Here is a 56,337-nt window from a genome sequence, read left to right as displayed (position 1 = left end):
GGCCGCGTGACCTGAGGTGTTCATCTCGTCATCGTAGGGGGGCGTGCCCATGAGCGATGATCGGGGGAGCGGGAGAATGTCACACCCAAAGACGTGAGGAGTCCGGGGCATGACGGGAAACGGCCAGGAGCGGGGCAGGAACCGGCCGGATGGCAGTGCGGTCGCGCTGAGCGAGGCGTACGACACGGCCCTCCTCGACCTGGACGGTGTCGTCTACTACGCGGGCGGGGACGCCATTCCGCACGCGGTGGAGGCGCTGGAGGCGGCCCGCGCGGGCGGGATGCACCTGGCGTACGTCACCAACAACGCGCTGCGGACGCCCGACGCGGTGGCGGGGCACCTCACGCGGATCGGGGTGCCGGCGGCCGCCGGTGACGTGATCACCTCGGCGCAGGCGGTGGCCCGGCTGATCGCCGACGAGATGCCGCCCGGTGCGCGGGTCCTGGTGATCGGTGGTGAGGGGCTGCGGGTGGCGCTGCGCGAGCGGGGGCTCGTGCCGGTGGAGTCGGCCGACGACGATCCGGTGGCGGTCGTGCAGGGGTACGGGGGGCCGGAGCTGCCGTGGGGGCGGTTGGCCGAGGCGAGTTACGCGGTGGGGCGCGGGCTGCCGTGGTACGCGTCGAACACGGACCTGACGATCCCGAGCGCGCGGGGGATCGGGCCGGGCAACGGTGCGGCGGTGGAGGTCGTGCGGATCGCGACGGGGGCCGAGCCGAAGGTCGCCGGCAAGCCGTTGCCGCCGATGCACCGCGAGACGGTGCTGCGGACGGGGGCCGAGCGGCCGTTGGTGGTCGGTGACCGTCTGGACACCGACATCGAGGGGGCGTTCAACGGGGAGGTGGACTCGCTGCTGGTGCTGACCGGCGTGACGGACGTGGCGCGGCTTCTCGCCGCGGTCCCGGAGCACCGGCCCACGTATGTGGCCGCGGACCTGCGGGGGCTGCTGGCGCCCCAGCCGGAGATCGTCGAGGCCGGGGGCGGCGCGTTCGGGTGCGGTGGCTGGACGGCGTCGGTGAGCGGTGGGGCGCTGCTGCTGGAGGGCGAGGGCGAGGGCGAGGGCGGCGCGCTCGATCCGCTGGACGGCGTACGGGCGTTGTGCGCGGCGGCGTGGACGGACGCGGGAGCGGGGACGTGCGGCCTGGACGCGGGGAAGGCGCTGGAGCGGCTGGGGCGGCTGGGGCTCTGAGGGCTGCGGGGACTCCGAGGGCGGCCCGCTGCCGGGCTCGCTGCCGTCCCGTTCGTACACGGGATCGATCACCGATCGGAGGGTAGGATAACCTAACCTCGTGTTGGTCGAGAGTCCCTCCCGTGCAAGCGCGGAGCCGGTCGGCCCTGCCCAGAAGCCGGCGCGCCGCAATTCCCTGCGCGCCGTCGGACTGGTCGCGGCCCTCGGAGTCCTGCTGCTGATCTGTGTCCTGAGCATCATGATCGGTGCCAAGCCGGTGCCGCTCGGCGATGTCTGGCACGGCCTGTTCCACAACAGCGGAATCCGCAACGACGTCATCGTCCACGACGTCCGCGTCCCCCGCACCCTCCTCGGACTGCTCGTCGGCCTGGCCCTCGGCCTCGCCGGAGCCGTCATGCAGGGACTCACCCGCAACCCGCTCGCCGAGCCCGGGCTCCTCGGCGTCAACGCCGGCGCCGCCGCGGCCGTCGTGTCGGCCATCGCCTTCCTCGGCATCACCGACACCTCCGCCTACGTGTGGTTCGCCTTCGTCGGCGCGGCCGTCGTCTCCGTCCTCGTGTACGTCCTCGGCGGCAGCCGCAGCGCCACGCCGGTGCGGCTGGCGCTCGCCGGGACCGCGGCCACCGTCGCCCTGTACGGCTACGTCAACGCCGTACAACTGCTGAACTCGGCGGCCCTGGACCGGCTGCGGTTCTGGACCGTCGGCTCCCTCGCCGACGCGAACATGGACACCGTCGTCCGGGTCGCCCCCTTCATCGTCGTCGGCGCCGTGCTCGCGCTGCTCATCGCCCGGCCGCTCAACGCCATGGAGATGGGCGAGGACACGGCCCGCGCCCTCGGCGCCCACCTCAACCGGACCCGGATCATCGCGATGGCGTCCGTCACGCTGATGTGCGGCGCCGCGACCGCCGCCTGCGGGCCGATCGTCTTCATCGGCCTGATGGTCCCGTACATCGTGCGGTCGATCACCGGCCCCGACATGCGCTGGATCCTGCCCTACGCGGCGGTCCTGTCGCCGGTCCTGCTGCTCGGCTCCGACGTCATCGGCCGGGTCATCGCCCGGCCCGCCGAACTCCAGGTCGGGATCATCACCGCGCTCGTCGGCGGGCCGGTCTTCATCCGTCTCGTCCGCCGCAAGAGGATGGCCAAGCTGTGAGCACCAAGACCCTGCGGACCGGCGGCGGCCTCTCCGTACGCTACGAGCCGCGCGCCCTCTTCTCCGTCCTCGGCCTGCTGGTCGTCGCGCTCGCCGCGGCCGTCGTCCTCATCGGCAGCGGCGACTTCCCCATCGCGCCCGGCGACGTGGTCGCCACCCTGCTCGGCGACGGCACTCCCGTACAGGAGTTCGCCGTCATGGACCTGCGGCTGCCGCGCGTGCTCGTCGCCGTGTTCGTCGGCGCCGCGCTCGGCATCGGCGGCGCCGTCTTCCAGTCGGTGTCCCGCAACCCGCTCGGCAGCCCCGACGTCATCGGCTTCGGCCAGGGCTCCACCGTCGGCGCGCTCGCCGTCATCGTCCTCTTCCAGGGCAGCGCGGCCGCCGCGGCCGCCGGCGCCGTCGTCGGCGGTCTGGTCACCGGTGCGGTGATCTACCTGCTCGCCTGGAAGCGCGGCGTGCACGGCTACCGGCTCGTGCTCATCGGCATCGGCGCCGCCGCCATGCTGACCGCCGCCATCCACTACCTCATCACCAAGGCGCAGCTCGTCGACGCGACCCGCGCCACGGTGTGGATGACGGGCTCGCTGGAGGGGCGGGACTGGGCGCAGTTCTGGCCGCTGCTCGCGGTGAGCTGCGTGCTGCTGCCGCTGGTCCTCGGGCACGGGCGGGCGCTGCGGATGCTGGAGATGGGCGACGACGCGGCGTACGCGCTCGGCGTCAAGGTCGAGCGGACCCGGATCCTCCTCATGGGCTCCGCCGTGCTGCTCGTGGCCGTCGCCACCGCCGCGGCGGGCCCCATCGTCTTCGTCTCCCTCAGCGCGCCCCAACTGGCCCGCCGGCTCACCCGCTCGCCGGGCCCGAACCTCGCCGCCTCCGCGCTCATGGGCACGGCCCTGCTGCTCGTCGCGGACTGGGTCGCCACCAACGCCTTCGGCGAGCGTCAGCTCCCGGTGGGCGTCGTCACCGGCGTGCTCGGCGGGTGCTACCTGCTGTGGCTGCTGGTCAGCGAACGCAAGGCGGGCCGGATATGACGACCACCGCGAGCACCGCGAGCACCACGGGCACCGCGAGCACCGCGAGCACCGCGAGCACCACGGGCACCACGGGCACCACGGGCACCGCGAGCACCGCGAGCACCCCGCACCCCACGAACGACAAGATCAGGAGCAAGGGTATGAACGGGCAGCAGGCCCAGCGGCTGAGCGCCGAGTCGGTCACGCTCGCCTACGACGAGCGGGTCATCGCCCGCGACCTGAGCGTCGCGATCCCCGACAACTCCTTCACCGTCATCGTCGGCCCGAACGCCTGCGGCAAGTCCACGCTGCTGCGCGCGCTCTCCCGGATGCTGAAGCCGACGGAGGGTCGGGTGCTGCTCGACGGGCAGGCGATCCACTCGATGCCCGCGAAGAAGGTCGCCAAGACGCTCGGGCTGCTGCCGCAGTCCTCCATGGCGCCCGACGGCATCACCGTCGCCGACCTGGTCGCCCGCGGCCGCTACCCGCACCAGGGCCTGCTGCGGCAGTGGTCGCCCGATGACGAGCGGATCGTGCAGGAGTCGATGGCCGCGACCGGCGTCGCGGAACTCGGTGAGCGGTACGTCGACGAGCTGTCCGGCGGTCAGCGCCAGCGGGTCTGGATCGCGATGGCGCTCGCGCAGCAGACCCCGCTGCTGCTCCTCGACGAGCCGACGACCTTCCTCGACATCCAGCACCAGATCGACATCCTCGACCTGTGCGCCGAGCTTCACGAGACGCAGGGCCGCACGCTCGTCGCGGTCCTCCACGACCTCAACCACGCGGCCCGGTACGCCACCCACCTCATCGCCTGCCGCGGCGGCGAGGTCGTCGCCGAGGGCCCGCCGAGCGAGGTCGTCACGGCCGAGCTCGTCGAGCGCGTCTTCGGCCTGCGCTGCCAGGTCATCGACGACCCGGAGACCGGCACCCCCCTGGTCGTCCCCGCCGGCCGCAAGACCCGCCGCCCCGCCCCGACGACCCCGGAACGCAAGGCCACGCTGGACGCGTGAGCGCGGCGGGACGGGCGGGACCGACCGGTCCGGTCCGGGTCCGCCCCGGGCTTTCGCGGGGACGTGCGCCCCTGGCGTACGGGGCGGGCCGCCTTGACGTACGGCTTGGGCCCCGCGGCGTACGGCTGCCCTGCGGCGTACGGCTCTGGCGGGGCCGTCCTACAGCAGGGACCGCAGGCGCAGGAGGTCGCGGAAGCCGGCCTCCAGAACAACGCGGCCGGAGGCCCATGCCTTCGCGAAGTGGAGGCGGCCGTCGACCAGGGCGATCAGGTCGTCGCCGGTCATGCGGAGGCGGATCTGGGCCTTCGTGGCGGGCGGACCGGGGTGGGTGTCGTGGATCTCGACGCGGCCGTCGGACAGGCGGCCGGTGAAGGTCGTGTCGAGGTCCGTGAGGTGGCAGCTCAGGGTCCGGTCGAGCGCGGCGGCGCCGCGCACGTCGCCCTCCGCGCGGGCCAGGTCGTCCGAGAGTCGTGTCAGTGCCTCGCGGCACTCCGTGATCGTCGCCATCGGGTCGACCGTACCCCAGGCCCTCGCGGTAGCGTCGGGGCATGAGCGACGCGTATCCGAACGCCTCCGCCGCCCACCGGGCCGGCCAAGATCCGGCGGAGCCCGGCGAGCGGCTCCCGCACCACCCGCCGGGCCAGGCCCCGGACGGGGAGGCGCCGGGCCAGGACGCCCCGGGCCCGGACGCCCCCGGCCGAGGCACCCCGGACCAGGACGTTCCCGGCCGAGGCACCCCCGGCCCGGACGCCCCCGGCCGAGGCACCCCCGGCCCGGACGCCCCCGGCCGAGGCACCCCGGACCAAGGCGCCGACGCCGCACGCCCCGACCCGCTCGCGGCCGACGAGCCCGCTCCGCTCGGCGTCGTACGGACCCCCACCGGGCGGCCCGCCGTCGACGCGCTCCTGGAGCGGCTCGGCGACGTCGACCACCTCACGGCGGACGGACACCTCGACGTGTACGAGGATGTACACCAGGGACTGCGCGCCGAGCTCACCGCGCTCGACGAGCGGCCCGGACCCCGTCCGTACGACAACAGGAGCTGAACCGAACGTGGCAGGACCGGCACGCCGCCGTCTCGACGCCGAGCTGGTACGGCGCAAGCTGGCGCGCTCGCGCGAGCACGCCAGCCAGCTCATCGCCGCGGGCCGGGTGACGGTCGGCAAGACCGTCGCCACCAAGCCCGCCACCCAGGTCGAGACCGCCGCGGCCATCGTCGTCGCCCAGGACGACAGCGACCCCGACTACGTCTCGCGCGGCGGCCACAAGCTGGCCGGCGCCTTCGCCGCGTTCGTGCCGCAGGGCCTGCGCGTCGAGGGCCGGCGCGCGCTCGACGCGGGCGCGTCCACCGGCGGCTTCACCGACGTCCTGCTGCGCGCCGGCGCCGCCCACGTCGTCGCCGTCGACGTCGGCTACGGGCAGCTCGCCTGGTCGCTGCAGAGCGATGAGCGCGTCACCGTCAAGGACCGCACCAACGTCCGCGAGATGACCCTCGACTCGATCGACGGCATCCCCGTCGACCTCGTCGTCGGCGACCTGTCCTTCATCCCGCTCGGGCTGGTGCTGCCCGCCCTCGTCGCCTGCACCGCGCCCGACGCCGACCTGGTCCTCATGGTCAAGCCGCAGTTCGAGGTCGGCAAGGAACGGCTCGGCACCGGCGGAGTGGTGCGCAGCGCCGAACTCCGCGCCGACGCCGTGAAGAACGTGGCCCGGCGGGCCGGCGAGCTCGGACTCGGCGTGCTGGGCGTCACGGCCAGCCCGCTGCCCGGCCCGTCCGGCAACGTCGAGTACTTTCTGTGGCTGCGGGCGGGCGCGCCCGCCCTCGATCCCGCGGAAGTCGACCGCGCCGTGGCGGAAGGACCTCGTTGAGCACTGGTTCGAGCACGACCACCGAAAGCACCACGACCACCGAAAGCCGCACGGCCTCCGGGAGCAGCACGACCTCCGGAGGCACCCGCACCGTCTTCCTGCTCGCGCACACCGGCCGCCCGGCCGCCGTGCGCAGCGCCGAACTCGTCGTCCTGGGACTGCTGCGCAGCGGCATCGGGGTGCGGGTCCTCGAGGCGGAGGCGGCCGACCTGCCGCTGCCGCCGTCCGTCGAGAAGGTGCCGGAAGCCTGCTCCGACGCCCTCGACGGCTGTGAACTCCTCGTCGTCCTCGGCGGCGACGGCACCCTGCTGCGCGGCTCCGAGTTCTCCCGCGCCTCGGGCGTGCCGATGCTCGGCGTCAACCTGGGCCGGGTCGGCTTCCTCGCCGAGGCCGAGCGCGACGACCTCGACAAGGTCGTCGACCGGGTCGTCACCCGCGCCTACGAGGTCGAGGAGCGGATGACCCTCGACGTGACCGTGTACCAGAACGGCGACGTGCTGCACCGGGACTGGGCGCTCAACGAGGCCGCCGTGCAGAAGGTGTCGCCGGAACGGATGCTGGAGGTCGTCCTCGCCATCGACGGCCGGCCGGTGACCGGCTTCGGCTGCGACGGGGTGATCTGCGCGACACCGACCGGCTCGACCGCGTACGCCTTCTCGGCCGGCGGGCCGGTGATCTGGCCCGAGGTCGAGGCGCTGCTCATGGTGCCGATCGGGGCGCACGCGCTGTTCGCCAAGCCGCTGGTGACCACGAAGGACTCCGTCCTCGCCGTCGAGGTCGAGCCGCACACCCCGCACGGGGTGCTGTGGTGCGACGGGCGGCGCACGGTGGAACTCCCGGCCGGGGCCCGGGTCGAGGTGCGGCGCGGCGCGGTGCCGGTCCGCCTCGCCCGCCTGCACCACGCGTCCTTCACCGACCGGCTGGTCGCGAAGTTCGCGCTGCCGGTGTCGGGGTGGCGCGGAGCGCCCCACTAGCGGGTGACAAGCGCGTGACACAGGCCCCCCCGACCTGCGGGTTCACCCCCGGTCGGCAGGGGCCGTCGCACGGGGGCGCCCCGACCTCGTATGGTCTTCTCCGTGCTTGAGGAGATGCGGATACGGTCGCTGGGTGTCATCGACGACGCGGTGGTCGAGCTGTCGCCCGGCTTCACCGCGGTGACCGGCGAGACCGGCGCGGGCAAGACCATGGTGGTGACCAGCCTCGGGCTGCTGCTCGGCGGGCGCGCCGACCCGGCCCTGGTACGGATCGGGGCGGGGTCCGCCGTCGTCGAGGGCCGCATCGCGCTGCCCCCGGGCGCGCCGGCGGCCGTGCGCGCCGAGGAGGCGGGCGCCGAGCTCGACGAGGGCGCGCTGCTGGTCAGCCGTACCGTCTCCGCAGAGGGCCGCTCCCGCGCCCACCTGGGCGGGCGTTCGGTGCCCGTGGGGCTGCTCGCCGAGCTCGCCGACGAGCTGGTCGCCGTGCACGGCCAGACCGACCAGCAGGGCCTGCTCAAGCCGGCCCGGCAGCGCGGCGCGCTCGACCGGTACGCCGGCGAGGCCGTCGCCGCGCCGCTGGCCGCCTACGGCGAGGCGTACCAGCGGCTGCGGGTCGTCACCGCCGAGCTGGAGGAGATCACCACCCGGGCCCGGGAGCGGGCCCAGGAGGCCGATCTGCTGCGCTTCGGGCTCAGCGAGATCGAGGCCGTGGAGCCGAGGCCGGGCGAGGACGTCGAGCTCGCCGCGGAGGCGGAGCGGCTCGGGCACGCCGAGTCCCTGGCCTCCGCCGCCGCGCTCGCGCACGCCGCGCTCGCCGGACAGCCCGAGGACCCCGAGGCCGTGGACGCGACGACGCTCGTCGCGGGCGCGGGCCGGGCCCTGGAGGCCGTACGGGCGCACGACCCGGCGCTGGCCGCGCTCGCCGACCGGATCGGGGAGATCTCCATCCTGCTCGCCGACGTGGCCGGGGAGCTCGCCGGATACGCCGACAACCTCGACGCCGACCCGCTGCGGCTGGCCGCCGTCGAGGAACGGCGGGCCGCGCTCACCCAGCTCACCCGGAAGTACGGCGAGGACATCACCGCCGTCCTCGCCTGGGCGGAACAGAGCGCGACCCGGCTCACCGAGCTCGACGGCGACGACGAGCGCATCGGCGAACTGACCGCCGAGCGGGACCGGCTGCGTGACGAGCTGTCGGTCCTCGCCCAGCGGCTCACCGACGCCCGCACCGAGGCCGCCGACCGGTTCGCCGAGGCCGTCACCGCCGAGCTGGCCTCGCTGGCCATGCCGCACGCGCGGGTGTCCTTCGCGATCCGGCAGACCGAGGACCCCGACGGCGTCGAGGTCGGCGGCCGCCGGGTGGCCTACGGCCCGTCCGGCGCCGACGAGGTCGAACTGCTCCTCGCCCCGCATCCGGGCGCCCCGCCACGGCCCATCGCCAAGGGCGCGTCCGGCGGTGAGCTGTCCCGGGTGATGCTCGCGGTCGAGGTGGTCTTCGCCGGTACGGATCCGGTGCCGACCTATCTCTTCGACGAGGTCGACGCGGGCGTCGGCGGCAAGGCGGCGGTCGAGATCGGCCGCCGGCTCGCCAAGCTCGCCAAGACGGCCCAGGTCGTCGTCGTCACCCACCTGCCCCAGGTGGCGGCCTTCGCCGATCGTCAGCTCCTGGTGGAGAAGACCAACGACGGCTCGGTCACCCGCTCCGGCGTGACCGTCCTGGAGGGCGAGGACCGGGTCCGCGAGCTCTCCCGGATGCTGGCCGGCCAGGAGGACTCGGAGACGGCGCGGGCGCACGCGGAGGAGCTGCTGGCGACGGCGCGGGCGGACGGCTGAGAAAGCCGAAGGCCGAGGGGCGGGAGCTCAGGGGAGCGGGCGCGGGTCGGCGGTGGACGGTGAGGGCGGCCGAGGGGCCGGGGAGGGCGTACGGATCGGGGCCGCGCTCCGCTCCGTACGGGCCGGCCCGGCGGACCGGCTGTCCGCCGGGGCCCGAGGGGTACGCGAGCGGCAGGCCGGCCGGGACCGTACCGCGGTAAAGAGGCCGGTAGGTGGGGCACGGCCCCCTCGTCCGGGCCCGGCTCGCCGGGCGCCGGCGGCTCCCCTCGTGTCGATGGCGACGCAGCGGCCGCTGACCGGTCGTTAGGCTGACCGGCATGATCAGGACAGACAGGGCACCCGGCAGGGCCGCTTCGTTCGTCGTGGCCGCCGGGGTGAGCCGGGCCGTGTACGAGGGGCTGCGGCGGTTCCGGGCGCCCCGCCGGGAGCGGACGAACCACGCCGGGCGGCGCGTCGACCTGTACGCGGGGCCCGCGACCGCGGCCGGGGCGGCCGTCGCGGCCCTGGCGGCCGGGAGCGGGCCCGGCGCGTTCGCCGTGCTCGCGGCGGCGGCGTGCGGGGCGTACGACGACCTGCGCGGGGACGAACGGCGGGGCTTCCGGGCGCATCTGACGGCGCTGCGGGACGGCGAGGTGACCAGCGGGGCCGTCAAACTGTTCGGGATCGGCGCGGCCGGACTCGTGACCGGGGCGCTCCTGAAGGAGCGGCCCGTCGACCGGCTGCTCGCCGGGGTCGTCATCGCCGGGACGGCCCATCTCGTGAACCTGGTGGACGTGCGGCCGGGCCGGGCGGGACTGCTGGTGCTCGGGCTCGGGGCGCCGGGGCTGGTGCGCGGGACGCTCGCCGCCGCGCCCATGGGGGCCGCGGCCGCCGTCCTCGCCGACGACCTGGCCGAGCGGACCATGCTCGGCGACCTGGGCGCGCACGCGCTGGGGGCGGCGCTCGGCACGGCCGTCGCCGCGGGCAACGGCCGGCTCGGCCTGGCCGTCCACGCGGCGGGAGTGGTCGCGGCGGCGGTGTACGGGGAGAAGGTCAGCGAACTCGCGCGGGGCACGGGCGCCATGGGCTGAGCGGTCCGCTCACCCGTGGGGGTGATCCCCGTCGGCACGTTGGCGCGGCAGACACGACAACGTCGTCACTTCAGTGCCGGATCGTGCCTAAACGTGCGGACGGGCTGGCATCCTTGGCGCGTGACACAGCTCCGTACGGTCCAAGTGCTGGGCGGCGGCAGCGCGGGAAGCAGCGCGCACGTCAGGTCGCTTGCCTCGGGGCTCGTGGCGAGGGGCGTGCGGGTGACCGTGTGCGCCCCGCCCGAACTCGACCGCGCCTACGACTTCGCGGGCGCCGGCGCGCACGTCGTGCCCGTACCGCGGCGCGGCGGGCCCGCGGCGGTCGCCGTGCTCCGCAACGCCTGCATCGGCGCGGACGTGGTGCACGCGCACGGTCTCGACGCCTCGGTGCGGGCCTCGCTCGCGCTGTCCGGCGGCGCCGGGCCGCGCACCCCGCTCGTCACCACCTGGCACACCCGCAGCCGTGTGGCGGGGGCGCGCGCCGGGCTCGTACGGCTCCTGGAGCGCAGGACCGTGCGGGCGGCGGCCGTCGTCCTCGGCACCTCCTCCGAACTGGTCGACCGGGCCCGGCGGCGCGGCGCCCGCGACGCGCGCCTCGCGCCCGTGACCGTGCCGGCCTCGCGGGCGCCGGTCTGCCTCCACGACGGCAAGGCGCGGGCCGAACTCGGGGCCGTGGACCGGCCGCTGCTGATGGCGGTCGGGGCGCTGGAGCCGGGGCGCGGGTACCGGACGCTGCTCGACGCGGCGCGGGTGTGGCGGGACCTCGACCCGCAGCCGCTCCTGGTGATCGCGGGGGAGGGCCCCGAACGGCCGGCGCTGCAGCGGCGGATCGACACGGAGGGGCTCGCCGTGCGGCTCATCGGGCGCCGGGACGACGTGGCGGAGCTGCTCGCGGCGGCCGACATCGCCGTCCTCCCCTCCCGCTGGGAGGCCCGCTCCCTGCTCGCGCAGGAGGCCCTGCGGCTCGGCGTGCCGCTCGTCGCGACGGCGGTCGGCGGCGTGCCCGAACTCGTCGGCGACGCGGCGGAACTCGTCCCCTACGGGGACGCGGGCGCGCTCGCGGACGCGGTCCGGGGCCTGCTGGCCGACGCGGACCGCCGGATGGACCTGGCGGCGGCGGGCCGGGTGCAGGCACGTACGTGGCCGACGGAGGACGAGACGATCGCGCACGTGCTGAGCGTGTACGACGAGCTGTCGGGACGCCGCTGACGGCGGCTGCGGCCCGGCCCACCCGTGCCGCGCCCCGCCGCCCCTGGACGGGCGCTTCCTCCCCCACCCCGCCCCTCCCCGAAACTCTGACGAGACCGGTGGCTTGCGCCCCCGAACCCCCCGGGGGGCTCCGCCCCGCCCCCTGCGCCGCAGCCCCCGAATCCCCGGGGGCTGCGCCCCGGGAACCCCTCGGGGGTCGTCCCCGAACCCCGGGGCTGTGCCGCCCGGGGAGGTGTGCCCCTGCCCCCGGGGGTGTGCCCCTGCCCCCGGGCCTGCAGGCCGACCGGCGGGGAAGTCCCGGGCCGCCCTGCCCGTTGGCAGGGCAGGGGGCTGCGGGGATTCGCCCGCGCCCCGGCTTGTCGCGGCTGCGCGCCACGCGCGCGTTTTCGTACCGTTTCCGCGCCGCGCCGGCCCGCAGCGGCGAGCACCCCGCCCGCCCGCCTGGCCGTGCCGACCGCGCCGCCCTACCCCGTGTGCCGCCGTGCCCGCAGGGCCAGGGACAGCGCCAGGACCGTCTGGGGGTCGTCCAGGTCCGTGCCGAGGAGTTCGGAGATGCGGGCCAGGCGGTTGTAGAGGGTCTGGCGGTTGAGGTGGAGTTCGCGGGCGGTTTCGGCCTTGCGGCCCGCGTGGGCCAGGTAGGTCTCGAGGGTGGGGAGGAGGGGTGGGCGGGAGGTGCGGTCGTGGTCGCGGAGGGGGCCGATGGCGCGGTCCACGAAGGCGGCCAGGTCCGGGTGGTCACGCAGGCGCCACAGCAGGAGGTCCGTGTCGAGGCGGCGGGCGTCGTACCAGGGGAGTTCCGACAGGCCCTGCGCCGCCGTCGCCGTCTCGGCCGCGTGCCGCAGGCCCGCCGAGGCCGCCGCCCAGCCGCCCGCGACGCCGACCACGACGACGGGCGGGTGGACGCCGGCCCGTTCCAGGCCGGCCCGTTCGACGCCGGCCCGCAGCGCCGCCGCGACCCGGTCGGCGACCGCCGTGCGCTCCGACTCCGAGCGCAGGCCCAGGAGCAGCGGCACCCGGCCCTCCACCGGGCGGACGCCCAGGAGGACCGGGACGCCGACGGAGGCGAGTTCCTCCAGGACGGCGCGGGCCAGCAGCGCCCAGTTGCCCGAGGGGGACAACTCGGAGGCGAGGCGCATCACGACCGGCAGCAGCGGGCCGTCGCCCGGCCTGAAGCCGAGGACCCGGGCCTGCGCCGGCGCGTCCTCGGCCGCGATCCGGCCCTCCGCCAGGTCCGTCAGGAAGTCGCCGCGGCCGCGCGCGGCCAGCTCCTCCTCCTGCCGGGCCTGCATCAGGACCACCGCGAGCAGCCCCGCCGCCCGCTCCGCCGCCATCCGGTGCACGGGGGAGAGCGGCGACGAGACCGCGAGCAGGGCCAGACGGGCGCGTACGGACGACGTGCCGGGGCCGCCGCCGGGGACGTCCACCAGCACCGCGCCCGTCGGCGGCCCCGACTCGCGCGCCGCCCGCTGCCCGCGCAGCCCGTCCCACACCTGGAGCGGGTCGGCGGGCCCGGACTCGGTGCCCGCCGCGTACAGGAGCTGGCCGTCGGCGGTCTCCAGGAAGACCGGGTTCAGTGAGAAGTCCGCCAGGATCCGCAGCACCTGCGGCACCCCGCCGCCGCCGAGCAGCGCCTCGGTGCACTGCCGGTGCACCTCCTCCGCCTGCCGCAGCAGCGCGTAGTGCCCGTTGACGATCTCGGTGTGGATCTCCTCCGTGACCGCGACGAAGGGCACCTCGCGGTGCAACTGGACCAGCGGCAGGCCGGCCGCCCGGGCGGTCTCCACGATCGTGGCCGGCAGCCGGGCGAACCGCGGGCCGAGCTCCACCACCAGCGCCGCGATGCCCCGGTCCGCGAGCCGCCGCACGAACGCGCGCTGCTCGGCCGGCCGGGTGCCGAGCCCGAGGCCGGTGGTGAGCAGCAGCTCCCCGCCCTTCAGCAGCGACGCGATGTTGGGCACCTCGCCCGCGTGCACCCAGCGCACCGTGCGGTGCAGCCTGTCCGCGCCGGCGACGACCTCCGGGAGCCCGCCGCGCAGTCCCGGAAGGTCCAGTGCCCGCTGCACGGTGATCCCGCCCTGACTCTCCATGGAGCCGGACGCTACCGGCCGGCCGCGCCCCGACGACATCACCGGCGCGTCACCGGACCGGACAGTTCGTACAGAGGGGCGACAACTCGTCGCCCCCTGGCGGGTTTTGTGCGACCGGATGTCGATTGTGGCCTACGTCACTCCGGAGGATGCTCTCGCGCCATGGCAGAGAACTCCACCCCAGAGGTCCACCGGCTGAAGGCGAACTCGGTCGGTCTGGTCGGCGTCGTCTTCATGGCCGTCGCCACCGCGGCCCCGATCACCGCGATGACCGGCAACCTCCCCATCGCCGTCGGTTTCGGCAACGGCACCGGCGCCCCCGCCGGCTATCTCTTCGCGACGGTCGTCCTGACCGTCTTCTCGGTCGGCTATGTCGCCATGGCCAAGCGGATCACCGCCGCCGGCGCCTTCTACGGCTACATCTCGCACGGCCTCGGCCGGATCGCCGGCATGGCCTCCGGGATGCTCGCCGTCCTCGCGTACATCGTCTTCGAGGCATCGATCGTCGGCGTCTTCGCCTACTTCACGAAGACGACCGTGGCCGACCAGCTCGGTGTGGATCTGCCCTGGGTCCTGTACGCGGCCGTCATGCTGGCCGTCACCGCCGTCCTGTCCTACTTCGACATCAACCTCACCGCGAAGGCGCTCGGCGTGATGCTGATCGCCGAGATCGCGGTGCTGTTCGCGGTCGCCACCGCCGTCCTGATCTCCGGCGGCGGCCCCGACGGCATCCCGGCCGAGCCGATCAACCCCGCGAACGCCTTCACCGGCGCCTCGGCCGGCCTCGGCCTCTTCTTCGCCTTCTGGTCCTGGGTCGGCTTCGAGTCGACCGCGATGTACGGGGAGGAGTCCCGCGACCCCAAGCGGGTCATCCCGCGCGCCACCCTCATCTCCGTCATCGGCGTCGGCCTCTTCTACATCTACGTGTCGTGGATGACGATCGCCGGGAACGGCCTGGCGGGATCGGTGAAGCTGTCGTCCTCGGCCAGCCCGCTCGACCTCTTCTTCGCCCCCACCGAGTCCTACATCGGCGCCTGGGCCGTGGACGCCTTCCAGTGGCTGCTGCTCACCGGCTCCTTCGCCTGCGGCATGGCCTTCCACCAGTGCGCCGCCCGCTACCTCTACGCCATCGGCCGCGAGGGCTTCCTCCACCCGGCCCTCGGCCGGACGCACCGGAAGCACGGCTCGCCCTACATCGCCTCCTTCACGCAGAGCGCCATCGCCGTCGTCCTCGTCGGCGCCTTCTGGCTCACCGGCCAGGACCCGTACATCCACCTCTACACCCTGCTCGCGATCCTCGGCACGATGGCGATCCTCATCGTGCAGACCCTCTGCTCCTTCGCCGTCATCGGCTACTTCCGCAAGAACCACCCCGAGGACCGGCACTGGTTCAAGACGCTGACCGCGCCGCTCCTCGGCGGGATCGGCATGACCGCCGTGGTCGTGCTGCTGATCATGAACATGGAGACCGCGGCCGGGCTCGCCGCCGACTCCCTCTTCTTCAAGGCCATCCCCTGGATCGTCGGCCTCGTCTTCTTCGGCGGCCTCGGCCTCGGTCTCTACCTCAAGGCCCGACGTCCCGAGCGCTACGAGATCATCGGCCGCATCGTCCTGGAGGACGCCACCGAGCGCGCCGACGACAGCGGCGGCGCCAGCACCGACGGCCACAGCGAGCCCGCCCCCACCGCCGTATCCCAGAGCTGATCCCCCTTCCCCCCGGGAGTCCTCCATGGCACGCACCAACCCGATGCACCTCCTCAAGCAGTTGGCCGCCGAGCACGCCGACGCCCGACGGCTGAACCTCCCCGTGGGGGAGCTGCGCGAGATGCGCGCCGACGACGTCGGGCGCCGGTCCCTCCTCAAGTACGCGGCCGCCGCCGGCGTCGCCGTCTCCGCCGGTGCCGCGGTCTCCGCCGGTGCGGCCGTCCCCGCAGCGGCGGCCGCCCCGGACCCGAAGGCGAGGGGCACCGCCCGCGTCGCCGTCGTCGGCGCCGGGATCGCCGGCCTCACCGCGGCCCTCACCCTCCAGGACGCCGGCCTCAGCCCCGTCCTCTACGAGGCCAACCCCTCCCGGGTCGGCGGCCGGATGTGGACCCAGCGCTCCCACTGGGCCTACGGGCAGACCTCCGAGATCGGCGGCGAGCTGATCGACACCAGCCACAAGAAGATCCTGGAGCTCTGCCGCCGCTTCGACCTCGCCGTCGAGGACTTCCTCGGCGGCGGGCCCAACGGCGCCGAGGAAGTCCTCTGGTTCGGCGGCGCCTACTACCCCCGCCACCAGGCCGACGAGGACTTCAACGCCGTCTACCAGTCGCTCCACCGCGACCTGATCGAGGCGGGCGAGGTGAAGTGGAACCAGACCACCCCCACCGGCACCGCCCTCGACAACATGTCGATATACGAGTGGATCGAGAGCCGCGTCCCCGGCGGCCACTCCTCCCCGCTCGGCCGCTTCATCGACGTCGCCTACAACGTCGAGTACGGCGCCGACACCACCGAGCAGTCCTCGCTCGCCCTGGTCCTGCTGATGGGCTATCAGACCAATCCGGGCAACTTCAACGTCTGGGGCCTGTCCAACGAGCGCTACCACGTCGTCGGCGGCAACGACCGGCTCCCGAACGCCATCGCCGGCGCGCTCAAGCCCGGCACCCTGCGCATGGGCTGGTCGCTCGACGCCGTACGGGCCAACGCCGACGGCACCCAGACGCTCACCTTCACCGAGGCCGGCGCCACCCGGACCGTCACCGCCGACCACACGATCCTGTGCGTCCCGCTGCCGATCCTCAAGCAGCTCGACGTCAGCCGGGCCGGCTTCGACCCGCTCATGACGAACCTGCTGCGCGACGCGCGGATGGGCCACTGCACCAAGCTCAACATGCAGTTCGCCACCCGCCCCTGGCGCGGCACCGGCGCCTGGCCCGGCGTCTCCGCCGGCGACTGCTTCACCGACAGCGAGGTCCAGCAGACCTGGGACACCACCAAGATCCAGGGCGGCACCGGCGGCATCCTCATCCAGTACCACGGCGGCAGCCTCGCCCGGGCCCTCAACCCGGCCGGGCCCTTCTCCACCGAGTCCGACCCGTACGTACGGGACCTGGTCACCCGCCACCTGAAGGGCATCGACGCCTTCTTCCCCGGCACCTCCAAGGCGTACACGGGCCGCGCCCAGCTCTCCGCCTGGCACAAGAACCCGTACACGCTGGGCGCCTACTCCTGCTGGCCGGTCGGCTACCTCCACCGCTACGCCGGCTACGAGGGCACCGCCCAGGGCAACGTCCACATCGGCGGCGAGCACTGCAGCTACGACTTCCAGGGCTTCATGGAGGGCGGCGCCACCGAGGGCGAGCGGGCCGCGCGGGAGGTGATCGACGCCCTCCGGTGACCGCCCGTCAGGCGGCCGGCTCGATGTTGTGGTTGAAGCGGAAGACGTTGTCCGGGTCGTACGCGGCCTTGACCGCGCCCAGCCGCCGGTAGTTCTCCTCGCCGAAGGAGGCCACCACCCGCTCCCGGCCCTCGGCGCCCACGAAGTTCAGATACGTGGCGTCGAGGGCCCACGGCCGCACATCGGCCCGCGCGTCCCGGACCCACCGCCGCGCCCGCTCGTCGTCCGCCGGGTCCTCCCAGGTCGCGAACGGGTGCACGACCCAGGGCGCGGTCCGCCACGGCTGCGGATAGCCGCTCGGCCCGGCCGCCACCGCCCCGCCCATCATGAACGCCACCTGCTGGATGGCCGTCCCCCGCGGGATCAGCGCGCCGCGCTCGCAGAACAGCTCCACGGCCTCGTCGGGGAAGGCCGTCAGATACTCGGCCGACCAGTAGTTCCGCAGCCCCGGCGGGTCGTCGAGCATGCACTGCAGATCCGCGTACGCGATGTCCGTGACGATCTCGATCACGGGCCCGCGCGCGAACAGCGGCGCGGCCAGCTCGCGCAGCTCCGCGACCGGCCCGGCGTACGTGAACAGCGTCCCGCAGACCAGCCTGCCGACCAGTTCCTCGGGGACGAACGGCTCCGGCGGCGCCGGCATGTAGAGCGCGCCGCCGCCCACGTCGTCCGGCGCGTCGGCCGCGATGTCCCGGAAGGCGCGCACGATCGCGGGCGCGTCGTCGGGCGGGAAGAACAGCATCGCCATGCTCATGCGCGGCAGCTCGTGCAGCCGCAGCGTCAGCGAGGTCGCCACCCCGAAGTTGCCGCCGCCGCCGTGCAGCGCCCAGAACAGCTCCGGACGCTCCTCCGCGTCGGTGCGGACGTGCTTCCCCTCCGCCGTGATCAGGTCGGCCGCCAGCAGATTGTCGCTGGCCAGCCCGAACTTCCGCTCCAGCCAGCCCGACCCGCCGCCGAGCACGAAGCCGCCCACACCCGTGGTGGAGACCCGTCCGCCGGTGGTCGCCACGTGGAAGGGCTGACAGGCGCGGTCCAGGTGCCCCATCGTCGCCCCGCCCTCGACCCGTACGGTCATGTGCTCGGGGTCGGCGACGACGGCGTGCATCCGGCGCAGGTCCACGACGAGGCCGCCGTCGATCACACAGGTGCCGGCGACGCTGTGGCCGCCGCCGCGCACCGCGATCGGCAGCCCCGCCTCACGGCCGAACAGGACCGCGTTGGAGACGTCCTCAGGGGTCGCGCACTGGGCGATCACCGCGGGACGGCGGTCGATCATGCCGTTGTGGATCGTCCGCGCCTCCTCGTACCCGGGATCGCCGGGCACGAACACCTCGCCCGCCAGATCCTCGCGCAGTCCTGCCAGGGCACGGTCCGGAACGGTGGTGGTGGGGGAGGCCATGGGAGCACCCCCCTTTCGTACGCCAGGGGGGAACGGACCCTTTCATCGTAGATCCGGCCCCCCGTGCCCGCCGTCGGAACCACCGCCGTCACCGGCGCGCCCGCCGCCCGGGGCGTCAGCCGCCGTACGCGCCCGAGGCGGTCAGCCGCAGCGCCGTGTCGATCAGCGGGACGTGGCTGAAAGCCTGCGGGAAGTTGCCCACCTGCCGCTGGAGCCTCGGGTCCCACTCCTCCGCGAGCAGCCCCAGGTCGTTGCGGAGCGCGAGCAGCTTCTCGAAGAGGCGGCGGGCCTCGTCGACCCGGCCGATCATCGCCAGGTCGTCGGCCAGCCAGAACGAGCAGGCCAGGAACGCGCCCTCGTCGCCCTCCAGGCCGTCCACGCCCGCCTCCTCGCCGGCGGTCGGGTAGCGCAGCACGAAGCCGTCCTCGGTGGACAGCTCCCGCTGGATCGCCTCGATCGTGCCGATCACCCGCTTGTCGTCCGGCGGCAGGAAGCCCATCTGCGGGATCAGCAGCAGCGAGGCGTCCAGCTCCTGGGAGCCGTAGGACTGGGTGAAGGTGTTGCGCTCCGGGTCGTAGCCCTTCTCGCAGACGTCCCGGTGGATCTGGTCGCGCAGGTCCTTCCAGCGCTCCAGCGGGCCGTCGGCGTCCCCGGACTCGATCAGCTTGATCGTGCGGTCCACCGCCACCCAGGCCATCACCTTGGAGTGCACGAAGTGCCGGCGCGGGCCGCGCACCTCCCAGATGCCCTCGTCGGGCTGGTCCCAGTGGGTCTCCAGGTAATTGATCAGCTTGATCTGGAGCAGCGAGGCGTAGTCGTTGCGGGACAGGCCCGTCATGTGCGCCAGGTGCAGGGCCTCGGTGACCTCGCCGTACACGTCGAGCTGGAGCTGGTTGGCGGCGCCGTTGCCGACCCGGACCGGGCCGGAGTTCTCGTAGCCCGGCAGCCAGTCGAGCTCCGCCTCGCCGAGCTCGCGCTCGCCGGCGATGCCGTACATGATCTGCAGGTTCTCCGGGTCGCCCGCGACCGCCCGCAGCAGCCAGTCCCGCCAGGCGCGGGCCTCCTCGCGGTAGCCGGTGCGCAGCATCGAGGACAGGGTGATCGCCGCGTCCCGCAGCCAGGTGTAGCGGTAGTCCCAGTTGCGTACGCCGCCGATCTCCTCCGGCAGCGAGGTCGTGGGCGCGGCCACGATCCCGCCGGTCGGCGCGTAGGTGAGCGCCTTCAGGGTGATCAGGGAGCGGACCACCGCCTCGCGGTAGGGGCCGTGGTACGTGCAGTGCTCGACCCAGTCGCGCCAGAAATCCGTGGTCGCCTCCAGCGAGCCCTCCGGGTCCGGCAGCGGCGGCGGCTCCTTGTGCGAGGGCTGCCAGGACAGTGTGAAGGTGATCCGGTCGCCGGGGGAGACGGTGAACTCGGAGTAGGTCGTCAGGTGCTCGCCGTGGGTCTCGACGTCCGTGTCCAGCCACACCGAGTCGGGGCCGGCGACGGCGACCGTGCGGTCGCCGACCTTGTGCACCCAGGGCACGATCCGCCCGTAGCTGAAGCGCATCCGCAGCGCGGAGCGCATCGGCACCCGGCCGCTGACCCCTTCCACGATGCGGATCAACTGGGGCGCGCCGTCGCGCGGCGGCATGAAGTCGGTCACCCGGACCGTGCCGCGCGGGGTGTCCCACTCGGATTCCAGGACGAGCGAGTCGCCCCGGTAGCGGCGCCGGTCGGCCTGGGGCGCCGGGGCGCCCTCGGGTCCGGCCGGTCCGACTCTCCAGAAGCCGTGCTCCTCGGTGCCGAGCAGTCCGGCGAAGACGGCGTGCGAATCGAAGCGGGGCAGGCAGAGCCAGTCGACACTGCCGTCCCGGCAGACCAGGGCAGCGGTCTGCATGTCTCCGATGAGTGCGTAATCCTCGATGCGCCCGGCCACGTGCTTCACTCCAGATCGAACGGCCACGTCCGCCCCGCGGGGCGTTTCCTACAGGTCAGCGGGTCAAGGGATCGTTGACGAGCTCTTGGTCCGGTTGACGGGCGGGGGTGGTGCCGTGCCGGTCCGGCTCGGCAGCGCGTGTCCGAGCAGGATACGACGCACCCTAGTGACCGGTGGCGCCGATCTTGTAACGGCCCTGACCCGATCGGGTGAAAGGGTCTTGACCTGAGCCGTGCACAGCCCAGTCGGTGCCGCCGGCACCGGCTTCGGTGCCGGCCGACGCCCCGGTCGTGGTCCCGGTGGGAGCCGTTCCCGACCCGGCGTGTCGCGGTGCGTGTGCACCCGCTTGCCCCGTGTGGCCGGAAGCGGTCTCCCGATGTCGCTGATACCCTGGTACCCCGTGGACCGGTGGGAAACGGCGACAGCCGAAGACCCCGAAACCGCAGCGACGGCACCCCCCGATTCTTCCCGAGGGGCTGCCGGAACGCACCTCCAGAACGCGACCACGGGAGCCCCCTCTTGGCGATGCCGCCCAACACCACGACGACCAAGCACATCTTCGTCACCGGGGGTGTCGCCTCCTCCCTCGGCAAGGGCCTGACCGCCTCCAGCCTGGGTGCGCTCCTCAAGGCCCGGGGCCTGCGGGTCACGATGCAGAAGCTCGACCCGTACCTGAACGTCGACCCGGGCACGATGAACCCCTTCCAGCACGGTGAGGTGTTCGTCACCAACGACGGCGCCGAGACCGACCTGGACATCGGCCACTACGAGCGCTTCCTCGACGTCGACCTCGACGGCTCGGCCAACGTCACCACCGGCCAGGTCTACTCGCAGGTGATCGCCAAGGAGCGGCGCGGCGAGTACCTGGGCGACACCGTCCAGGTCATCCCGCACATCACCAACGAGATCAAGTCCCGCATCCGCCGCATGGCCACCGACGACGTCGACGTCGTCATCACCGAGGTCGGCGGCACGGTCGGCGACATCGAGTCGCTGCCGTTCCTGGAGACCGTCCGCCAGGTCCGCCACGAGGTCGGCCGCGACAACGTCTTCGTCGTCCACATCTCGCTGCTGCCCTACATCGGCCCCTCCGGCGAGCTGAAGACCAAGCCGACCCAGCACTCGGTCGCCGCCCTGCGCAACATCGGCATCCAGCCGGACGCCATCGTGCTGCGCGCCGACCGTGACGTCCCCACCGCCATCAAGCGCAAGATCTCGCTGATGTGCGACGTGGACGAGGCCGCCGTCGTCGCCGCCATCGACGCCAAGTCGATCTACGACATCCCGAAGGTGCTGCACACCGAGGGCCTGGACGCCTATGTCGTCCGCAAGCTCGACCTGCCCTTCCGCGACGTGGACTGGACCGTCTGGGAGGACCTCCTGGACCGCGTCCACAACCCGGAGCACGAGGTCACGGTCGCGCTCGTCGGCAAGTACATCGACCTGCCCGACGCCTACCTGTCGGTCACCGAGGCCATGCGGGCCGGCGGCTTCGCGAACAAGGCGCGGGTCAAGGTCAAGTGGGTCACCTCCGACGACTGCAAGACCCCGGCCGGCGCCGAGAAGCAGCTCGGCGACTGCGACGCCGTCCTCATCCCCGGCGGCTTCGGCGACCGCGGTGTGTCCGGCAAGGTCGGCGCCATCCGCTACGCCCGCGAGAACAAGGTGCCGCTGCTCGGCATCTGCCTCGGCCTGCAGTGCATCGTGATCGAGGCCGCCCGCAACCTGGCCGACATCCCCGAGGCCAACTCCACCGAGTTCGACCCGGCCACCGCGCACCCCGTCGTCTCGACGATGGAGGAGCAGCTCGCGTACGTGGAGGGCGCCGGCGACCTGGGCGGAACGATGCGCCTCGGCCTCTACCCGGCGAAGCTCGCCGAGGGCTCGGTCGTCCGCGAGGTCTACGGCGACGAGCCGTACGTGGAGGAGCGCCACCGCCACCGCTACGAGGTGAACAACGCCTACCGCGCGGAGCTGGAGAAGAAGGCCGGTCTGGTCTTCTCGGGCACCTCCCCGGACAACAAGCTCGTCGAGTTCGTCGAGTACCCGCGTGAGGTCCACCCCTACCTGGTCGCCACCCAGGCGCACCCGGAGCTCAAGTCCCGCCCGACCCGCCCGCACCCGCTCTTCGCGGGCCTGGTGAAGGCGGCCGTCGAGCGCAAGCTGGCGAAGTAGCGCTCCTTGTTAACGTTGCCGGGGTACGGGTCCCGTTCGGGGCCGGTACCCCGGTTCCGTGTATGTGGGAGGAAAGCTGATGCAGGTGCAGGACACCCCGGAGGAGTGGCGCGTCGTCGCCACCACCACCCCCTTCACGGGCAACAAGACGAGTGTCCGCACGGACGACGTGGTGATGCCGGACGGCTCGGTCGTCCGCCGCGACTATCAGGTCCACCCCGGCTCGGTCGCGGTCGTCGCCCTCGACGAGCAGGACCGGGTCCTGCTGATCAAGCAGTACCGGCACCCGGTGCGGCAGAAGCTGTGGGAGATCCCGGCCGGTCTGCTGGACGTGCCCGGCGAGAACCCGCTGCACGCGGCGCAGCGCGAGCTGTACGAGGAGGCGCACGTCAAGGCCGAGGACTGGCGCGTCCTCACGGACGTGTACACGACGCCGGGCGGCTGCGACGAGGCCGTACGGATCTTCCTCGCCCGCGATCTGTCCGCGGCGGAGGGCGACCGCTTCGAGGTCTCCGAGGAGGAGGCCGACATGGAGGACGCCCGGGTCCCGCTCGACGAGCTCGTCCGCGGCGTGCTCGCCGGCGAGCTGCACAACAACTGCCTGGTCGTCGGTGTGCTGTCGCTGGTCGCGGCCCGCGCCGGCGACGGTCTGGACGCACTGCGCCCGGCCGACGCTCCCTGGCCGGCGCGGCCCTTCGAGGCGTAGCCCGGTAACTTCGGGGGCTCGGGCCGTGGCCGGACCCGGCGGTGGGTGGCCGGTCCGACAATCCACTGATCCGATCGGGGGATTCGTCCGCCGCGCTCCGCCGGGTCCGCGGTGCCCGCTGAACTACGCTCGGAATCGCCCGTGCGGAGCCCCCCGCGGGATCGTCGTGCGCAGGTGGACGGGAGCGTGGCCCGTGACGGATCAGGCGGTGGCAGCAGTCGGCGCCTCACAGTTCTACGGGCGCCAGCGCGAGCTGAAGGCGCTGCGGGCGGACATCGAACGCACCGGGCTCGACACCCTGACCGGCCGCAAGGCACCCCGCGCCCGGGTCCTGCTGATCGCGGGCAAGCCCGGCTCCGGGCGGACCGCGCTCGCCGAGGAACTGATCGCCTCCCTCGCCGACCGCTATCCCGGCGGGGTGTTCCGGACCCGGCTCACCGAACCCGGCGGCGGCCCGGTCCCCACCGCCCGCGCCGCCCAGGACCTCCTCGCCGCGCTCGGCGTCGCCGAGCCGCCCGGCGCGGCGGAGGACGAGCTCACCGCCCTGGTCCGCGCGGCCTTCGCCGACCGCCGGGCGCTGCTGCTCCTCGACGACGCCGTCGACGCCGAGCAGGTCGACCCGCTGCTGCCCGACAACCCGGAGGCCCTGGTCGTCGGCGTGGCCCGCGGCCCGCTCACCGGCATCCCGGACGTGCGGCCCTGCACCGTCGGCGGCCTCGACCCCAAGTCCGCGATCGACCTGCTCACCGGCTTCACCGGCTCTGTCCGCGTCACCGTCGATCCGCAGGCCGCCGAGAGCCTGGCCGAGGAGTGCGGCGGGCTGCCCGGCGCCCTCGTCCTGGCCGGCGCCTGGCTGGCCGCCCGCCCCAAGGCGTCGGTGGCCGATCTCACCAAGCGGCTGCGCGCCCTGTCCGGCGACCCGGTCTCCCGCGCCTTCACCCTGGTCCACGAGTCCCTGCCGCAGCCCGCCGCCCGGATACTGCGCCACCTCGCCCTGGCCCCCCTGGGCCGGGCCGACGCCCACACCGCCTCCGCCCTGGCCGGCTGCTCGGTCTCGGCCGCGGCGACCACCCTCGCCGACTTCACGGCGCTGGGCCTGGTCCGGGAGATCCCCGGCGGCGACGGGCAGTACGAGGTGCCGGGGCACCTGGTGCCGCTGCTCCGGGCCGAGCTGGAGGAGCGCGACCGGCCGGCCGAGGTGCAGCTCGCCCGGGCCCGGATGCTGGAGCGGACCGTACGGCTCCTGCAGTCAGGCCGCGCGGTCACCGAGCCCGAGGGCTCGCCGTCCCGTCGCCGGCTCGCAGGGCTGCCCCGCGCGCTGCGCTTCCCCGACGCCGCCACCGCCGGGGCCTGGCTGGACAGCCGCCGGCCCGTGCTGCTCGCCTCCGCCCGGCTCGCGGTCGCCGACGGGGAGCTGGACACCCTGGCCCGCCGGCTGATCGCGGCCCTGGTGCGGGCGCTGGCCGCGCACCGCGGCGCCGAGGCCGCCGCTCCCGATCTGTACGGGCTGCACCGGCTGGTCCTGGACGTCGCCGAGCGGCGCGGGCTGCACCGCGAGCGGGCCGCCGCCCTGCTGAACCTCGCCGACCTCGATGCGAGGACCGGTCGCACCAAGGACGCATTGCTGCGATATCGGTCGGCTTTGGACGCCGGAAGGCAAGCAAATGATCCGTACGCGACGGGTCGCGCAATGGAATCCGTAGGTGGGGCCTATCAGGAGCTCGGGGACTGGCAGCGGGCCGGCGACTGGTATGGGCGCGCCCTGGCCCAGCGGCTGGCCCGTGACGAGCGCGCCGACCAGGCCCGGCTCTACGGCCGCCTCGGCGCGGTGCACACCTACGCGGGCCGCTACGGGGAGGCGCTGCGGAACTGGCGGGCCGCGGCCTCGGGCTACCGGCGGCTCGCCGATCTCCCGGGCTACGCCCGCGCGTTGAGCGAGGCGGCCCGGGTCCAGGAGTACGCGGGACGGCCCGAGGAGTGCCTGCGCACCTGCGAGGAGGCGGTGGACTGGGCCCGCAGGGCCGGGGACGTACGGCTCCAGGCGGCGCTGCAACTGCGGCTGGCCGACACCCTGGACCGGCTCGGCGACCCGGCGGCGGCCCGGCTGCACCGGTCCGCTGCGGAAAGACTCCTTGGAAGCGACCCCTCCGCCTACGAAATCCGCAGTGGGTTCGCCGAAGATTAATACTTTGAAAGGCTAGACAGGGGGAACTCCTTCATTAGACTGGGTGCGCCGCGTTGGATCGCGGTCTGTCCCGGTGCGCCGCAGTGCTTCCGGGTATGTATGGCTTTGTCAGGACTCCTGGCCCTGCCACTCCGCAGCACCCCCCGTTTATCCCCCTGATTCAAGGACCGTGATCGACGATGAAGGTCGGCATCCCCCGCGAGGTCAAGAACAACGAGTTCCGCGTGGCCATCACCCCCGCCGGTGTCCACGAGCTCGTCCGCAACGGCCACCAGGTCTTCATCGAGCAGAACGCCGGTGTCGGATCCTCGATCACCGACGAGGAGTACGTCGCCGCCGGTGCCCGGATCCTCCCCACCGCCGACGAGGTCTGGGAGACCGCCGACCTGCTGCTCAAGGTCAAGGAGCCCATCGCGGAGGAGTACCACCGCCTCCGCAAGGACCAGACGCTCTTCACCTACCTGCACCTCGCCGCCTCCAAGGAGTGCACGGACGCCCTCCTGGAGTCCGGCACCACCGCCATCGCGTACGAGACGGTCGAGACCGCGAACCGCGCGCTCCCGCTGCTCGCCCCGATGTCCGAGGTCGCGGGCCGCCTGGCCCCGCAGGTCGGCGCCTACCACCTGATGCGCTCGGTCGGCGGCCGCGGCGTGCTCCCCGGCGGCGTCCCCGGCACCCACGCCGGCGAGTGCGTCGTCATCGGCGGCGGCGTCTCCGGCTGGAACGCCACCCAGATCGCCGTCGGCATGGGCTTCCACGTGACCCTGCTCGACCGCGACATCAACAAGCTCCGCGAGGCCGACAAGATCTTCGGCACCAAGGTGAAGACGATCGTCTCCAACGCCTACGAGCTGGAGAAGGCCGTCATCGAGGCCGACCTCGTCATCGGCGCCGTCCTCATCCCGGGCGCCAAGGCCCCGAAGCTGGTCACCAACGAGCTCGTCGCCAAGATGAAGCCCGGAAGTGTCCTTGTCGACATTGCCATCGACCAGGGCGGCTGCTTCGAGGACTCCCACGCGACCACCCACGCCGAGCCGACCTTCCAGGTCCACAACTCGGTCTTCTACTGCGTCGCCAACATGCCGGGCGCGGTCCCGAACACCTCCACCTACGCCCTCACCAACGCCACGCTGCCCTACATCGTGTCGCTGGCGAACAACGGCTGGGCCGAGGCGCTGCGCCGCGACGCCGCGCTCGCCAAGGGTCTCAACACCCACGACGGCAAGGTCGTCTACAAGGAGGTCGCCGAGGCGCACGGCTACGACCACGTCGAGCTGAGCAGCCTCATCGGCTGACCCCTCGAGGCTTGCGGCGCGGCCGCAGAAACGGTCGGTCAACCCGTACCGTCAACCTCATGCACCGGGCCGGACCTTGTCACGCAAGGTCCGGCCCGATGTGTGTCCGGCCACGTTCCGACGCCTGGTCAACTCGCCTCGAACGTAACTCTTTAACCGTTTCGCGCAGCCCCGAAACGTGCGGTTCTCTGCGTGCGCACCCTTGACAGCGGGGTGTTCGGCCGCCGACACATCGGGCCGGGTCCGGCGGATTGTGTTGCTGCGGAGCGGTGACACGCCATAGAGTCGCCAACCGTCGGCATGGTGCCACGCTGACCTATCGATAAATGTTCCTGGTCACATCCAAGGAGGTAAGACGACTTGTGAATGAGTCGACATTTACTCCCGGGGGTGCGGAGCCAGGGGCCCCGATCGGCTCCGTCGCGGTGCGGACCTTCGCGACGCACCAGCCCATGACGCCAGCCCATACGATGAAGATGACGGACGGCCTACACGTGAACGCCACGGCCGGCAACGAGATGGGCCGAGAGTCCACCCACTTCGCCGCCTATGACGAGGTGCCCGAGGGGCACTTCTACGACCCCGACGCCGAGTACGAGCCCGATCCGGAGTACGCGGCCACCCTCGCGCCCGACGCCGCCCGGCAGCGTCGCGAGCGGATCGGCCCCACCGGACGGCCCCTGCCGTACTTCCCGATCCCGGGCCCGCTGACCGACCACGGTCCCGCGAAGATCATCGCGATGTGCAACCAGAAGGGCGGCGTCGGCAAGACCACGTCGACCATCAACCTGGGCGCCGCGCTCGCGGAGTACGGACGACGGGTGCTGCTCGTCGACTTCGACCCGCAGGGTGCCCTGTCGGTCGGTCTCGGCGTGAACCCGATGGAGCTCGACCTCACCGTCTACAACCTGCTCATGGAGCGGGGCATGTCGGCGGACGAGGTGCTGCTCAAGACCGCCGTGCCCAACATGGACCTGCTGCCGAGCAACATCGACCTCTCGGCCGCCGAGGTGCAGTTGGTCAGCGAGGTCGCGCGCGAGTCCACGCTCCAGCGCGCCCTGAAGCCGCTGATGAACGACTACGACTACATCGTGATCGACTGTCAGCCCTCGCTCGGCCTGCTGACCGTGAACGCCCTGACGGCCGCTCACAAGGTCATCGTGCCGCTGGAATGCGAATTCTTCGCGCTGCGCGGAGTGGCCCTGCTGACGGAGACCATCGAGAAGGTCCAGGAGCGGCTCAACCCCGAGCTGGAGCTCGACGGCATCCTCGCCACGATGTACGACTCGCGGACGGTGCACTCGCGCGAGGTCCTCGCGCGCGTCGTCGAGGCGTTCGACGACCACGTGTACCACACGGTGATCGGCCGGACCGTGCGCTTCCCGGAGACCACGGTCGCCGGTGAGCCCATCACCACGTACGCCTCGAACTCCGTGGGCGCCGCCGCCTACCGTCAGCTCGCCAGGGAGGTGCTCGCCCGGTGTCACGCCGAGTGAGTCTCCCCGGCGCCGACGAACTGTTCCGTACGACCGGTGGGACGGCGCTCCAGGCGTCCTCGCCGCGCCGGACCGTTCCGGCACCCGCGGGCGAGAGCGACTCGGCCGCGGGGGCGGGAGCGGAGGGCTCGGGCCCGAACGAGCACGCCGCGGCGGACGCGGAGGCGGCGGAGCCGCGCGCCCGGACGCCGGAGCCGGACGCCGCGAAGGGCGCGGCCCCGGCCGCCGCCCGGCGGCGGGGCGGCCGCACCACCAACCGGCGCCCCAGCGGGCGCGAGCGCCACGACGAGAAGATCACGGTCTACGTCTCCGCCGAGGAGCTGATGGACCTGGAGCACGCCCGCCTGGTGCTGCGCGGCGAGCACGGCCTCGCCGTCGACCGCGGCCGGATCGTCCGCGAGGCGGTCGCCGTGGTCCTGGCGGACCTGGAGTCCCGCGGCGACGCGAGCATCCTCGTGCGCCGCCTGCGCGGCCGCTGACGGTAGCCTGCGGGCTCCCGCCACCCCCGCTCCACCAGGACCACCCCCATGCCCCCACCCCCTGCCGAAACGTCCCGCCCTCCCCGCCGCCGCGCCCTGGGCCGGGGCCCCGGCGCGTCGCCGTCACCGGCGTCACCGACGGCGGGGGAGCGGCCGGAGCCGGATGCGCCCGTGCGGTCTGCGTCGGCGGCCGCAGGGGCCTCGGCGGACTCGGCGGTCGGCGCGGGGCGTGGGGACGGCCTGGGCGGCTCCGAGGGCCCTGAGCGGCCTGAAGCGCCGCAGAAGCGTCTGGAGGCCGCCAGGGCGGCCACGGAGGCCGATGCGGGGCCGGACGCCGGTCCAGGCGGCTCGGAGGGCTTGGAGGGCCTGTACGAGGCGGGCGAGGCGCCGCACGCAGAGCCGGGCCCCTTCCTGGACGGGGCGCAGCAGGGAGCAGAGCCGGACGCTGTGCCGGGCGGGGCCGGGCAGGACGCTGTGTCGGACAGGGCCCGGCAGGACGCTGTGTCGGACACGGCCCGGCAGGACGGCGTACCGGACGCCATGCCGGACGCCGTGTCGGACAGGGCCCAGCAGGACGCCGTCCCGGGCGCCACGCTGGAGGCAGTCGGGTCCGGTGGCGCGCCGCTGGCCGACCCCGGCGGTCCGACGGGGCCCGCCGCGCCCGCGCCCGCACCCCCCGTGGGGGCCGACGGGCGGTTCACCGTGCGGCTGGCGAACTTCGAGGGGCCGTTCGACCTGCTGCTGCAGTTGATCGCCAAGCACAAGATGGACGTCACCGAGGTCGCCCTCTCCAAGGTCACCGACGAGTTCATGGCCCACATCCGTGCCATGGGGCCCGACTGGGACCTCGACCAGACGACCGAGTTCCTGGTGGTCGCGGCGACGCTGCTCGACCTGAAGGCCGCCCGGCTGCTGCCGGCCGCCGAGGTGGAGGACGAGGCCGACCTGGCCCTGCTGGAGGCGCGGGACCTGCTGTTCGCGCGGCTCCTGCAGTACCGCGCGTACAAGCGGATCGCCGAGATCTTCGCCGAGCGGTGGGAGGCCGAGGGGCGCCGCCACCCGCGCACCGTCGGCCTGGAACCGCACCACGCCGAGCTGCTGCCCGAGGTGGTCATCTCCATCGGCGCCGAGGGCTTCGCCAAGCTCGCCGTCAAGGCCATGCGGCCCAAGGCCGAGCCGCAGGTGTACGTCGACCACATCCACGCCCCGCTCGTCAGCGTGCGCGAGCAGGCGGGGATCGTCGTCGCCCTGCTGCGCGAGCGCGGCACCCTGAGCTTCCGGGAGCTCGTGGCGGGCGCCGACGACACCCTCACCGTCGTCGCCCGCTTCCTCGCCCTCCTGGAGCTCTACCGCGAGAAGGCCGTCGCCCTCGACCAGGAGACCGCCCTCGGCGACCTCACCGTCTCCTGGACGGGCGGCGACACGGACGCGGCCGCCACCGCCGTCACCGACGAGTTCGATCAGGAAACCCCCGGAGAGGACGCCCGATGAGCGATCTCAAGCCCGCCCTCGAAGCCGTCCTCATGGTCGTCGACGAGCCCGCGACCGAGGCCCACCTCGCCAAGGTGCTCGACCGCACCCCGCGCGAGGTCGCCGACGCCCTGCGCGAGCTCGCCGACGAGTACACCGTCCAGGGCCGCGGCTTCGAGCTCCGCCGGGTCGCCGGCGGCTGGCGGTTCTACACCCGCGCCGCGTACGCACCCGCCGTCGAGGCGTTCGTCCTGGACGGCCAGCAGGCCAGGCTCACCCAGGCGGCCCTGGAGACCCTGGCGGTCGTCGCGTACCGCCAGCCGGTCAGCCGGTCCCGCGTCTCCGCCGTGCGCGGGGTGAACTGCGACGGGGTCATGCGGACCCTCCTCCAGCGCGGTCTGGTGGAGGAGGCGGGCACGGAACCCGAAACAGGTGCGATCCTGTACAGGACGACGAACTACTTCCTGGAGCGGATGGGCCTGCGCGGCCTGGACGAGCTCCCGGAGCTCGCCCCCTTCCTGCCCGAGGCGGAAGCGGTCGAGCCGGACTCCCTGGAAGGCGTTCCGTCGTTCGACCCGGACGCAGACGAGAACGAGAAGACGACGGAAGTTTGATGCGAAGCAGCAGCGGCAGGAACAGCGGAAACAACGGCGGGAGCCGTGGTGCCAAGAGCGGCGGCCGCGGCAACTACAGGGGTGCGGGCAACAGCCGCGACGACCGGGGCCAGAGCGCCGGCCGTCCGGCGCGCCGCCCCCGTCCCGAGGAGCGGTCCTACGACGTCGACGGCCTGGCCGGCCGCCCCTCCGACGGCCCCAAGCGCGGTCGCGGCGACGCCGCCCGCGGCGGCGCCAAGGGCGGCCCCAAGCAGTCGCCCAAGCGGGGAGGCGGCCGTACCGCCCCGGCGCGTTCGCGGGAGTACGACGCCCGCGCCGAGGAGCGCAACCGCGAGCGGTACGCGAACAAGCCCGAGATCAAGACCCCGAAGACCTTCCCGGGCGCCGAGCAGGAGGGCGAGCGCCTGCAGAAGGTGCTCGCGCGCGCCGGCTACGGCTCGCGCCGTGCCTGCGAGGAGCTGGTCGAGCAGGCCCGCGTCGAGGTCAACGGCCAGATCGTCCTGGAGCAGGGCCTCCGGGTCGACCCGGAGAAGGACGAGATCAAGGTGGACGGCCTGACCGTCGCCACCCAGTCGTACCAGTTCTTCGCGCTGAACAAGCCGGCCGGCGTCGTCTCCACCATGGAGGACCCGGACGGCCGCCAGTGCCTCGGTGACTACGTCACCAACCGCGAGACCCGGCTCTTCCACGTCGGCCGGCTCGACACCGAGACCGAGGGCATCATCCTGCTCACCAACCACGGCGAGCTGGCCCACCGTCTCACCCACCCCAAGTACGGCGTGAAGAAGACCTATCTGGCCGCCATCACCGGCCCGCTGCCCCGCGAGGTCGGCAAGCGGCTGAAGGACGGCATCCAGTTGGAGGACGGCTACGTCCGCGCCGACCACTTCCGGGTCGTCGAGCAGACCGGCAAGAACTACCTGGTCGAGGTCGTGCTCCACGAGGGCCGCAAGCACATCGTCCGCCGCATGCTCGCCGAGGCGGGCTTCCCGGTGGAGAAGCTGGTCCGCACCGCCTTCGGTCCGATCACCCTGGGCGACCAGAAGTCGGGCTGGCTGCGCCGCCTGAGCAACACCGAGGTCGGCATGCTGATGAAGGAAGTCGGCCTGTAGCCACCCGGGGGGCCACCACCCCCGAAGGGCCCGTGACCGCCAGTGCGGCGGTCACGGGCCTTTTTCGTACTTGTGGTCGAGCCGCGCCACCTTTTATAGTCACCTTGACTCTTAAGGGCTCAAAGGGAGGCGAGCATGAGTCTCGCGAACGTCCTGGACCCGCTCCAGCAGCCGCTCTTCACGCTCCTCGACACCCCGGTCTCCTGGACCGAGGTGCTGGGCTTCGGGAGCGGGGCGCTCTGCGTCTGGCTCGTCGCCCGTCAGCACATCGCCAACTGGCCGATCGGCATGGCCAACAACGTCTTCTTCGTCCTGCTCTTCACCCAGAGCGGTCTCTACGCCGACGCCGGCCTCCAGATCGTCTTCATCGCCCTCGCCGCCTACGGGTGGTGGACCTGGACCCACGGGGGTGGACCGGGCTCCGTCACCCAGGCCCTGCCGGTCCGGCGCACCAGCCGCACCGAATGGACCTGGCTGATCGCGGCGGGGGCGGTGGGGACCCTCGCCCTCACCCTGCTCCTCGACCGGGCCACCGACTCGACCGTGCCCTTCTGGGACGCCCTGACGACCGCGCTGTCCCTGATGGCCACCTACGGGCAGTGCCGCAAGCGGCTGGAGTCCTGGTGGCTCTGGATCGCCGCCGACCTCGTCTACGTGCCCCTGTACGCGTACAAGGAGCTCTACCTCACCTCGGTGCTGTACGTCGGCTTCATGACGCTCTGCGTCCTCGGCCTGCGCGGCTGGCACCGCGACCTCGCGTCCGGCCCCCTCCGCGTCCGGGAGGCCACGGCATGACCCGTTACGGACACGGCCTCGTCCTCGGCAAGTTCTATCCGCCGCACGCCGGCCACCACCACCTCGTCCGCACCGCACGCGCCCGGTGCGACCGCCTCACCGTGCTCGTCTGCGCCTCCTCCGTCGAGTCCGTGCCCCTCGCCGACCGCGTCGCCTGGATGCGCGAGATCCACCCCGACGCCCTCGTCGTGGGCGCCGTCGACGACCACCCCGTCGACCTCCACGACCCCGAGGTGTGGGACGCCCACATGGCGGTGTTCCGGGCCGCCGTGCCCGAGGCCGTCGACGCCGTCTTCACCTCGGAGCCGTACGGGGAGGAGCTCGGCCGCCGCTTCGGCGCCGCCTCCGTCCTCGTCGACCCCGACCGGCGCCGCCACCCCGTCTCCGGCACGGCCGTGCGCGCCGATCCCGTCGCCCACTGGGACCACCTGGAAGCCCCCGTACGGGCCGCCCTCACCCGCCGGATCGTCGTCCTCGGCGCCGAGTCCACCGGCACCACCACCATGGCGCTCGCCCTCGCCGACCACTACCGGCGGCGCGGCGGCGTGTGGGCCCGCACCCGCTGCGTCCCCGAGTACGGACGCGCGTACAGCGAGCTCAAGCTCGCCGAACTCCGGGCCGAGCGGCCGGACGCCACCTGGGCCGACGTCACCTTCCACTCCGCCGACTTCCCCGTCATCGCCCTGCGCCAGGCCGAGACGGAGGAGGAGGCCGCCCGCGACGGATCGCCCGTCCTCTTCTGCGACACCGACGCCTTCGCCACCACCATCTGGCACGAGCGCTACATGGGCACCAGCAGCCCGGGCACCGGCGAGATCGCCGCCCGCGGCCGGCAGCACCTGTGGCTGCTCACCGACCACCGGGGCGTCGCCTTCGAGGACGACGGACTGCGGGACGGGGAGCACCTGCGGCCCTGGATGACCGCGCGCTTCCTCGCCCAGCTCGCCCACACCGGCCGCCGCACCGTCGTCCTCACCGGCCCCCACGAGGAGCGCCTCGCGACCGCCGTCGCCGCCGTGGACGCGCTGCTCGCCGAGGGCTGGCACTTCACCGACCCCCTCCCGGAACGCCGATGAGCACCGCACCCGACGCACCCGGCGCGCCCGACGGCTACGACAAGTACGCCTTCGAGCCCTTCGCCCTCACCGCCGACCTCGCCGTCCTCACCGTCCGCGAGCAGCGCCTGCACGTCCTGCTCGTCCAGCGCGGCCAGGAACCCTACGCCGGCGCCTGGGCGCTGCCCGGCGGCTTCGTCCTGCCCCACGAGTCCGCCGAGCAGGCCGCCCGCCGCGAACTCGCCGAGGAGACCGGCCTGTCCGAGGCCAACGCCGCCCGGCTCCACCTCGAACAGCTCCGCACCTACAGCGAACCCGACCGCGACCCCCGGATGCGGGTCGTCTCCGTCGCCTTCACCGCGCTCGTGCCCGACCTGCCCGAGCCGCGCGGCGGCGGCGACGCGGCGCAGGCCCGCTGGCTGCCGTACGAGGACGTCCGCGACCTCGCCTTCGACCACGACCGCATCCTCGCCGACGCCCGCGAACGCGTCGGCGCCAAGCTCGAGTACACCTGTCTCGCCACCGCCTTCTGCCCGGCCGAGTTCACCCTCGGCGAGCTGCGGCAGGTGTACGAGACGGTCTGGGGCGTCGCACTCGACCGCCCCAACTTCCGGCGCAAGGTCCTCGCCACCCCCGGCTTCGTCCGGCCCGTCGAGGCACCACCGCGCCGCACCGGCGGACGGGGGAAACCGGCCGCTCTCTACCGGGCGGGAGAGGCCACGGCCCTCCACCCGCCACTGCTGCGACCGGAAGGACGGACGGCATGACGCACGGCACCACCAAGAGGGCGGCGACGGGGGCGCTGATCGGGCTGGCGCTGGGGGACGCGCTGGGGCTGCCCACGGAGTTCATCGACGTGGCGAGGATCATGAGCTGGTACGGACCCTGGCGGGAGCTCGCCCTCCCCGAGAAGGGCCGGGTCACCGACGACACCCAGATGACCCTCGCCTTCGCCCGGGGCATCCGCACCGCCATGGACCGGGGTGCCCTCACCCCGCTGCGGCTCGCCCGGCCGCTGCGGGAGGAGTTCGTCGACTGGTACCACTCCCCGGAGAACAACCGGGCACCCGGCCGCACCTGCATGGTCGCCTGCCGGCTCCTGGACAGCGACCGGCTCTGGCAGGACGCCAGCCAGGTCGGATCCAAGGGCTGCGGCGCCAACATGCGGGTCGCCCCCATCGGCCTCGTCCCCGGCCTGAGCGACGAGCAGCGGGCCGGCGCCGCCCAGTTGCAGTCCGCCCTCACCCACGGCCACCCCACCGCCCTGGCCGCCTCCGACCTGACCGCCCGCGCGGTGCACCTGCTCGCGCGGGGCGTGGACCCGACCGGGCTCGTCGGGCAGCTCCGCTCGTACGCCCTGGACAACCGCTCCCGCTACGACGAGCGCTGGCTCGGCGACCTGTGGACCCGCTCCCAGGACCCCAGCGCCCTGCACTTCATCCGGCGCGGCTGGGACGAGTGCCTGGCCGTCCTGGAACGCCTGGACGCCGTCCAGCGCACCGCCGACCCGGAGCTCGACCCCTGCACGTACACCGGCGACGGCTGGATCGCCGAGGAGGCGCTCGCCACCGGCCTGCTCTGCTTCCTGCTCTTCCCCGACGAGCCCCTCACCGCCCTGCGCCGCGCCGCCTGCACCCGAGGCGACTCCGACTCCATCGCCGCCCTCGCCGGCGCCTTCGCCGGCGCGCACCTGGGCGCGGACGCGTGGCCGAAGGAGTGGGCGGAGCGCGTCGAGTACCGCGAGGAACTGCTGGCCTTCGGCGCGCTCTGGGACGCGTGAGCCCATGACGCACCCGAGCACCCACGCGCCCGGAACCACCCTGTCCGAGGCCGGACTTCCCGAGCTCGACCTGTCCGCCGTCGTGGCCGAGCAGACCGACCCCCTGCTCTTCGCCACCGTCTCCGGCGCGCACCTCTACGGCTTTCCCTCCCGCGACTCCGACGTCGACCTGCGGGGCGCGCACCTGCTGCCGGTCGCCGGACTGATCGGCCTGCGCGAGCCGGAGGAGACCCGGACCCGGATGTGGGGCCGGGACGGGGTGGAGATGGACCTCGTCACCCACGACCTGCGGAAGTTCGTCCGGCTCATGCTGCGGCGCAACGGCTACGTCCTGGAACAGCTCACCTCGCCGCTGGTCGCCCACACCTCCGCCGCGCACGCCGAGCTGTGCGCGCACGTGCCGGACGTGGTCACCTCCCACCACGCCCACCACTACCGCGGCTTCGCGGGCACCCAGTGGCGGCTGTTCGAGAAGAGCGGTGAGCTCAAACCGCTGCTCTACACCTACCGGGCGCTGCTCACCGGCATCCACCTCATGCGGTCCGGCGAGATCCAGGCCCATCTGCCCACGCTCGCCGCCGAGGTGCCCGAGGCACCCGCGCGGCTGCCGGAGCTGATCGAGGCGAAGGCGGCCGCCGAGCACGAGGTGGCGGCGGTGGTGACGGAGGACGTACGCGGGGAGGTGGAGCGGCTCCACGGTGTCCTGGACGCGGCGCAGGCCGCCTCAGGACTCCGCGCCGAGACGGACGCCCTCGGCGCCCTGGACGACCTCGTCGTGCGGGTCCGCCTCCAGCACGCGCAGGGCTGAGGCGCGGCGGGCGCGGGTCAGGAAGTCCTCGATGCGGGCGGTGTCCGGGGCCTCGGGGAGGGGGCTGGTGGTGTGGGCGTGGTCGGCCTCGTCCTGGAGGCGGTTCATCCAGGACTCCACCTCCGGCCAGGGCACCTCGCCGCGCTTCACCGCGAGCAGACGCTCGCGGTCCTCGCCCACGTCGATCCGGAGTTCGCCGCTGCGCAGCAGGTCCCGGCAGCTCGTGAGCAGGCGCAGCAGGTGCATGGCGTGCTTCCAGCGCGGGGCGCCGTACTGGCGGACGTCGGCGTCGAGCTTGCGGCGCTGCCCGCCCGCGTAACGGACGAAGGTGGCGTGCGAGCGGCGGGAGAGGAACGCGCCGCGCAGGGAGAGCAGTTCGCGGCCTATCGCGTCGGCGTGCTCGACGACGGGGGAGTGGAGGCACTCCAGGACGTTCGGGTTGTTGCGCAGGGCGAGCTCGCAGAACCGTTCCAGCTCCCAGTTGAACTGCTCCGGGGCCGGGCCCTCCACATGGGCCGGCGGCTTGTCGAAGCGCCAGAACAGCGGGGTGGGGGCGAGATACACGCCCCTGCGGTCGGTGTCGCTGTCCTCGGTGGCCAGACCGAACGCGCGCGACCCCATGACACAGGAGTAGATCGTGTGGTCGCGCACCAGTTCCTCGGGAGTCATGCGCGACAGGCTAGGCCAGAGTGATCGTGTCCGCCGACACATTGATCGTCTCGGCCGGCAGCGGACGGGTCGCCGGACCGGCGGCGACCGAGCCGTCCGCGACGCGGAACCGGGAGCCGTGGCACCGGCAGTCGATCGTGCCGTCGGCGACCGTGGCCACCAGACAGCCCTGATGGGTGCAGACCGCCGAGAAGGCCCTGAACCGCCCGGCCTCGGGCTGGGTCACCACGACCTTCTCCTCCTTGAAGATCTTTCCGCCGCCGACCGGGATCTCGGACGTGCGGGCGAGTACGTCACCGGGCGCGGAGGGCGTGGCGGGGGAGGCGGGGGAGGCGGGGGAGGAGGGCGGGGCGGGCGATCCGGCGGGGGAGGAGGGCGGGGCCGGCGTCGAGGCCGCGGGCTCCTCCTCCGTACCGTCCGATCCGCCGCCGCAGCCGGAGACCAGGACCGCACCGGCGAGGAGCGCCGTACGGCGGGGCAGGGCGGCGGCAAGGGCGTCAGCAGTCGTCATGCCGACCAGCTTGGCCGCGCGCCCCGCGCCCGTACGGCAACACGCCTACGCCCAGGGCGTCAGCTCCCTCGCACGGCCGTCCGCGTCCCGCCGCACCTCCAGGACCGCCGTGACCGCGGCCCGCTCGATCGGCCCGTACACATGCGGGAAGAGCATGTCCTCCGAACCCTCCCAGCGGACCTCGCCGGCCAGCTTCGCATCGTCGATCACCAGGACCAGGAGCGGTCCCGCCGCGTCCCGGTAGTGGCCGTCGGCGATCGCGAGGGCGGCCGTCTCGTCCGGGGAGCAGTGGACGAAACCCTCGGCGGCGAGCGACGGCGGGGCATAGGGGCGGTCGGGGTCGGCGGACCATTCGTCCAGCGGTACGACGTGGAGCAGCATCCGACAGTTGTACCCCGGCTGCACCCCGGCTGTACCCCCGCTGTACCCCGGCGTACGCGGTCCCCGCCCCGTCTCGCAGGGCGGGCGTCGCGACCGCGCGCCCGCCGAGCTGACTAGGCTGGTCGGAGCACTGACGCAGGCGAAGGAGTACGAGGTGGCGGTACGAGCCGTCCGAGGCGCCGTCCAACTGGAGCGGGACGAGGCCGGACACATGCACGAGCAGGTCGAGGAGCTGCTCACCGCCGTGCTCGAACGCAACGGCCTGAGCGCGGACGACCTGATCAGCATCTGGTTCACCGCCACACCCGATCTGCACAGCGACTTCCCGGCCGCGGCCGCCCGCCGCATCGGCATCGTCGACGTGCCGCTCATCTGCGCCCAGGAGCTCGACATCGCCGGCGCGATGCCGAGGGTCGTACGGCTCCTCGCCCACGTCGAGTCGGATCTGCCCAAGTCCCGGATCGCGCACGTCTACCTCGGCGCCGCGGCCGCCCTGCGCAAGGACATCGCCCAGTGAGAACCGCGCTCGTCATCGGAACCGGCCTGATCGGCACCTCGGCGGCGCTGGCCCTCGCCGGCCGGGGCGTCACCGTCCACCTGCGCGACCACGACCCCGCCCAGGCCCACACCGCCGCCGCGCTCGGCGCCGGCACCGACGAGCCGCCCGAGGGGCCGGTGGACCTGGTCCTGGTCGCCGTGCCGCCCGCCCACGTCGCCGGCACCCTCGCCGAGGCGATCCGGTCGGGGCTCGGCCGGGGCTACCTGGACGTGGCCAGCGTGAAGGGCGGACCCAAGCGGGAGCTGGAGGCGCTGGGCCTGGACCTCACCGCGTACATCGGCACGCACCCGATGTCCGGCAAGGAGCGCTCCGGGCCGCTGGCGGCCACCGCCGACCTCTTCGAGGGCCGGCCGTGGGTGCTCACCCCGACCCGGGACACCGACACCGAGGTCCTCAACCTCGCCCTGGAACTGGTCGCCCTGTGCCGGGCCGTCCCCGTCGTCATGGACGCCGACGCCCACGACCGGGCCGTCGCGCTGGTCTCGCACACCCCGCAGTTGGTGTCGTCGATGGTGGCGGCCCGCCTGGAGGAGGCCGACGAGACGGCGGTACGGCTGTGCGGGCAGGGCATCCGGGACGTCACCCGGATCGCCGCGTCCGACCCCCGCATGTGGGTCGAGATCCTCTCCGCGAACCCGGGGCCCGTCGCCGACGTCCTCGCGGGCGTGGCGGCGGACCTCGACGAGACGGTCCGGGCCCTGCGCGCGCTGGAGTCCGGCGACGACGCCAAGCGCCGCGACGGCGCGTCCGGCGTCGCGGACGTCCTGCGCCGCGGCAACGCCGGCCGCGCCCGCGTCCCCGGCAAGCACGGCGCCGCCCCCACGGTCTACGAGACCGTCGCCGTCCTCATCAGCGACCAGCCCGGCGAGCTGGCCCGCATCTTCGCCGACGCCGGCCGCGCCGGCGTCAACATCGAGGACGTCCGCATCGAGCACGCGACGGGCCAGCAGGCCGGCCTCGTCCAACTGATGGTGACCCCCGCGTCGGCCCCGCTCCTGAGCGCGGCCCTGAAGGAGCGGGGCTGGGCCTTGCGCACGAGCTGAGGGGGCGGGGGCGGGGCGCCGCCCCGGTGGGATGCGGGTCCACACGGGCGCTGGGCCGAATGGGGGTGGGGGACTCGGTAACCTTGTGGGGGTCCCCGCATGTATGACGGGGGCTCCCGCTCACCCAGGAAGGCGTTCCCCACCGTGGAAACCGTGATCGTCGCCATCGACGGCCCCTCCGGCACGGGCAAGTCGAGCACCTCGAAGGCGGTTGCCGCCAAGCTGGGGCTGAGCTACCTCGACACCGGGGCCCAGTACCGGGCCATCACCTGGTGGATGATCAGCAACGGCGTGGACGTCACCGACGCCGACGCGGTCGCGAACGCCGCCGGCAAGCCCGTCATCGTCTCCGGCACCGACCCCGCCAGGCCCACCATCACCGTGGACGGCGTGGACGCCTCCGGGCCCATCCGGACCGAGGAGGTCACCTCCAAGGTCAGCGCCGTCAGCGCCGTCCCCGAGGTGCGCACCCTGATCACCGAGCTCCAGCGGTCCATCGCCAAGGACGCCGCGCTCGGCATCGTCGTCGAGGGCCGGGACATCGGCACCACCGTCCTGCCCGACGCCGACCTCAAGATCTTCCTCACCGCCTCGCCCGAGGCCCGCGCCGCCCGCCGCTCCGGCGAGCTCAAGGGCGCCGACGTGCACGCCACGCAGCAGGCCCTGATCAAGCGGGACGCGGCCGACTCCAGCCGTAAGACCTCCCCGCTCGCCAAGGCCGACGACGCCGTCGAGGTCGACACCACCGACCTCACGCTCGACCAGGTCATCGAGTGCGTCGTGACCCTGGTGGAGGAGAAGCGGGGCCAGAAGCGGGCGGCCGCCCTGTGACCCAGCCCTCCGAGAAGGGCGCCGCCGTCGGCCGGGGCATCGGCATCGGGCTGATGTACGGCCTCTGGAAGCCGCGCGTCCTCGGCGCCTGGCGGGTGCCGGCCGCCGGCCCCGTCATCCTCGCCGTCAACCACGCGCACAACATCGACGGCCCCATGCTCATGGGCACCGCACCCCGGCCCGTCCACTTCCTCGTCAAGAAGGAAGCGTTCGTCGGGCCGCTCGGCCCCTTCCTCACCGCCATCGGGCAGCTCGAGGTCGACCGTCACAGCACCGACCGCACGGCGATATCCGACGCCCTCGCGGTCCTGGAGCACGGCGGCGTCCTCGGCATCTTCCCGGAGGGCACCCGCGGCGAGGGCGACTTCGCCTCCCTCCGCTCCGGCCTCGCCTACTTCGCCGTCCGCAGCGGCGCCCCGATCGTCCCCGTCGCCGTCCTGGGAAGTTCCGAGCGGCGCGGACGGTTGATCAAGGCACTGCCGCCGCTGCGCGGCCGCGTCGACGTCGTCTTCGGCGACCCCTTCGAGGCCGGCGACGGCAGCGGCCGGCGCACCCGCAAGGCACTGGACGAGGCGACCCACCGCATCCAGGCCCGGCTCACCGAACACCTGAAAAACGCCAGGCGCCTCACCGGGCGCTGAGCGACACTCTCAGTAGTGGGCCCCGGAGTCCGGGGACCCACCGACCACGAATGATCAAGGAACGGACTTCATGAACGACCAGCACGACCACGGGGCACTTGGCGACGCCGAGTACGCGGAGTTCATGGAGCTCGCCGCGGAAGAGGGCTTCGACATCGAGGACGTCGAAGGCGCGATCGAGGAGGCCGGGCACGGCCCGCTCCCCGTCCTCGCCGTCGTCGGCCGTCCCAATGTCGGCAAGTCGACCCTGGTGAACCGGATCATCGGCCGCCGTGAGGCCGTCGTCGAGGACAAGCCGGGCGTCACCCGCGACCGCGTCACCTACGAGGCCGAGTGGGCCGGCCGCCGTTTCAAGGTCGTCGACACCGGCGGCTGGGAGCAGGACGTCCTCGGCATCGACGCCTCCGTCGCCGCCCAGGCCGAGTACGCCATCGAGGCCGCCGACGCCTGCCTCTTCGTCGTGGACGCCACCGTCGGCGCCACCGACACCGACGAGGCCGTCGTCAAGCTGCTCCGCCGGGCCGGCAAGCCGGTCGTCCTCGCCGCCAACAAGGTCGACGGCCCCGCCGGCGAGGCCGACGCCGCCACCCTGTGGTCCCTCGGCCTCGGCGAGCCGTTCCCCGTCTCCTCGCTGCACGGCCGCGGCACCGGCGACCTCCTCGACGAGGTCCTCAAGGCGCTCCCCGAGGCCCCCGAGCAGCGCTTCGGCAACGCCGTCGGCGGCCCGCGCCGCATCGCCCTCATCGGCCGCCCCAACGTCGGCAAGTCCTCCCTCCTCAACAAGGTGGCCGGCGAGGAGCGGGTCGTCGTCAACGAGCTGGCCGGCACCACCCGCGACCCGGTCGACGAGCTGATCGAGCTCGGCGGCAAGACCTGGAAGTTCGTGGACACCGCGGGCATCCGCAAGAAGGTCCACCTCCAGGAGGGCGCGGACTACTACGCCTCCCTGCGGACCGCCGCCGCCGTCGAGAAGGCGGAGGTGGCCGTCATCCTCATCGACACCACCGACCACATCTCGGTCCAGGACCAGCGCATCATCACGATGGCGGTCGAGTCGGGCCGCGCCATCGTCATCGCCTACAACAAGTGGGACGAGCTCGACGAGGAGCGCCGCTACTACCTGGAGCGCGAGATCGAGACCGAGATGCAGCAGGTCTCCTGGGCGCCCCGGGTCAACGTCTCCGCCAAGACCGGCCGCCACATGGAGAAGCTGGTCCCGGCCATCGAGACGGCCCTCGCCGGCTGGGAGACCCGCGTCCCCACCGGCCGGCTCAACGCCTTCCTCGGCGAGCTCGTCGCCGCCCACCCGCACCCGATCCGCGGCGGCAAGCAGCCCCGCATCCTCTTCGGCACGCAGGCGGGCACCAAGCCGCCCCGGTTCGTGCTCTTCGCCTCCGGCTTCCTGGAGGCCGGCTACCGCCGCTTCGTCGAGCGCCGGCTGCGCGAGGAGTTCGGCTTCGAGGGCACCCCGATCCACATCTCGGTGCGGGTGCGCGAGAAGCGCGGCAAGAAGAAGTAACACACGTGATCAAGCCCTCTACCGGCGGTTTCTCCGCTGGTAGGGGGCTGATTGATGATCTCCGCCGAGCGACACGGGAACGCACGTGGACCGTCGACGGCGAAGGGTTCGGGGGGACAAGACCATGAGGGTGAACGAGATGCCGTCCGGCGGACGGAGCGGACGGAGCGGACGGAGAACGTGGGCACTGGGGGCGGCCCTGGTCGCCCTCTGCACGCTCGCTACCGGATGCGGCCTCTTCGGGTCCGGCAACGAGACCATGAGCGTGGTCTGGGACACCCCCGCCGACCGCAAGGCCGAACCGCAGGGGACAGGGGCCTGGCTGTCCGGCGACACGCTGGTCCGCAGCCGCTTCGACGCGGTGACCGGGTTCCACGCCGCCACCGGCGAGCGGAGCTGGGAGTACGTGCCACCCGGCCGCTCGTCGGTATGCCACGCCACGGCCGACACCGTCCGCTCGGTCCTGGTCCTCGTCCGCGACGGGGACGGCGCCTCCTCCCCGGCCAAGGACAAGTCGTGCACCACCGTCGTCGCCATCGACATGCAGGACGGCCGGGAGCTCTGGCAGGCTCGGCTCAGCGAGCCCGATCCGCCTCTCTTTCAGGGTTCCTCGGTGTCCGCCGGCGGCGGCGTCGCCGTGCTCCTCCAGCAAGACCAGTTGCGCGCCGTGCACGTCCGTACCGGGAAGCCCCGCTGGAAGGCGGCCCTGCCGAAGGAGTGCGTCCCGGGCCGGACCGCGGCGGCCGAGCACCAGATCGCCGCCTTCCTCGCCTGCGGCGGCGAGGACAACCTGTGGGACGAGAAGATCGCGGAGGACGCCGAACTGCACACCGCCGCCTTCGACCCGGCCACCGGCGCGCTCAGGTGGTCCACCCCGCTCGGAGGCCGGCGCCCCCTCGAGCATGACACCTTCACGGACTTCTTGTCGGCCGATCCGATAGTGGTGGCCGCCTCCGAGGACGGCGGCGAGCAGGGGGCGTACTTCTCCTTCGGCGGGAACGGCCGCCCGAACCCTCCGATCGACTTCAGCGGCCCGTACGGAAAGATCCACTACCGCCACAGCCTGGGCATGGCGGTGGCGGACGACCGCAGGCTCTATGCCGTGCACGACCTGCCGACGCTGAGGTCTCGTGACAGCCGAAACCACCTGACCGCCTTCGACCTGGCCACCGGGACCCCCGTCTGGGGCGGCACCCCCGACGACGACCGCCTCGACGGCGACAGCGGGTACCGCCTCCTCGTCCAGGACGGGAAGCTCACCGTCCTCACCTCCCACCGCGAGGACCCCTACCGCGTCCGTGTCCTCGACCCGGCCACGGGTGAGCAGCGCGAGATCCGCGACCTCCCGGACAGCATGGGCTCCGTGGACGCGATCTTCAGGTACCGTGACCGGCTTGTCGTCGCCCGCTATGACGCCTACTCGACCGGGTCCCGGCCCTTCACCGCCTACGAGCATCGCTGAGGCACGTGGTCCCGAAGCCGCTCGACCGCAGGTCAGGGGCTCGCGGGCTGACAACCCCCCCAGTCCGGAAAAGGGCCGGGGCGATGAGCCCCGGCCCTCGGCCGTCTGCGCCTGGCGGGTCCGCGTCGTCGCTAGACACCGCTCCGTGAGCCCGGTGGCAGCGCGTACGCCGACCATCTGGCCTGCTGCCGGTATCCCGTCGAGCCCGTCGTGCCCGCCGCCCCGGTGCCGAAGGCCCGGAAGCTCAGCTCCTCCTCGCCGCTGCGGTCGCCCGGCAGCGTGCGGAAGGTCCGGCGGTACTCGGAGTACAGGGCGTCGTAGATCGGCGTCGGGGACAGACCCGCCGGGACGTCCTGCGCCGGGCGCATGGACGGGATCGGACTCGGATACTGCTGGCGGAAGGGGTCGTATGCGTGCACATAGGTGCCAACGACCCCGGGGTCCGTGGGATGCGGGCGGCTCTCGGAAAGAGCAGCCCGCCGGGGCCGCGGAACGCTCGGCACCCCCGGGACGCGGGCCGGCCCTATGCCGGGTCGCGTGTCCGCCATCACGTACCGGCCAGCGGCATCGCGGCGGCCACCAGGCGCCCGTTGGCCGCGGCCTTCTCCAGGGCGTCCCGCAGCAGGTCCTCGCGCGGCTGCTGGCCGATGGAGCCCACCGGGGCGGCGAAGACCAGCACCGTGTGCGACTTGTTGGCGGCGGCCCGCCAGCCCTCGGTGACCTGGAGCGGCTGGTGCGCCTGCCACCAGGCGGCCTGGCCCACGCCGCCCGCACCGGGCTGGAGGACGGAGTGGAGCTGGCCCATGGCCACCAGGACCGACCAGCCGGGCAGCGGGGCCGGCTTGACGTTGACGTCGGAGACCGGCTGGAAGCCCTGCTCGACCAGGAGCGTGAGGAACTCGTCGGTCAGCCCGTCCGAGCCGGGGCGGGCCACCGGCGCCGTCGGCTCCACCACGAGCGCCGGGTGCAGCTCGCCCTCGATCAGGACCAGACCGCTCGTGACGCCGAGGACCGCCTGCCGGGGGTGCGCGGCGGACAGGGAGTCGGCGGCGTCGGCCGCGGTGATGGAGGCGACGGCGCCCTGGAGCTGCTCCTCGGCGACCCGGACGACCTGGGACGGGATGCAGCTCGCATGGGCGAACGCGAGCACGGCGGTCTCCTCGCCGACGAACAGCACCGTGCTGGTCCGCTCCTGCTCGGAGTCGCCGGGCGTGCGGCAGGAGGTGCAGTCGTAGCTGCCGGGGGCGTTCTCGCCGGCGAGCAGCCGCTCGGCTTCTTCGTCGCCGATCTCGGCGCGTACGTCCTCGCTGACGTCGAGCATGCGCGGCACGGGGGACTCCCTGGACTCTTCGCGTGCGACGACGGGCGGTTCCCGGTCGTCTCATGCCGAGTTCAACGGGGAAGGCTCGGCCGGGGTCACGCGCGGAGCCCCGCCAAGTTGGGCGGGCCGCCGGTGACTCCGACCGGGTGGCATGTGAACGGCGTTCCGCGCGGCACGGGGCCGGCGCCCGGAGCCGCTGCCTAGCCTGCCCCGATGTCGAAGATCCGATATGCGACGGCCGGTGCCGTCGTCCTGGCGGCGTCACTGCTGTCCCCGGCGCCGGTCGCCGAGGCGTCGGCCGCCCCGCGGGCGGCGGCCGTCCGGGCGGCGGGCACCGCGCCCACGCCCGTCGAGGCATGCGTGAAGGACCAGTGGCCGTGGGGCTGCGTCGCCGAGTGCGAGAGCGGCGGCGACTGGCACGCCAACACCGGCAACGGCTTCTACGGCGGACTGCAGTTCTGGCAGCCCACCTGGGAGGAGTTCGGCGGGCTCCGCCACGCCCGCCGGGCCGACCTGGCCACCCGCGCCCAGCAGATCACCGTCGCCGAGGACGTGCTGCGCGTCCAGGGCTGGGGCGCCTGGCCGGTCTGCTCACGGCGGTACGGCCTGAGCGGGCGCGCCCATGTCGTCCAGGCCGGCGATACGCTGAGCTCGATCGCCCGCCGCTTCAAGATCCGGGGCGGCTGGCAGGCGCTGTACGAGGCGAACCGGGCGGTGGTCGGACCGGACCCGAACCGGCTGACGGTCGGCACGATGCTGAGGCTCACGTCCACGGCGCGGTGATCTCGCGCCCGCCCGCGAGGGAGCCGCGGCGCAGCTCGTACGCGAGGGAGCCCGGCGGCAGCCCGCGCGGCACGCGCTGCTCGGCCAGCACCACGGCCGCGGCGCGGGGCGGCCGGGCGAGGGCGGCGAGCAGCGCGTACGTACGCGAGGCCACGGCCGGCGCCATGCCGAGGGACGGCTCGTCGACCAGCACCACGCGGGCCGGGGCGAGCAGGGCGCGGCTCAGCGCGAGCATCCGGCGCTCGCCGCCGGAGAGCGTCGCGGCGCGGCGGCCGAGCAGGGGCCCGAGCTCGGGGTACGCGGCGAGCGCCTCGTCCCGGCGGCCGGGCGCGGCCAGGTCCAGGTTCTCCGCGACGGTGAGGGTCGGGTAGACCGCCCGCAGGTCCGGTACGAAGCACAGGCCGCGCCGCGCCCGTACGTGGGCGGGCAGCCGGGTGACGTCCGTGCCGCGCCACTCCACCCGCCCGGCGGCGAGCGGCACCGTCCCGGCGAGGGCGCGCAGGGCGGTCGTGCGGCCGGAGCCGTTCCGCCCGAGCAGGACGGTGACGGTCGCGGCGGGCAGGGGCAGGTCGAGGCCGTGCAGGGCCTCCAGGGGGCCGTAGCGGACCCGGGCGCGGCGGAGGGCGATCTCGACGGTCATGACACGATCCGGCCGCCTTCCATGGTGTGCACGGTGTGGGCGATGCCGGCGACGAGATCGGGGTCGTGCTCGACGACGAGCACGGTGAGGCCGTCGGCGGCGAGCGCGGCGAGGACACGGGCGAGGGCGGCCGTCTCGTCGGCGTCGAGCCCCGCGGCGGGCTCGTCGAGCAGGAGCGTGTGCGGGCCGCCCGCGAGGGCCCGGGCGAGCTCCACCCTGCGGAGCGTGCCGGTCGGCAGCCCGGCGGCGGCCACGTGCCGCACGCTCCCGGCGAGCCCGAGCAGCCGCAGCGCCTGCTCGGCGGCCGCGCCCCCGCCGCCGACGAGGACGTTCTCCTCGACGGTGAGGGACGGGAACACGGCGAGCCGCTGGAACGTCCGCCCGATCCCGAGCCGGCACCGGACGTGCGCCGCCCGCCGGGTGATGTCCGTCCCGTCGAGCACCACGCGCCCCGCGGTGGGCCGCAGGGTCCCCGCGAGACAGTCGAACAGCGTGCTCTTCCCCGCCCCGTTGGGCCCGACGACCGCGGTCACCCGCCCCGGCCGCAGCGCGAGATCGACGCGATCGAGGGCGGTGAGCCCGCCGGGGTAGGTGAGGCGCAGCCCCTGGGCGACGAGCCGGGGGGTACGGGCGGGGCGGGTGACCGTACCGCCCGGCCGGGCGGGGCGCGCGTCGGCGGGGCCGTGGCCCGCGCCCCGGAGCGGGCCGGGCCGCGGCATGGGACCGCCCGCCGCCGGGTGGTCGTCCTCGCCCGTACCGCCCCTGCGGGCGCCGGGCCGGTCTGTCGCCGGGTGGACGGCCGTGGGTGGGCGGCCGGGCTCCGGGCGGGCGGCCGGGCCCGCGCCGCTCACCGGTGAGGGCTCGGCAGCGCCCGCACCGCTTGTGCGCGTTCCCGGTGGGTGTCCGGGCGCGGGGGCGGGGGTCGGCGCGGGCCGACCCGCCCGAACCGGGGGCGCCGACCGTCGGAACACGGTCGTCAGGAGGGGCGGGACGCGGCCCGTGAAGGTGGCCAGGAGACCGATCAGGGCCGCCGCCACGCCCGCGTGGGCGCCGGCGTCGAGGGCGACGAGGAGGGTGGCGGCGAGGAGCGGGGTGAGGAGGAGGTCGGCGCCGAGGGCCAGGACGGCGGCGAACCAGAGCAGGCCCCGGACCGGGTCGAAGGCGTCCGGGTCGAAGGCGCGGACGCCCATGCCCAGGAGGCCGCCGCCGAGGGCCGCGAGGGCCGCGCCCAGGACGAAGGCGAAGACCTTCAGGCCCGCCACGCGCACACCCGCCGCCTCCGCGCCCCGCTCGTGGTCGCGCAGCGCGGCGAGCGCGCGGCCCGTGCGGCCCCGGCGCAGGGCGCCGACCAGGAGCAGGCAGCAGGCCAGGACCACCAGCTCCAGGACGTAGTAGCGGCGGTCCGCCTCGAAGCCGGCCGGGCGCTCCAGGGCCACGCCCGCCGTCGCGTACGGCTGCGCGAAGACGAAGCGGCTCACCGCCACCCCCACCGCGAGCGTCACCAGGGCCAGTGCGAGCCCGTGCCGGCGGATCGCGGGCCAGCCGGTCAGCAGGCCCAGCGGCGCCACGCAGAGCACCGCCGCCGCCAGCGCCACCAGCTCCGGCAGACCGGCCGCCGCGAGCAGGCCCGTGAACAGCGCGCCGAGCCCCGCGTACGCCGCCTGGCCCAGCGCGATCTGACCGCCCCGGCCCGAGACCACCACCAGCGACAGCAGGATCACCGCGAGCGCCGGCACCTGCACCGCCGTCGTCAGGTCCTCGCCCGCGAAGCCCAGCGGCAGCGCGAAGAGCACCGCCACCACCGGCCACACCCCGGCCGGCACCCGCGGCGCGGCCCGCGGCGCGGGCAGCGCGTCCCCGCCGCCCACCCCCGGCAGCACCAGCGCCGCCACGAGGAGCGCCACCACGAACAGGTTCGCCGCGGCGGCCTGGAGCAGCTCGCCCGCCCAGCCGCCGGGGTGCAGCCGGGTGAGCTGCGCCTGCGCCACGCCGAGCGCGAGGGCGGTCAGGACCGCCACCGGCAGGCTCCGCATCCGGGCCACCACCGCCACCGCGATCACCTCGACCACGAGCAGCGGCATCCCGTACGGGTCGAGCCGCACGTACGGCGCGAGGAGCACGCCCGTGAGACCGGCCGTGACCGCGCCGAACGCCCAGCCCGCCGCCGCCACCCGGTCCGCGGGGATGCCGGACAGCACCGCCAGCGGCCGGTTGTCCACCACCGCCCGCAGCTCCCGCCCGAACCGGGTCCACCGGGTCACCGCCCCCACCAGGCAGGCCAGCGCCACCACCGCCGCGAGCTGCGCCCACGGGTCGTCGCCGAGCAGCACGGGCGCGTCGTCCCGCGCCCCGCCGCCCCAGAGCAGCGCCGCCGCGCCCACCAGCAGCACGAAGACGCCGATGGAGGCCACCAGGGTCCGCGCCGGGCCCGCGGCGGAGAGGGCGAGCGGCCGGAACACCGCCCGGTCCAGGAGCAGACCGATGCCCGGCGCGACGACGAGCAGGGTGACGGCGGCCCCGAGCGGCAGCGGCCAGCCCCACTCCACCACGAGCTGGCGCAGCACGTAGGCGCAGAGCATGGCGATCGCGCCGTGCGCCAGGTTGAGGACGCCGGTCGCCCGGTGGGTGACGATCAGTCCGATGCCGGTGAGCGCCCCCGCGCTGCCGACCGCGAGGCCGGCGAGGACCAGGTCGTAGGTCAGCGAGGCCACGGCTCACACACCGGGCAGGGGGACAGCTCGTCGTCGCCCGCCGGGACCGCCTCCGGCCGTCCGGCCACCAGCGGGCAGTCCGGCCGGTGCGCGAGCGTCCCGCCGGGGACCCGCAGCGGAGGCTCCTGCGAGGAGGGCGTCGCCGGTTCCTCGCCCGCGTCCCGTTCCTCCTGCGGCCGATCCGACGCCGGCGGTCCGGGGACGAGGAGGGCCGCCGCGCACAGCACTGCGCCCGCCACGATCAGCGCCGCCCCGGGCACGGTGCACGAGGCCAGATACGGGAGCTGCCGTTCCGCGAACCGCTCGCCCGAGATCCCGTACCAGCCGAGCACGCACAGCACCGCGCCCCCGGCGGCCGCCGCGAGCCCTCCCCACAGCAGGATCCGGGGTGTCGACGGCACGGCGCCTCCCTGGCCTCCAGACCACCATCCGGTCTTTATGTCTTCTTCATCCGCTTCCTTGCACTATGCCCCGAACCGGCACACCCTGGAATCATCAGGCCGCCCGGCCTGCACGGACATCCGGTGGTGAGCCAGATGGTTCTGAAGAGACGCGCCGCCGCGCTCGCGGCAGCCGCCGTACTGGCGCTGACGCCGGCCCTCGCGGGCTGCGGGGACGACAACGGCGGCAACGGAGGCAGGACGGAACCGCCGACGACCACGCTGCCCACCATGGCGGCCCAGCCCGTGGACCCGGCAGCGGCCGAGGCGGAGATCACCAGGAACTGGACGGCCTTCTTCGACCCGAAGACCCCGACCGCCGAGCGGATCAAGCTCCTGGAGAACGGCGCGCGGATGGCCCCGGTCCTCGCCGCCTTCGCCGGCGACGAGAACGCCGCCGCGAGCTCCGCGAAGGTCAAGGGGATCCAGTTCACCTCGCCGTCGGACGCCGACGTCACCTACGACCTGCTCGTCGGCGGCAACCCCGCCCTGCCCGACGCCAAGGGCACCTCCGTCCTGCAGGACGACACCTGGAAGGTCTCCGTGCGGACCCTCTGCGGCCTCGTCCAGCTCAGCGGTGCGACCCAGGTCCCGGGCTGCTGACGCGGCCGCGGCACTTCTCCTGACCGCCCTCCTCGCCGCCCTGGCCCTGCTCGCCACGGGCTGCGGGAGCAGGCTTCCGGAGAGCGCCTTCGAGACGCGGCCCACCGTCACCCCCTCCGGCGGTGAGCCGCTCCGCGTCGGCATCATCACCAGCGCCACCAGCCCCGTCGGCGGGGCGAGCCTCACCGGCCCGCGCGACGGGGCCCGCGCCTACTTCGACGCCCTCAACGCCCGCGGCGGCCTCGACGGCCGCCGGATCGAGGTCGTCACCTGCGACGACGGCGGCAGCGGCGTCGGCAACCAGGCGTGCGTGCACCGGCTGGTCGACGAGCGCAGGGTCTTCGCCCTGGTCGCCACCACCGCCCTCGACTATGCCGGCGCCCCGCGCGTCGCCCGGGCCGGCGTCCCCGACGTCGGCGGGCAGCCGCTGACCCCGGCCTACGACACGTACCCCCACCTCTACGGGATCTACGGCAGCTCCGCCCCCCGCACCGGCGAGGCACCCGGCTGGAACGGCGTGCTGTACGGCGGCACCGAGGTCTACCGCTGGTTCAAGACCCACCTCGGCGCCCGGACCGCCGCCGTCGTCTCCTACAACCAGGCCGCCTCCGCCGCGTACGCCCGGCTGGTCGCCGAGGGGCTGCGGGCCGAGGGTTACCGGGTCGTCGAGGAGCAGGTCGACTTCGCGCTGCCCAACTTCCGCGCCGTCGCCGCCGATCTGCGGGCCCAGAAGGCCGACCTCGTCTTCGACGCGATGGACACCCACGGCAACGCCCGGCTGTGCGAGGCGATGGAGGCGTCGGGCGTGCGGGTCGCGGCCAAGGTGACCAACGTGCAGAACTGGTCCTCGTCCGTGCCGCGGGACTACGCGCGCTCGCCGGGCTGCCGGGCCGCGCTCTTCGCGACCGGGTCGAGCAGGAACCACGACGAGACCGCCTTCCCCGCCGTACGGGAGTTCCGGGCCGCGATGGGCGGCCGGCCGCTGTCCCAGTGGCAGTTGGAGGGCTGGGCGGCCGCCATGTGGTTCACCGACGCGGCCCGGTCCTGCGGCGACCGGCTCACCCGGGCCTGCGTCGAGGCGTACCTCGAACGTCCGGAGCCGTACACCGCGCGCGGACTGCTGCTGCCCGTACGCTTCGAGCGCCTGGCCGAGCCGCCGGGGAGCCGCGCCACCTGCCTGTCCGTCGCCCGGTGGCAGGACGGCCGGGGCTGGGTCTCGCAGGGCGAGATGACGAGGAACTGCGCCACCGTCCCCCAGTTGGGATACCGGCCGTGACCGGCGCCCTCGCGCGGGGCAGTACAGTCGCCCCCGACCACGCATTTCACCGGGGGGAACCGGAACGGCCCATGCGCATCTCCTTCCTGCTCCACAACGGCTACCACATCGGCGGCACCATCCGGACGACCTTCACCCTCGCCGCCGAGCTGGCGGCACGTCACCAGGTCGAGATCGTCTCGGTGTTCCGCCACCGCGACGAGCCGATCCTCGGCGTCCCCGCCGGAGTGACCCTGCGTCACCTGGTCGACATCCGGAAGAACAGCCCCGGCTACGACGGCGAGCACCCCGACTTCCACCGCCCCGCCCGGGTCTTCCCGCGCGGCGACGGCCGCTGGAAGCAGTACAGCGCCCTCACCGACGCCCGGATCGGCGCCCATCTGGCGTCGGTCGAGGCGGACGTGGTGGTCGCCACCCGCCCCGGCCTCAACGTGCAGCTCGCCCGGCAGGCCCCGCGCGGGCCCGTCCTCGTCGGCCAGGAGCACCTGATCCTCGACGGGCACAGCTACCGGCTGCGCCGCGACATCGCCCACGACTACGCCCTCCTGGACGCCGTCACCACCGTCACCGAGGCCGACGCCCGCGCGTACAAGGCAATCGCTCTGCCCGGGGTGCGGATCGACGCCGTGCCCAACAGCGTGCCCGCGCCGAGCGTGCCGCCCGCCGACCCCGCCTCGAAGATCGTCGTCGCGGCCGGCCGGCTCACCCCGGTCAAGCGCTACGACCTGCTGATCGACGCCTTCGCGGACGTGGCCGCCGCCCGCCCCGACTGGAAGCTGCGGATCTACGGCACCGGCGACGCCTCCGACAACCTGAAGAAGTCCCTGGCCCGGCAGATCGAGCGGCGGGGCCTCGGCGAGCACGTCTTCCTCATGGGCACCGCCCACCCGATGGAGCCGGAGTGGGCGAAGGGGTCGCTCGCGGCCGTCACCTCCCGGCGCGAGTCCTTCGGCATGACCATCGTGGAGGCGATGCGCTGCGGACTGCCGGTGGTCTCCACCGACTGCCCCTACGGCCCGGCCGAGATCATCGAGGACGGTGTCGACGGCCGGCTCGTCCCGGTCGACGACACGGCGGCGGTCGCCGCCGCCCTCCTCGCCCTCATCAACGACGACGAGGCCCGCGCCCGGGCCTCGAAGGCCGCCCTCGCCGCCTCCGAGCGCTTCGACCCGAGCCGGATCGCCGCCCGCCACGAGGCCATCTGGACCGACCTGGCCGCCCGGACCACCGAGCGTCCCCGCACCCACCCGCCCGCCCGCGCCGCCCTCCACCGCACGGCCGGCACGGTCATCGACGCGGTCTACACGGCGAAGGCCACGGCGGGGGCGCTGGTCCGCCGCTTCCGCTGACGCCGGGCCGAGAAGGGGCTGGCAGACTCGGGCCCATGGTGGAGACCTCCGCACGGCTGCTGCGTCTGCTCTCGTTGCTCCAGGCCCGCCGGGAGTGGTCCGGCGCCGCTCTCGCCGAGCGCCTCGGGGTGACGGCGCGGACCGTGCGGCGGGACGTCGACCGGCTGCGGGAGCTGGGCTATCCGGTGAACGCCACTCCCGGCACCGGGGGCGGCTACCAACTGGGCGCGGGGGCCGAGCTGCCGCCGCTGCTCCTCGACGACGAGGAGGCGGTCGCGGTCGCCGTCGGGCTGCGGGCCGCCGCGGGGCAGGGCATCGAGGGCATCGGGGAGAGCTCCGTACGGGCGCTGTCGAAGCTGGAGCAGGTGCTGCCCGGCCGGCTGCGCCGCCGGGTGGGGGCCCTCAACGCCTTCACGGTGCCGATGCTGCGCACGCCCCGGGACCGGATCGACCCCGCCGTCCTGACCGAGCTCGCCAACGCCTGCCGGGACGCCGAGAAGCTGCGCTTCGAGTACCGCGACCACGGCGGCACCGGCACCCGCAGGACCGTCGAGCCGCACCGCCTGGTGTGCAGCGAGCGCCGCTGGTATCTGGTGGCCTGGGACGTGGACCGGGCCGACTGGCGGACCTTCCGGGCCGACCGGATCGTGCCGACGCCGCCGCACGGCCCCCGCTTCCCGCCCCGCGAGCCGCCCGCCGAGGACCTGGCCGCCTATGTGGCGAGGGGCGTGTCCACGGCGGCGTACGCGACCGAGGCGACGGTACGGCTGCACGTGCCGCTCGCGGAGGCGGCCGCCGCGGTCGGCGCCGCCGACGGTGTCCTGACCGCCGAGGGCGACGCCTCCTGCCTGCTGCGGACCGGCGCCCACAGCCTCGACCTGCTCGTGATCCACGTGTCGATGCTCGGGTTCGAGTTCGAGGTGATCGACCCGCCGGAGCTGACGGACCGGGTGCGGGCGCTCAGGGACCTGCTGAGCCGGGCCCTCGACCGGCCGGGCGGCGCCGCTCCGGCGGCGGGCTCGTGAGCCGCATCCGCTCGTAGGCGACGTACTCGGGGTGGTGCAGGTCGAAGGCGGGCGCCTCGGAGCGGATCAGGGGCACCTCCAGGAAGTTGTGCCGGGGCGGCGGGCAGGAGGTGGCCCACTCCAGGGAGCGGCCGTAGCCCCACGGGTCGTCCACGTCGACCTTCTTCCCGTGGCGGGCGGTGAGCCACACGTTGTAGAGGAACGGCAGCGTGGACACCCCGAGCAGGAACGCCCCGATGGTCGAGACCGTGTTGAGGGCGGTGAAGCCGTCGGCGTCGAGGTAGTCGGCGTACCGCCGGGGCATGCCCTCCGCGCCCAGCCAGTGCTGGACCAGGAAGGTGGTGTGGAAGCCGACGAACAGCGTCCAGAAGTGGACCTTTCCGAGCCGCTCGTCGAGCATCCGCCCGGTGAACTTGGGCCACCAGAAGTAGAAGCCGGCGAAGGTCGCGAAGACGACGGTGCCGAAGACCGTGTAGTGGAAGTGCGCGACCACGAAGTACGAGTCGGTGACGTGCAGGTCCATCGGCGGTGAGGCGAGGATCACCCCGGTCAGCCCGCCGAACAGGAACGACACCAGGAAGCCGACCGACCAGAGCATCGGGGTCTCGAAGGAGAGCGAGCCCTTGAGCATGGTGCCGGTCCAGTTGAAGAACTTCACCCCGGTCGGCACGGCGATCAGGAACGAGAAGAAGGAGAAGAAGGGCAGCAGCACCGCCCCGGTCGCGAACATGTGGTGCGCCCACACCACCATCGACAGGCCGGTGATGCAGATGGTCGCCGCGATCAGGGTCGTGTAGCCGAACAGCGGTTTGCGGGAGAAGACCGGGATGATCTCGCTGACGATGCCGAAGAACGGCAGGGCGATGATGTAGACCTCGGGATGCCCGAAGAACCAGAACAGGTGCTGCCACAGCAGCGCACCGCCGTTCTCCGAGTGGAAGACCACCGAGCCGAGCCGCCGGTCGGACTCCAGGACCAGCAGGGCCGCCGCGAGGACCGGGAAGGCGGCGAGCACCAGGATCGCGGTGAACAGGGTGTTCCAGGTGAAGATCGGCATCCGGAACATGGTCATGCCGGGCGCCCGCATCCCGATGATCGTCGCCATGAAGTTCACGGAGGTGAGGATGGTGCCGAAGCCGGACAGCGCGAGCCCCATGATCCACAGGTCGACGCCCACGCCGGGGGAGCGGACCAGGCTGTTCAGCGGCGCGTAGGCGGTCCAGCCGAAGGCGGCGGGCCCGGTCGGGGTGAGCAGGGAGCCGAGCACCATGAGGCCGCCGAAGAGGAACAGCCAGTACGAGAGCATGTTGAGCCGGGGGAAGGCGACGTCGGGGGCGCCGATCTGCAGCGGCACCAGCTCGTTGGCGAAGCCCGCGAAGGTCGGCGTCGCGAAGAGCAGCAGCATGATCGTGCCGTGGAGGGTGAACGCCTGGTTGAACTCCTGGTTCGTCACGAGCTGGAGCCCCGGCCGGGCCAGCTCGGCCCGCATCACCATCGCCATCACCCCGGCGATCAGGAAGAAGACGAACGAGGTCACCAGGTAGAGGTGGCCGATCTTCTTGTGGTCGGTCGTGGTCATCCAGTCGATCAGGACCCGACCGTGCCGCTCCGGCGGCGGTTCGATGCTCGCGGTCTCGGTCTCGGTAGCCATCCCCGGATGATGACCTCCGGCGCGCGGACGGCGGTGGAGGCCGACCGACAGGTCGTCCGGTCGGCGGACGGTGTGGACGGGATGCGGGGAAATCGTGAATGCCGTGCGGGCGGGACCGGCTGCCCGAATTCCCGCCCGGGCGCGGTCGTACGGAATTCCGGAAGGCCGCGCGGGAAGCCGGCGGGAACCCGCCGCGGAAGGCCGGGAATTACCGGGGCGGCGGCTGAAAATCGCCACTGTCGGCGACGGGCGGTGCGCCAAACATATGTCGAGAAGCTGTGACACAAGCGTGACCGGCGAGGTACTAACGTGAGCTGTATGACACCCGAACACGCACCCGAAACGTATGTGGGTCTCGCCGCCGACGACGCCGAACGGCTCGCCCGGATCCGGGGCTGGAACGTCGTCCGCTCCCTTCCGCCGGGCTCGATCGTCACCATGGAGTACCTGGAGGGGCGCATCAACTTCGAGGTCGAGGACGGCGTCGTCACCCGCGTCTGGCTCGGCTGACCGGACCGACCGGACTGGCGGCGCAGTACGGGGGAGGGCCCCGGCCGATCATCGGCCGGGGCCCTCCCCCGTACGGCGCCGCCGTCGTGACCGGCGGGCGTCGCGCCCGCTCAGCCGCCCGTCGCCGGCCGGGAGTGCGGCGGACGGCGGCTGCCGGCCGGACCGACCGGAGCGCGCTCGGAGCGCACCGCGTGGTGGGCGCCGTGCGCGTGATGGGCCGGGTGGTGCGGGCGCGGCGGGGCCCACCCGCCCCACCAGAGCAGAAACGTCGTGACCAGCGAGAACGCCGGTTTCACGCTAGCACCGGCGAGGTGTGCGCCCCAGGAGCGACACACC

51 protein-coding genes and 1 pseudogene (1 of these 52 only partly in view) are annotated in these 56,337 nt (G+C 73.7%); 38 read left to right on the top strand and 14 right to left on the bottom strand.

Annotation, left to right across the window (positions count from 1 at the left end):
* A protein-coding gene (locus ABZ135_RS30040) for a DUF1015 domain-containing protein (protein ID WP_356700018.1) crosses the window boundary here: on the bottom strand, positions 1–24 show its 5' end (the start). Its footprint begins 1,272 nt before the window's first position; only the first 24 of its 1,296 coding nucleotides appear in the window; the start codon lies at positions 22–24; its stop codon lies off the left edge, out of view.
* Between the two features lie 85 nt (positions 25–109).
* Here ABZ135_RS30040 and ABZ135_RS30035 point away from each other — a divergent pair, with 85 nt between their 5' ends.
* From ABZ135_RS30035 to ABZ135_RS30020, 4 genes are all read left to right on the top strand, one after another.
* Positions 110–1,186 (top strand): HAD hydrolase-like protein, encoded by a 1,077-nt coding sequence (locus ABZ135_RS30035; protein WP_356700017.1) that lies wholly within the window; start codon positions 110–112, stop codon positions 1,184–1,186.
* 238 nt (positions 1,187–1,424) lie between these two features.
* Entirely contained in the window at positions 1,425–2,342 is a 918-nt protein-coding gene (locus tag ABZ135_RS30030) for an iron chelate uptake ABC transporter family permease subunit (RefSeq protein WP_356700026.1), read from the top strand.
* Positions 2,339–3,373 (top strand): iron chelate uptake ABC transporter family permease subunit, encoded by a 1,035-nt coding sequence (locus ABZ135_RS30025; protein ID WP_356700015.1) that lies wholly within the window; start codon positions 2,339–2,341, stop codon positions 3,371–3,373. Before ABZ135_RS30030 ends, ABZ135_RS30025 begins: the two co-directional genes overlap by 4 nt.
* Before the next feature lie 143 nt (positions 3,374–3,516).
* A complete protein-coding gene (locus tag ABZ135_RS30020; RefSeq protein WP_356700024.1) occupies positions 3,517–4,365 on the top strand; it encodes an ABC transporter ATP-binding protein in 849 nt (282 codons plus the stop codon).
* Positions 4,366–4,524: 159 nt separating this feature from the next.
* Here the strand turns inward: ABZ135_RS30020 and ABZ135_RS30015 are convergent, their stop codons facing one another.
* On the bottom strand, positions 4,525–4,872 hold the full coding sequence (locus ABZ135_RS30015) for an SCP2 sterol-binding domain-containing protein (RefSeq protein ID WP_356700013.1): 348 nt from the start codon (positions 4,870–4,872) through the stop codon (positions 4,525–4,527).
* A gap of 341 nt (positions 4,873–5,213) precedes the next feature.
* Here ABZ135_RS30015 and ABZ135_RS30010 point away from each other — a divergent pair.
* The 6 genes and pseudogenes from ABZ135_RS30010 to ABZ135_RS29985 all read left to right on the top strand — a co-directional run.
* A pseudogene (locus ABZ135_RS30010) lies at positions 5,214–5,411 on the top strand (hypothetical protein); the annotation flags it as partial.
* Between the two features lie 7 nt (positions 5,412–5,418).
* Entirely contained in the window at positions 5,419–6,234 is an 816-nt protein-coding gene (locus ABZ135_RS30005; RefSeq protein ID WP_356700011.1) for a TlyA family RNA methyltransferase, read from the top strand.
* Positions 6,231–7,208: an NAD kinase gene (locus tag ABZ135_RS30000; RefSeq protein WP_356700009.1), complete on the top strand. Its 978-nt coding sequence runs from the start codon at positions 6,231–6,233 to the stop codon at positions 7,206–7,208. The genes ABZ135_RS30005 and ABZ135_RS30000 overlap by 4 nt, the downstream gene beginning before the upstream one ends.
* 90 nt (positions 7,209–7,298) lie before the next feature.
* A complete protein-coding gene (gene recN / locus ABZ135_RS29995) occupies positions 7,299–9,041 on the top strand; it encodes a DNA repair protein RecN (protein ID WP_356700007.1) in 1,743 nt (580 codons plus the stop codon).
* A gap of 317 nt (positions 9,042–9,358) precedes the next feature.
* The gene (locus ABZ135_RS29990; RefSeq protein WP_356700006.1) at positions 9,359–10,111 is read left to right on the top strand and encodes a hypothetical protein; all 753 of its coding nucleotides are present in this window, start codon (positions 9,359–9,361) and stop codon (positions 10,109–10,111) included.
* 120 nt (positions 10,112–10,231) lie between these two features.
* Complete coding sequence (locus ABZ135_RS29985; RefSeq protein ID WP_356700004.1) at positions 10,232–11,320, top strand: glycosyltransferase family 4 protein; 1,089 nt, start codon at positions 10,232–10,234, stop codon at positions 11,318–11,320.
* Positions 11,321–11,784: 464 nt separating this feature from the next.
* On the opposite strand, the gene ABZ135_RS29980 is transcribed toward ABZ135_RS29985, so the two are convergent.
* The gene (locus tag ABZ135_RS29980) at positions 11,785–13,407 is read right to left on the bottom strand and encodes a PucR family transcriptional regulator (protein WP_356700002.1); all 1,623 of its coding nucleotides are present in this window, start codon (positions 13,405–13,407) and stop codon (positions 11,785–11,787) included.
* A gap of 162 nt (positions 13,408–13,569) precedes the next feature.
* Between ABZ135_RS29980 and ABZ135_RS29975 the strand changes: the two genes are divergently transcribed.
* Together ABZ135_RS29975 and ABZ135_RS29970 are read left to right on the top strand one after the other, a co-directional pair.
* On the top strand, positions 13,570–15,111 hold the full coding sequence (locus ABZ135_RS29975; protein WP_356700000.1) for an APC family permease: 1,542 nt from the start codon (positions 13,570–13,572) through the stop codon (positions 15,109–15,111).
* A gap of 25 nt (positions 15,112–15,136) precedes the next feature.
* On the top strand, positions 15,137–16,789 hold the full coding sequence (locus ABZ135_RS29970; protein ID WP_356699998.1) for an NAD(P)/FAD-dependent oxidoreductase: 1,653 nt from the start codon (positions 15,137–15,139) through the stop codon (positions 16,787–16,789).
* 7 nt (positions 16,790–16,796) lie between these two features.
* Here the strand turns inward: ABZ135_RS29970 and ABZ135_RS29965 are convergent, their stop codons facing one another.
* Both ABZ135_RS29965 and ABZ135_RS29960 read right to left on the bottom strand, forming a co-directional pair.
* Positions 16,797–18,188 carry an FAD-binding oxidoreductase gene (locus tag ABZ135_RS29965; protein WP_356699996.1) on the bottom strand — a complete coding sequence of 464 codons (1,392 nt, stop codon included), beginning with the start codon at positions 18,186–18,188 and terminating at the stop codon, positions 16,797–16,799.
* Positions 18,189–18,303: 115 nt separating this feature from the next.
* Positions 18,304–20,106 (bottom strand): glycoside hydrolase family 15 protein, encoded by a 1,803-nt coding sequence (locus ABZ135_RS29960; RefSeq protein ID WP_356699995.1) that lies wholly within the window; start codon positions 20,104–20,106, stop codon positions 18,304–18,306.
* A gap of 525 nt (positions 20,107–20,631) precedes the next feature.
* On the opposite strand from ABZ135_RS29960, the gene ABZ135_RS29955 reads away from it, so the two are divergent.
* The 14 genes from ABZ135_RS29955 to ABZ135_RS29890 all read left to right on the top strand — a co-directional run bounded on the left by ABZ135_RS29955 (position 20,632) and on the right by ABZ135_RS29890 (position 36,076).
* Positions 20,632–22,281, top strand: a complete 1,650-nt coding sequence (locus tag ABZ135_RS29955; protein WP_356700022.1) for a CTP synthase — start codon at positions 20,632–20,634, stop codon at positions 22,279–22,281.
* 79 nt (positions 22,282–22,360) lie between these two features.
* Positions 22,361–22,987 carry an NUDIX hydrolase gene (locus tag ABZ135_RS29950; RefSeq protein WP_356699993.1) on the top strand — a complete coding sequence of 209 codons (627 nt, stop codon included), beginning with the start codon at positions 22,361–22,363 and terminating at the stop codon, positions 22,985–22,987.
* Positions 22,988–23,195: 208 nt separating this feature from the next.
* Positions 23,196–25,172 carry a tetratricopeptide repeat protein gene (locus tag ABZ135_RS29945; RefSeq protein WP_356699991.1) on the top strand — a complete coding sequence of 659 codons (1,977 nt, stop codon included), beginning with the start codon at positions 23,196–23,198 and terminating at the stop codon, positions 25,170–25,172.
* Between the two features lie 179 nt (positions 25,173–25,351).
* The gene (gene ald / locus ABZ135_RS29940; protein WP_356699989.1) at positions 25,352–26,467 is read left to right on the top strand and encodes an alanine dehydrogenase; all 1,116 of its coding nucleotides are present in this window, start codon (positions 25,352–25,354) and stop codon (positions 26,465–26,467) included.
* 470 nt (positions 26,468–26,937) lie between these two features.
* Positions 26,938–27,963 (top strand): ParA family protein, encoded by a 1,026-nt coding sequence (locus tag ABZ135_RS29935; RefSeq protein ID WP_345492490.1) that lies wholly within the window; start codon positions 26,938–26,940, stop codon positions 27,961–27,963.
* Positions 27,948–28,442 carry a hypothetical protein gene (locus ABZ135_RS29930; RefSeq protein ID WP_356699987.1) on the top strand — a complete coding sequence of 165 codons (495 nt, stop codon included), beginning with the start codon at positions 27,948–27,950 and terminating at the stop codon, positions 28,440–28,442. The genes ABZ135_RS29935 and ABZ135_RS29930 overlap by 16 nt, the downstream gene beginning before the upstream one ends.
* Positions 28,443–28,490: 48 nt before the next feature.
* Positions 28,491–29,933 carry a ScpA family protein gene (locus tag ABZ135_RS29925; RefSeq protein WP_356699985.1) on the top strand — a complete coding sequence of 481 codons (1,443 nt, stop codon included), beginning with the start codon at positions 28,491–28,493 and terminating at the stop codon, positions 29,931–29,933.
* Complete coding sequence (scpB, locus tag ABZ135_RS29920) at positions 29,930–30,526, top strand: SMC-Scp complex subunit ScpB (protein ID WP_356699983.1); 597 nt, start codon at positions 29,930–29,932, stop codon at positions 30,524–30,526. Before ABZ135_RS29925 ends, scpB begins: the two co-directional genes overlap by 4 nt.
* The gene (locus ABZ135_RS29915) at positions 30,526–31,638 is read left to right on the top strand and encodes a pseudouridine synthase (protein WP_356699981.1); all 1,113 of its coding nucleotides are present in this window, start codon (positions 30,526–30,528) and stop codon (positions 31,636–31,638) included. Before scpB ends, ABZ135_RS29915 begins: the two co-directional genes overlap by 1 nt.
* 135 nt (positions 31,639–31,773) lie before the next feature.
* Positions 31,774–32,433, top strand: a complete 660-nt coding sequence (pnuC, locus tag ABZ135_RS29910; protein ID WP_356699979.1) for a nicotinamide riboside transporter PnuC — start codon at positions 31,774–31,776, stop codon at positions 32,431–32,433.
* Positions 32,430–33,509, top strand: coding sequence for an AAA family ATPase (locus ABZ135_RS29905; RefSeq protein ID WP_356699977.1), 1,080 nt, complete (start codon positions 32,430–32,432; stop codon positions 33,507–33,509). Before pnuC ends, ABZ135_RS29905 begins: the two co-directional genes overlap by 4 nt.
* Positions 33,506–34,255 carry an NUDIX domain-containing protein gene (locus tag ABZ135_RS29900; RefSeq protein ID WP_356699975.1) on the top strand — a complete coding sequence of 250 codons (750 nt, stop codon included), beginning with the start codon at positions 33,506–33,508 and terminating at the stop codon, positions 34,253–34,255. Before ABZ135_RS29905 ends, ABZ135_RS29900 begins: the two co-directional genes overlap by 4 nt.
* Positions 34,252–35,268, top strand: coding sequence for an ADP-ribosylglycohydrolase family protein (locus ABZ135_RS29895; protein ID WP_356699974.1), 1,017 nt, complete (start codon positions 34,252–34,254; stop codon positions 35,266–35,268). The genes ABZ135_RS29900 and ABZ135_RS29895 overlap by 4 nt, the downstream gene beginning before the upstream one ends.
* Before the next feature lie 4 nt (positions 35,269–35,272).
* Positions 35,273–36,076, top strand: coding sequence for a nucleotidyltransferase domain-containing protein (locus ABZ135_RS29890; RefSeq protein ID WP_356699972.1), 804 nt, complete (start codon positions 35,273–35,275; stop codon positions 36,074–36,076).
* Here ABZ135_RS29890 and ABZ135_RS29885 read toward each other — a convergent pair.
* Genes ABZ135_RS29885 through ABZ135_RS29875 form a run of 3 tightly spaced genes read right to left on the bottom strand, consistent with a single transcriptional unit; the run spans position 35,993 to position 37,637 of the window.
* Positions 35,993–36,745, bottom strand: a complete 753-nt coding sequence (locus ABZ135_RS29885; protein ID WP_356699970.1) for a nucleotidyltransferase domain-containing protein — start codon at positions 36,743–36,745, stop codon at positions 35,993–35,995. The two genes, ABZ135_RS29890 and ABZ135_RS29885, sit on opposite strands and share 84 nt — an antisense overlap.
* A gap of 10 nt (positions 36,746–36,755) precedes the next feature.
* Positions 36,756–37,256 (bottom strand): Rieske (2Fe-2S) protein, encoded by a 501-nt coding sequence (locus tag ABZ135_RS29880; protein WP_356699968.1) that lies wholly within the window; start codon positions 37,254–37,256, stop codon positions 36,756–36,758.
* A gap of 45 nt (positions 37,257–37,301) precedes the next feature.
* Entirely contained in the window at positions 37,302–37,637 is a 336-nt protein-coding gene (locus ABZ135_RS29875; RefSeq protein ID WP_356699966.1) for a DUF952 domain-containing protein, read from the bottom strand.
* A 154-nt stretch (positions 37,638–37,791) separates the two neighbouring features.
* Between ABZ135_RS29875 and aroH the strand changes: the two genes are divergently transcribed.
* From aroH to ABZ135_RS29845, 6 genes are all read left to right on the top strand, one after another.
* Complete coding sequence (aroH, locus tag ABZ135_RS29870; protein WP_356699964.1) at positions 37,792–38,154, top strand: chorismate mutase; 363 nt, start codon at positions 37,792–37,794, stop codon at positions 38,152–38,154.
* Positions 38,151–39,239, top strand: a complete 1,089-nt coding sequence (locus tag ABZ135_RS29865) for a prephenate dehydrogenase (RefSeq protein ID WP_356699962.1) — start codon at positions 38,151–38,153, stop codon at positions 39,237–39,239. Before aroH ends, ABZ135_RS29865 begins: the two co-directional genes overlap by 4 nt.
* 99 nt (positions 39,240–39,338) lie before the next feature.
* On the top strand, positions 39,339–40,070 hold the full coding sequence (cmk, locus tag ABZ135_RS29860; protein ID WP_356699960.1) for a (d)CMP kinase: 732 nt from the start codon (positions 39,339–39,341) through the stop codon (positions 40,068–40,070).
* Between the two features lie 53 nt (positions 40,071–40,123).
* Positions 40,124–40,711, top strand: coding sequence for a lysophospholipid acyltransferase family protein (locus tag ABZ135_RS29855; protein WP_356700020.1), 588 nt, complete (start codon positions 40,124–40,126; stop codon positions 40,709–40,711).
* Positions 40,712–40,781: 70 nt separating this feature from the next.
* Positions 40,782–42,230, top strand: a complete 1,449-nt coding sequence (gene der / locus ABZ135_RS29850; protein WP_356699958.1) for a ribosome biogenesis GTPase Der — start codon at positions 40,782–40,784, stop codon at positions 42,228–42,230.
* Positions 42,231–42,489: 259 nt separating this feature from the next.
* The gene (locus tag ABZ135_RS29845; RefSeq protein WP_356699956.1) at positions 42,490–43,692 is read left to right on the top strand and encodes a PQQ-binding-like beta-propeller repeat protein; all 1,203 of its coding nucleotides are present in this window, start codon (positions 42,490–42,492) and stop codon (positions 43,690–43,692) included.
* A gap of 131 nt (positions 43,693–43,823) precedes the next feature.
* Here ABZ135_RS29845 and ABZ135_RS29840 read toward each other — a convergent pair whose 3' ends face one another.
* Both ABZ135_RS29840 and ABZ135_RS29835 read right to left on the bottom strand, forming a co-directional pair.
* A complete protein-coding gene (locus ABZ135_RS29840) occupies positions 43,824–44,111 on the bottom strand; it encodes a hypothetical protein (protein ID WP_356699954.1) in 288 nt (95 codons plus the stop codon).
* 128 nt (positions 44,112–44,239) lie between these two features.
* Positions 44,240–45,022, bottom strand: coding sequence for a hypothetical protein (locus tag ABZ135_RS29835; RefSeq protein ID WP_356699952.1), 783 nt, complete (start codon positions 45,020–45,022; stop codon positions 44,240–44,242).
* Positions 45,023–45,226: 204 nt separating this feature from the next.
* Here ABZ135_RS29835 and ABZ135_RS29830 point away from each other — a divergent pair, with 204 nt between their 5' ends.
* Positions 45,227–45,796 (top strand): transglycosylase family protein, encoded by a 570-nt coding sequence (locus ABZ135_RS29830; RefSeq protein ID WP_356699950.1) that lies wholly within the window; start codon positions 45,227–45,229, stop codon positions 45,794–45,796.
* Here the strand turns inward: ABZ135_RS29830 and ABZ135_RS29825 are convergent.
* The 3 genes from ABZ135_RS29825 to ABZ135_RS29815 are packed head-to-tail and all read right to left on the bottom strand — an operon-like array spanning position 45,777 to position 49,548.
* Entirely contained in the window at positions 45,777–46,436 is a 660-nt protein-coding gene (locus ABZ135_RS29825) for an ATP-binding cassette domain-containing protein (RefSeq protein WP_356699948.1), read from the bottom strand. The genes ABZ135_RS29830 and ABZ135_RS29825 overlap by 20 nt on opposite strands.
* Positions 46,433–49,147, bottom strand: a complete 2,715-nt coding sequence (locus tag ABZ135_RS29820; RefSeq protein WP_356699946.1) for an ATP-binding cassette domain-containing protein — start codon at positions 49,145–49,147, stop codon at positions 46,433–46,435. The genes ABZ135_RS29825 and ABZ135_RS29820 overlap by 4 nt, the downstream gene beginning before the upstream one ends.
* Complete coding sequence (locus ABZ135_RS29815) at positions 49,135–49,548, bottom strand: hypothetical protein (protein ID WP_356699944.1); 414 nt, start codon at positions 49,546–49,548, stop codon at positions 49,135–49,137. Before ABZ135_RS29815 ends, ABZ135_RS29820 begins: the two co-directional genes overlap by 13 nt.
* A gap of 135 nt (positions 49,549–49,683) precedes the next feature.
* Here ABZ135_RS29815 and ABZ135_RS29810 point away from each other — a divergent pair, with 135 nt between their 5' ends.
* The 4 genes from ABZ135_RS29810 (at position 49,684) to ABZ135_RS29795 (ending at position 53,840) form a co-directional block, all read left to right on the top strand.
* On the top strand, positions 49,684–50,190 hold the full coding sequence (locus ABZ135_RS29810; protein WP_356699943.1) for a hypothetical protein: 507 nt from the start codon (positions 49,684–49,686) through the stop codon (positions 50,188–50,190).
* Positions 50,165–51,466, top strand: coding sequence for an ABC transporter substrate-binding protein (locus ABZ135_RS29805; RefSeq protein ID WP_356699941.1), 1,302 nt, complete (start codon positions 50,165–50,167; stop codon positions 51,464–51,466). Before ABZ135_RS29810 ends, ABZ135_RS29805 begins: the two co-directional genes overlap by 26 nt.
* 71 nt (positions 51,467–51,537) lie before the next feature.
* Entirely contained in the window at positions 51,538–52,815 is a 1,278-nt protein-coding gene (locus ABZ135_RS29800) for a glycosyltransferase (RefSeq protein WP_356699939.1), read from the top strand.
* A 35-nt stretch (positions 52,816–52,850) separates the two neighbouring features.
* The gene (locus ABZ135_RS29795; protein ID WP_356699937.1) at positions 52,851–53,840 is read left to right on the top strand and encodes a YafY family protein; all 990 of its coding nucleotides are present in this window, start codon (positions 52,851–52,853) and stop codon (positions 53,838–53,840) included.
* Here ABZ135_RS29795 and ctaD read toward each other — a convergent pair.
* On the bottom strand, positions 53,776–55,491 hold the full coding sequence (ctaD, locus tag ABZ135_RS29790) for a cytochrome c oxidase subunit I (protein WP_356699935.1): 1,716 nt from the start codon (positions 55,489–55,491) through the stop codon (positions 53,776–53,778). The genes ABZ135_RS29795 and ctaD overlap by 65 nt on opposite strands.
* A gap of 318 nt (positions 55,492–55,809) precedes the next feature.
* Here ctaD and ABZ135_RS29785 point away from each other — a divergent pair, with 318 nt between their 5' ends.
* A complete protein-coding gene (locus ABZ135_RS29785; RefSeq protein WP_356699933.1) occupies positions 55,810–56,001 on the top strand; it encodes an I78 family peptidase inhibitor in 192 nt (63 codons plus the stop codon).
* Positions 56,002–56,337: the final 336 nt, after the last annotated feature.

Source organism: Streptomyces sp. NPDC006339 (genome assembly GCF_040612775.1).
Classification (GTDB): Bacteria; Actinomycetota; Actinomycetes; order Streptomycetales; family Streptomycetaceae; genus Streptomyces.
Note: the sequence above shows the minus strand (reverse complement) of the source record. Positions and strands in the feature narration are given on the sequence as shown.

What these genes read in the sequence shown, in the direction of transcription:
- ABZ135_RS29880 (WP_356699968.1), bottom strand. Translation starts at nt 37,256, where the DNA reads ATGACGACTGCTGACGCCCTTGCCGCCGCCCTGCCCCGCCGTACGGCG.
- ABZ135_RS29950 (WP_356699993.1), top strand. Translation starts at nt 22,361, where the DNA reads ATGCAGGTGCAGGACACCCCGGAGGAGTGGCGCGTCGTCGCCACCACC.
- ABZ135_RS29795 (WP_356699937.1), top strand. Translation starts at nt 52,851, where the DNA reads ATGGTGGAGACCTCCGCACGGCTGCTGCGTCTGCTCTCGTTGCTCCAG.
- ABZ135_RS30035 (WP_356700017.1), top strand. Translation starts at nt 110, where the DNA reads ATGACGGGAAACGGCCAGGAGCGGGGCAGGAACCGGCCGGATGGCAGT.
- ald (WP_356699989.1), top strand. Translation starts at nt 25,352, where the DNA reads ATGAAGGTCGGCATCCCCCGCGAGGTCAAGAACAACGAGTTCCGCGTG.
- ABZ135_RS29935 (WP_345492490.1), top strand. Translation starts at nt 26,938, where the DNA reads ATGAAGATGACGGACGGCCTACACGTGAACGCCACGGCCGGCAACGAG.
- ABZ135_RS29975 (WP_356700000.1), top strand. Translation starts at nt 13,570, where the DNA reads ATGGCAGAGAACTCCACCCCAGAGGTCCACCGGCTGAAGGCGAACTCG.
- recN (WP_356700007.1), top strand. Translation starts at nt 7,299, where the DNA reads ATGGTCTTCTCCGTGCTTGAGGAGATGCGGATACGGTCGCTGGGTGTC.
- ABZ135_RS30020 (WP_356700024.1), top strand. Translation starts at nt 3,517, where the DNA reads ATGAACGGGCAGCAGGCCCAGCGGCTGAGCGCCGAGTCGGTCACGCTC.
- ABZ135_RS29890 (WP_356699972.1), top strand. Translation starts at nt 35,273, where the DNA reads ATGACGCACCCGAGCACCCACGCGCCCGGAACCACCCTGTCCGAGGCC.
- ABZ135_RS29855 (WP_356700020.1), top strand. Translation starts at nt 40,124, where the DNA reads ATGTACGGCCTCTGGAAGCCGCGCGTCCTCGGCGCCTGGCGGGTGCCG.
- ABZ135_RS29800 (WP_356699939.1), top strand. Translation starts at nt 51,538, where the DNA reads ATGCGCATCTCCTTCCTGCTCCACAACGGCTACCACATCGGCGGCACC.
- ABZ135_RS29785 (WP_356699933.1), top strand. Translation starts at nt 55,810, where the DNA reads ATGACACCCGAACACGCACCCGAAACGTATGTGGGTCTCGCCGCCGAC.
- ABZ135_RS29925 (WP_356699985.1), top strand. Translation starts at nt 28,491, where the DNA reads ATGCCCCCACCCCCTGCCGAAACGTCCCGCCCTCCCCGCCGCCGCGCC.
- ABZ135_RS29905 (WP_356699977.1), top strand. Translation starts at nt 32,430, where the DNA reads ATGACCCGTTACGGACACGGCCTCGTCCTCGGCAAGTTCTATCCGCCG.
- ABZ135_RS29845 (WP_356699956.1), top strand. Translation starts at nt 42,490, where the DNA reads ATGAGCGTGGTCTGGGACACCCCCGCCGACCGCAAGGCCGAACCGCAG.
- ABZ135_RS29830 (WP_356699950.1), top strand. Translation starts at nt 45,227, where the DNA reads ATGTCGAAGATCCGATATGCGACGGCCGGTGCCGTCGTCCTGGCGGCG.
- scpB (WP_356699983.1), top strand. Translation starts at nt 29,930, where the DNA reads ATGAGCGATCTCAAGCCCGCCCTCGAAGCCGTCCTCATGGTCGTCGAC.
- pnuC (WP_356699979.1), top strand. Translation starts at nt 31,774, where the DNA reads ATGAGTCTCGCGAACGTCCTGGACCCGCTCCAGCAGCCGCTCTTCACG.
- ABZ135_RS29825 (WP_356699948.1), bottom strand. Translation starts at nt 46,436, where the DNA reads ATGACCGTCGAGATCGCCCTCCGCCGCGCCCGGGTCCGCTACGGCCCC.
- ABZ135_RS29810 (WP_356699943.1), top strand. Translation starts at nt 49,684, where the DNA reads ATGGTTCTGAAGAGACGCGCCGCCGCGCTCGCGGCAGCCGCCGTACTG.
- ABZ135_RS29885 (WP_356699970.1), bottom strand. Translation starts at nt 36,745, where the DNA reads ATGACTCCCGAGGAACTGGTGCGCGACCACACGATCTACTCCTGTGTC.
- ABZ135_RS29955 (WP_356700022.1), top strand. Translation starts at nt 20,632, where the DNA reads ATGCCGCCCAACACCACGACGACCAAGCACATCTTCGTCACCGGGGGT.
- ABZ135_RS29990 (WP_356700006.1), top strand. Translation starts at nt 9,359, where the DNA reads ATGATCAGGACAGACAGGGCACCCGGCAGGGCCGCTTCGTTCGTCGTG.
- ABZ135_RS30030 (WP_356700026.1), top strand. Translation starts at nt 1,425, where the DNA reads ATGATCGGTGCCAAGCCGGTGCCGCTCGGCGATGTCTGGCACGGCCTG.
- ABZ135_RS29900 (WP_356699975.1), top strand. Translation starts at nt 33,506, where the DNA reads ATGAGCACCGCACCCGACGCACCCGGCGCGCCCGACGGCTACGACAAG.
- ABZ135_RS29895 (WP_356699974.1), top strand. Translation starts at nt 34,252, where the DNA reads ATGACGCACGGCACCACCAAGAGGGCGGCGACGGGGGCGCTGATCGGG.
- ABZ135_RS30015 (WP_356700013.1), bottom strand. Translation starts at nt 4,872, where the DNA reads ATGGCGACGATCACGGAGTGCCGCGAGGCACTGACACGACTCTCGGAC.
- ctaD (WP_356699935.1), bottom strand. Translation starts at nt 55,491, where the DNA reads ATGGCTACCGAGACCGAGACCGCGAGCATCGAACCGCCGCCGGAGCGG.
- ABZ135_RS29965 (WP_356699996.1), bottom strand. Translation starts at nt 18,188, where the DNA reads ATGGCCTCCCCCACCACCACCGTTCCGGACCGTGCCCTGGCAGGACTG.
- der (WP_356699958.1), top strand. Translation starts at nt 40,782, where the DNA reads ATGAACGACCAGCACGACCACGGGGCACTTGGCGACGCCGAGTACGCG.
- ABZ135_RS29875 (WP_356699966.1), bottom strand. Translation starts at nt 37,637, where the DNA reads ATGCTGCTCCACGTCGTACCGCTGGACGAATGGTCCGCCGACCCCGAC.
- ABZ135_RS29970 (WP_356699998.1), top strand. Translation starts at nt 15,137, where the DNA reads ATGGCACGCACCAACCCGATGCACCTCCTCAAGCAGTTGGCCGCCGAG.
- ABZ135_RS29915 (WP_356699981.1), top strand. Translation starts at nt 30,526, where the DNA reads ATGCGAAGCAGCAGCGGCAGGAACAGCGGAAACAACGGCGGGAGCCGT.
- cmk (WP_356699960.1), top strand. Translation starts at nt 39,339, where the DNA reads ATGTATGACGGGGGCTCCCGCTCACCCAGGAAGGCGTTCCCCACCGTG.
- ABZ135_RS29980 (WP_356700002.1), bottom strand. Translation starts at nt 13,407, where the DNA reads ATGGAGAGTCAGGGCGGGATCACCGTGCAGCGGGCACTGGACCTTCCG.